This is a genomic window from Pseudomonas sp. MEJ086, from assembly GCF_030209025.1.
GTDB classification, from domain to species: domain Bacteria; phylum Pseudomonadota; class Gammaproteobacteria; order Pseudomonadales; family Pseudomonadaceae; genus Aquipseudomonas; species Aquipseudomonas fulva_A.
In genome coordinates, this window is the sequence record NZ_JARVSV010000030.1 from 115,072 (window position 1) to 164,366 (window position 49,295).

Sequence of the window (49,295 nt, forward strand, 5' to 3'; positions counted from 1 at the left end):
AGCAGGGCGCGAGCGTGACCCATTTCCAGGTCACCGTGGGAAAGCAGGGTTTTCACCTCTTCGGGCAGAGCGATCAAGCGCAGCAGGTTGGTGATGGTCACCCGCGACTTGCCGACGGCTTCGGCGACCTGTTGCTGCGTCAGCTGGAACTCGTGCTGCAAGCGCTGCAGGGCCATGGCTTCTTCGATCGGGTTGAGGTCTTCACGCTGGATGTTCTCGATCAGCGCCATGGCGATGGCGGCTTCGTCCGGCAGTTCGCGGACCAGCGCCGGGATGCGGTCCAGGCCGGCCTGCTGAGTGGCCCGCCAGCGACGTTCACCCGCGACGATTTCGTAACGGCCGTCACCGACCGGACGCACCACGATGGGCTGCATCACGCCGTGGGTCTTGATCGAGTGGGCCAGTTCTTCGAGGGCGGTGGCGTCCATGTCGCGGCGCGGCTGGTACTTGCCGCGCTGGATCAGATCCAGAGGCAGGTGCTGCAACTCACTGGTATCGGCCTTGACCGCTTCTTCCTCAAGGGCGTCGACGCTGGTGCCCCCCAACAGGGCGTCCAGGCCTCGTCCCAGCCCACGTTTCTTGGCGGCCATGCACAGATTCCTTATACGGTTGCGGTGTGGGCGTTCGCGCGCTGCCGGCGAACCAGTTCGCCAGCCAGCGCCAGATAGGCGATCGCACCACGGGATTGCTTGTCGTAGACCAGCGCCGGCATGCCGAAGCTCGGCGCTTCGGCCAGTCGCACGTTACGCGGGATCACGGTTTGATAGAGCGTCTCGGGGAAATGTTCCTTGAGCTGCGCCGATACATCGTTGGTCAGGCTGATGCGCGGGTCGTACATGGTGCGCAACAGGCCTTCGATCTTCAGCGACGGATTGAGCAGCTTGCCGATGCGCTGGATGCTGTTGACCAGATCGCTCAGCCCCTCGAGTGCGTAGTACTCGCACTGCATGGGGATGATCACTCCATCGGCGGCGACCAGGGCGTTGACCGTCAGCATGGACAGCGCCGGTGGGCAGTCGATGAGGATGTAATCGTAATTTTCGCGGATCGGCGCCAGCGCATAACGCAGGCGGCTTTCCTTCATCTTCATTTCCAGCAGGGACACTTCCGCGGCGGTCAGGTCGCGGTTGGCGGGCAGCAGCTGGTAGCCACCATGCTCGGAAAACTGCATGGCCTCGACCAGATTGCACTCGCCGACCAGTACGTCGTAGATCGAGTGCTCCAGCGCCTGTTTGTCCACACCGCTGCCAGTGGTGGCGTTGCCCTGCGGGTCGAGGTCGATGAGCAGCACACGGCGTTTGGTCGCAACCAGGGAAGCCGCCAGGTTGATGCAGGTCGTGGTCTTGCCCACCCCGCCTTTCTGGTTGGCGATTGCGAATACTTTAGCCATGTTGCCGTTCCCCCTAAACCGAGCGACGCAGTATCAACAGATGGCGCTGACCTTGGCAACCGGGAACCTTGAGCACGTGGGTTGCAGTGAGACGGAAGTCCGCTGGCAGTGCCTGCAACTCATCGTCCGGATGCACGCCTTTCATTGCCAGCCACTGGGTCTGGGTATCGCCAAGGTGGCGCGTCCAGGTGGAAAAATCTTCCAGTGAGCTGAAAGCACGTGAACAGATACCGCCGAACGGCCGCTCAGGCGTGAAGCCTTCCACACGACTGTGGATAACTTCCAGGTTGGCCAGCTTCAGCTCGAGTTTCACCTGGGTCAGGAAGCGGGTTTTCTTGCCGTTGGAATCGAGCAGTGTGAAGCGCCGCTCCGGAAACAGGATAGCCAGCGGAATACCCGGCATGCCGCCGCCACTGCCGACATCCAGCCAGTTATCCCCAGCCTCCGCGACGAAGGGCACCACGCTGAGGCTGTCGAGCAGATGACGCGAGACCATCTCGTCGGGGTCGCGTACGGCGGTCAGGTTGTAGGCCTTGTTCCACTTGATCAGCAGGGCCAGGTAGGCGAGCAATTGCTGGTGTTGCTGCTCGGACAGGGTGACACCCAGCTCGAGGGCGCCTTGTTGCAATTCTTCGGCGTGGCGAGAGGTCACGGACATCAGGCGGTCTGCTCCATCTGGCGAGCGGCGCCACGTTTCTTCAGATGAATCAGCAACAGGGAGATCGCGGCCGGGGTGACACCCGGAATTCGCGATGCCTGGCCCAGGGTCTGTGGTCGGGCATTGCCGAGCTTGTGCTGGATCTCCTTGGACAGACCGGAAATCGTCGCGTAATCGATATCCACAGGCAGCGCGGTTTCTTCACTGGCGCGCAAGCGAGCGATCTCGTCCTGCTGACGCTCGATGTAACCCGCGTACTTGGTCTTGATCTCGACCTGCTCGGCGACCTGCGGATCCTCGGCGCCTTCACCGGTCACCTGGACCAGGCCGGCGTAGTCGATCTCCGGGCGCGCCAACAGGTTGAGCAGGTTGTACTCGTGGGTCAGCGGCGTGCCGAAACGCTCGACGAGCGCATCGCCCTGAGGCGTGTTCGGGCGCACCCAGGTACTTTTCAGGCGCTGCTCTTCACGGACGATACCTTCACGCTTGGCCTCGAAGGCTGCCCAACGATCGTCGTCGACCAGGCCGAGCTCGCGACCTTTTTCGGTCAGGCGCAGATCGGCGTTGTCTTCGCGCAGGATCAGCCGGTACTCGGCCCGCGAGGTGAACATGCGGTAAGGCTCCTGGGTACCCAGGGTGATCAGGTCGTCGACCAGCACGCCGATGTAGGCCTCATCGCGACGCGGGCACCAGCTGTCCTTGCCCTGGGCACGCAACGCGGCGTTGGCACCGGCCAGCAGGCCCTGTGCACCGGCTTCTTCGTAGCCGGTGGTGCCGTTGATCTGACCGGCGAAGAACAGCCCGCCGATGACCTTGGTCTCCAGGCTGTACTTCAGGTCGCGCGGGTCGAAGTAGTCGTACTCGATGGCGTAGCCCGGACGCACGATGTGGGCATTCTCCATCCCGCGGATGCTTTGCACGATCTGCAATTGCACGTCGAACGGCAGCGAGGTGGAGATTCCGTTGGGGTACAGCTCATGGGTGGTCAGGCCTTCCGGCTCGATGAACACCTGGTGACTGTCCTTGTCGGCGAAGCGATGGATCTTGTCCTCGATGGACGGGCAGTAACGCGGCCCGACACCCTCGATGACCCCGGAATACATCGGCGAACGGTCGAGGTTGGCAGCGATGATTTCGTGGGTACGCGCATTGGTGTGGGTGATCCAGCAGCTCACCTGGCGAGGATGCTGTTCCTTGCTGCCCATGAACGACATCACCGGAATCGGCGTATCGCCTGGCTGCTCGGTCATCGCCGAGAAATCCACCGAGCGACCATCGATGCGTGGTGGCGTACCGGTTTTCAGGCGACCGACGCGCAGCGGCAGTTCACGCATGCGTTTGGCGAGGGCATTCGAGGGCGGATCACCGGCGCGGCCGCCGGAATAGTTCTGCAGGCCGATGTGGATAAGTCCACCGAGAAAGGTCCCGGTGGTCAGCACCACGGAATCGGCGAAGAAACGCAGGCCCATCTGAGTGACCACGCCCTTGACTTCGTCCTGCTCGACGATCAGGTCGTCGGCAGCCTGCTGGAAGATCCACAGGTTGGGCTGGTTTTCCAGGATCTCGCGTACCGCTGCCTTGTACAGGATACGGTCAGCCTGAGCACGGGTCGCACGTACTGCCGGGCCCTTGCGGCTGTTGAGTACGCGGAACTGGATGCCACCCTTGTCGGTGGCGATCGCCATGGCGCCACCCAGGGCGTCGATTTCCTTGACCAGATGGCTTTTGCCGATCCCGCCGATGGCCGGGTTGCAGCTCATCTGCCCGAGGGTTTCCACGTTGTGGGTCAGCAGAAGGGTTTTTACACCCATGCGCGCCGCTGCAAGCGCAGCCTCGGTACCGGCATGGCCGCCGCCGATGACGATCACCTGAAAACGGGAAGGGAAATCCACCACGCACCTCGTGCCTGTTGAGTAAGGGAGCTTTTTGGTTTGAAAGCGAGAAAGGGCGGCAAGTATAGGGACTTAGGCAGGTTGAAAGAAGCCTTTTGCACAAAAAATAGCCAATCGGGTGTCAGGGAAATCATCCGATGTCCCGATGCGCTTCACCTTGTCCGCTCATCGCTCCTGCAGGTCAGATGGTCTGGAGGTAAATAAAAGAAAAAAGAATGATTTTTTTAAAAGGCTTGTTTTTATGTTTATAAATGGTGGCTGGCATTTCTGTGGATACATTGCTACAGGCCTTTAACCACGTGATGTACATCGATGTATGAAAGCGGGATTAACCTGGGCTGCGGGTGTTAGGTAGCGGTTATCAGCCTGTGTGTAAAACGGGTACTTATGCACAGGGTGGGTTATCCCTAGCTTTGTCACCGGGTTATGGGCATAGCTCAGTGGCGGTTTTCCACAGGGTTTATTTGGGCTGTTGAAATCCTCGATAGGTAGGTAATGAGCTACGAGACAGGGTGCGGATGGCAGGTCCTGGTCAGAATGCGGGACCTGCAAGTGAGAGAAATTGCAGAGAAGGGAGAGGCTTTTGTATGAGGGAGATGGCTGGCTGAATGGAGCAAGCCGCAACCTGTAGGAACCCCCTTGTGGGCGATGAGATGGCGTGATGCTGCAAAATTTGGCAGGACTGCCATTCACCGCGGCGGTCGGCCGACAGGGCGTGCGGAACGCCTGTGGCCCCTGGGGATAAGTGCAGATCGGTCAGCAGGCGGGAGAGCAAGCAGGGCTTTGCGCGAAGCTACAGAGCCCCGACATGTTCATTTACCGATGCAGAAGCTCGAAAAGATGCGCCCCAGCAGATCGTCCGAGCTGAAGGCACCGGTGATCTCACCGAGCGCCTGCTGAGCCTGCCGCAGGTCCTCGGCGAGCAGTTCCCCGGCGCCTGCGAGCGTCAGTTGGGCGTGGCCGTGGTCGAGGTGGCTCTGTGCCCGGTGCAAGGCATCGAGGTGGCGGCGGCGCGCGCTGAAGCCGCTTTCAGCGGTCTGCTGGAAGCCCATGCAGGCTTTCAGGTGTTCACGCAGCAGGTCCAGGCCTTCGCTGGATTTGGCCGATAGCACCAGCGTGGCATGGCCATCGTCGCTGAGTTGCAGGCCGACAGGTTCGGCGGAAAGGTCTGCCTTGTTGCGGATCAGGGTGACACGAGCAGGGTCCGGGCGCCGCTCGAGAAACTCCGGCCACAGCGCGAAGGGATCATTGGCCTCGGGTGCAGTGGAATCGACCACCAGCAGCACGCGGTCCGCTTCGCCGATTGCCTTCAGCGCACGCTCCACGCCAATGCGCTCGACCTGATCGTCGGTATCGCGCAGCCCTGCGGTATCCACCACATGCAGTGGCATGCCATCGATGTGGATATGTTCGCGCAGCACATCCCGGGTGGTACCGGCGATGTCGGTGACGATGGCGGCTTCGCGCCCGGCCAGCGCATTGAGCAGGCTGGATTTTCCGGCATTCGGCCGGCCGGCGATCACCACGTTCATGCCATCGCGCAACAATGCGCCCTGGCCCGCCTCACGCAACACTGTGGATAACTGTGTGCGTACAGCTTCGAGCAGGCTCAGTACGTGGCCATCGGCCAGAAAGTCGATTTCCTCTTCTGGGAAGTCGATGGCGGCTTCGACGTAGATACGCAGGCTGATCAGTCGCTCAGTCAGCTCATGCACTCGACGGGAGAATTCGCCTTGCAACGAGCGCACGGCATTGCGCGCCGCCTGGGCGGAACTGGCTTCGATCAGGTCGGCGATCGCTTCCGCCTGAGCCAGGTCGAGCTTGTCATTGAGGAATGCCCGTTCGCTGAACTCACCAGGGCGGGCCTGGCGTGCGCCCAGTTCCATGCTGCGTTGCAGCAGCATGTCCAGAACCACGGGACCGCCATGGCCCTGGAGCTCGAGCACGTCCTCCCCGGTAAAGGAGTTGGGTCCGGGGAAGAACAGCAGCAGGCCTTCGTCGATCACCTCGCCGGAATCGTCATGCCAGGCACCGTAGTGCGCATGCCGTGGTGTCGGCTCGATACCGCTCAGGGTAATGGCGATCATCCGTGCACGGGGCCCGGAGACTCGCACGATGCCCACACCGCCACGACCCTGGGCAGTGGCGACGGCGGCGATGGTTTCACGGGATGTGGACATAAAACTCTCCAAACGCTGGATAGCAAAACGCCCCACGAGGGGGCGTTCTGTGTAGCCGGCGAAGCTTAGTAGATCAGGCTGCGGAAGCCTTGGTCTGCGCTTCGATCTTGCGGGTAATGTACCACTGCTGGGCGATGGACAGGACGTTGTTGACCACCCAGTACAGCACCAGACCAGCCGGGAACCACAGGAAGAAGAAGGTGAAAATGATCGGCATCATTTTCATCACACGAGCCTGCATGGGGTCCGGCGGCGTCGGGTTCAACTGCTGCTGGATGAACATGGTAGCGCCCATGATGATCGGCAGGATGAAGAACGGGTCCTTGATCGACAGGTCGGTGATCCACAGGATCCACGGTGCCTGACGCATCTCGACGGATTCCAGCAGGGTCCAGTACAGGGCCAGGAACACCGGCATCTGCACGAGGATCGGCAAGCAGCCGCCCAGCGGGTTGATCTTCTCTTTCTTGTATAGCTCCATCATCGCCTGGGACATCTTCTGGCGATCGTCACCGAACTGTTCCTTCAGCGCCTGCAGGCGCGGCGAGACGGCACGCATGCGCGCCATGGAACGGTAGCTGGCGGCCGACAGCGGGAAGAAGGCCAGCTTGATGATCAGCGTCAGCACGATGATCGAGAAGCCCCAGTTGCCGAGCAGGTTGTGGATATGTTCCAGCAACCAGAAGATCGGTTCGGCAAGGAACCACAGGATGCCGTAGTCGACGGTCTTGTCCAGGCCCGGCGACAGCGCCGCGAGATCCTTCTGGATCTTCGGACCGGCATACAGGGTGGTGCTGGCCTGGGCTTCGGCGCCGGCAGGGATGTTCAGAGCCGGGCCGGTGTAGCCGATGATGTAGTTACCCTGGCTGTCCTTGCGGGTCTGCACCAAGTTGGTATCGTCTTTCGAAGGAATCCAGGCGGTCACGAAATAGTGCTGCAACCAGGCAACCCAGCCGCCCTGCACGGTTTCCTTGAGGCCTTGCTTGTCGATGTCTTTCATCGACACCTTGGTGTACGGCTTCTCGGCGGTCCACAGCGCTGCACCCAGATAGGTGGCAGTGCCGGTGGCGGTGCTGGAAGACGGGTCACCGCTGTTGTCACGCTTGAGCTGGGCGAACAGGTTACCGGTCCACGGTGTGGCACTCTGGTTGTTGATCAGGTAGGTCACGCCGATCTGATAACCATTGCCACTGATGCAGCCAGCTTTCTTCTGCTCCACTTCCTTGGCCGAGCAACTGGTATCGAGGCCACGGTTGAAGGTGAAACGCTTGATGTAGTTGACGCCGGCTTCGCTGAAGCTCAGGTCGACGACCAGTTGGTCCTGACCATCAGCCAGTTGATAGACGCGCTGCTCGCTGTTGTACAGCGGGCGACCATTGGCGCGGGCGTCAGGGCCGTTTGCACCGGTCAGGCCGCTTTGCGCCAGGTACAGGTGCTCGCTGCCATTGTCGAACAGCTGGAACGGAACATCGGGACGGTCCTGACGACGCGGGTAGTGGGGCAGTTGCAGGCGCACCACATCACCACCGCGTGGATCGATGGCCAGATCCAGAACGTCGGTTTTAACCTGGATCAGCTCATCGCTGACAGCGACGGCCTCCACCGGGCTTGGATCGGTGCCTTCGGCGTTTGCCGTCGGGACATCGTCATTGCTGGCAACGGAGGCGGTTTCCGGCAAGCCTGGGGTGGCCTTGCCGGTGGAAGCTGTCTGATTCGGCAGAGCGGCCTGGCCGTAGTCCTGGTTCCATTGGAGAACCATCATGTAGGACACGACTGCCAGGGCGACGATCAGGATCGAGCGTTTGATATCCATGATTATTCGGCCATCGAAGAGGATCGGGAGTGTTTCGCGAGGGGCACCGGATCGTAGCCTCCGGGATGCCAGGGGTGACAGCGTCCCAGACGACGAACGGTCAGCCAGCCACCACGCAGGACGCCATGGGTTTCGATGGCTTCAAGCGCGTAGCAGGAACAAGAGGGGTAGAAACGACAATGACTGGCCATCAATGGACTGATGGCGTACTGGTAAAACCGGATTGGAGCTTGGACCAGTTTACGCATGGGGATTGTCGTTCACCCCGGTCTGGGCATCGGCCTGTTGGGCAGGCTTGCTGCGGGCGAGGCGTTTCCACAGCTTGCCGAACTGTTGAGCCAGTTCGGCGTTCTGCAGATCACCAAGGCCTTTACGCGCGACCACCACGATGTCCCAGCCCACCAGGTTGTCCTGGTTGAGGCGGAACGATTCGCGGATCTGGCGTTTCAGGCGGTTGCGCTCAACGGAGAGCTTGACGCTCTTCTTGCCGATCACCAGACCTAGGCGTGAATGATCAAGCTCATTGTTGCGCGCAAGCAGCAGGACACTCTTGCCCGGCGCTTTGCCACTGGGAGAGTCGAAGACTGCCTTGAATTGCCGGGGAGTTAGCAGGCGCTTCTCCCGGCCGAAGCCTCGACTCACCACAAGACTGGAAAATCAGACTGCGAGACGAGCACGGCCCTTGGCGCGACGACGCGACAGGACGGCACGGCCGTTCTTGGTAGCCATGCGAGCACGGAAACCGTGGGTACGAGCGCGTTTGATGGTGCTGGGTTGGAAAGTGCGTTTCATGATGCGGTTACCTGGTTGTCGACAACGGACCGGAATGGTCCCCGTTTTAAGAGACCGGCGATTCTAGAGAAAGCCGCAGGCCAGGTCAATTTCCAACCAGGTGTTTTCCATATAGAGAAATATAAAGGAAAGAATCTTTTTAGAAAGGCTTGTTATGTTTTTTATAATTAGGCAATCCACTTTCTGTGGATAAGTAGCTGGGCGTCTCTGCTTTCGGGCGCTACGAGAATCCGAAACCCTGTCAGAAAGCGGTGCTGCGCCTGTTGGATCAGCGGGCATAAGCTGGGGAGGAAACGCCTGTTTACCCACAGGCCGATTATCCACTCGGTTTTCCCCCTGCTTTCACACCGACCTCATGGGCTGTTATCCACAGGGTTCAAAGTTGTTCAGCCGACGTGCGGTATTTTTGATAACACCTTGATTTGTCATGTACTGATCACCTTTCCTATGTGGATAACTCTGGCCGTGGAGGCTACAATAGCGGCTGTTTTTGCCTCAGCGCTTTTGATCAGGGGATGTCCGTGTCCGTGGAACTTTGGCAGCAGTGCGTAGAACTCCTACGCGACGAACTGCCTGCCCAGCAATTCAACACCTGGATCCGTCCACTACAGGTAGAAGCCGAAGGCGACGAGCTGCGTGTCTACGCACCCAATCGTTTCGTGCTCGACTGGGTCAATGAAAAGTACATGGGCCGTATGCTCGAGCTGCTCGGTGAGCGTGCCACGGGCCTGGTACCGGCGATATCGCTGTTGATAGGCAGCCGCCGCAGCTCCACGCCTCGTGCAGTGCTGACGCCCTCGCCCTCGGTGTCCAACTACAGCAGCCCGTCCGCGCCTGCACCGCAGGTCAGCGCACCGCCGCCCAAACCGCCTGTGCAAGCCGAGCCGTCGCGGGCCAGTTTCGATTCCATGGCGGGTGCTGCGTCCAGTGTCGCGCCGGCTCGTGGTGAGCGTAACGTACAAGTAGAAGGTGGCCTCAAGCACACCAGCTACCTCAACCGCACATTCACCTTCGACAACTTCGTCGAAGGCAAGTCGAACCAGCTGGCTCGTGCCGCTGCCTGGCAGGTCGCGGACAATCCCAAGCACGGTTACAACCCGCTCTTCCTTTATGGTGGCGTCGGCCTCGGCAAGACTCACTTGATGCATGCGGTGGGTAACCACCTGCTGGCCAAGAATCCGAATGCCAAGGTGGTGTATCTGCACTCCGAGCGTTTCGTGGCCGACATGGTCAAGGCCCTGCAGCTCAATGCCATCAACGAGTTCAAACGCTTCTATCGCTCGGTGGATGCGCTGCTCATCGATGACATCCAGTTCTTCGCCAAGAAGGAGCGTTCGCAGGAAGAGTTTTTCCATACCTTCAATGCCTTGCTCGAAGGCGGCCAGCAGGTGATCCTCACCAGCGACCGTTACCCGAAGGAAATCGAAGGCCTGGAAGAGCGCCTCAAGTCGCGCTTCGGCTGGGGCCTGACCGTTGCGGTCGAGCCACCCGAGCTGGAAACACGGGTAGCGATCCTGATGAAAAAGGCCGACCAGGCCAGGGTCGATCTGCCACACGACGCCGCATTCTTCATCGCCCAGCGTATTCGTTCCAACGTACGTGAGCTTGAAGGTGCGCTGAAGCGTGTGATCGCGCATTCGCACTTCATGGGCCGCGATATCACCATCGAGCTGATTCGCGAGTCGTTGAAGGATCTGCTGGCCCTTCAGGACAAGCTGGTCAGTATCGACAACATCCAGCGCACCACGGCGGAGTACTACAAGATCAAGATTACCGATCTGTTGTCCAAACGCCGTTCGCGGTCGATCGCGCGGCCGCGTCAGGTGGCCATGGCGTTGTCGAAGGAATTGACCAACCACAGCCTGCCTGAAATAGGTGTGGCCTTCGGCGGTCGCGATCACACCACTGTATTGCACGCCTGTCGTAAGATTGCTGAACTTAGAGGATCCGACGCGGATATCCGCGAGGATTACAAGAACCTGCTGCGTACACTGACAACGTGATGCGCAATTCCATGCACGAGGCAAGGGACTAGACCATGCACTTCACCATTCAACGCGAAGCCCTGTTGAAACCCCTGCAACTGGTCGCCGGCGTCGTGGAACGCCGCCAGACCTTGCCGGTTCTGTCCAACGTTCTGCTGGTCGTCGAAGGCCAGCAGCTGTCGCTGACCGGCACTGACCTGGAGGTCGAACTGGTCGGGCGTGTGGCGCTTGAAGATGCTGCCGAGCCGGGTGAGATCACCGTGCCGGCGCGTAAGCTGATGGACATCTGCAAAAGCCTGCCGTCTGATGCACTGATCGACATTCGTGTCGACGAGCAGAAGCTGCTGGTCAAGGCCGGTCGCAGTCGCTTCACGCTGTCCACCCTGCCTGCGAACGATTTTCCTACCGTTGAAGAAGGCCCAGGTTCGCTGACCTTCGATCTGGTGCAGAGCAAGCTGCGTCGCCTGATCGAACGTACCAGCTTCGCCATGGCCCAGCAGGACGTACGTTACTACCTCAACGGCATGTTGCTCGAGGTGCAGACGGGTGTTCTGCGCGCTGTCGCTACCGACGGCCATCGCCTGGCGATGTGTTCCATGGAAGCCAGCATCGAGCAGGTCGAGCGTCATCAGGTGATCGTGCCGCGCAAAGGTATCCTGGAACTGGCTCGTCTGCTTACCGAGCAGGATGGCAGTGTCAGCATCGTCCTGGGCCAGCACCACATCCGCGCGACCACGGGTGAATTCACCTTCACCTCCAAACTGGTAGACGGCAAGTTCCCGGATTACGAGCGCGTATTGCCGCGTGGCGGTGACAAGCTGGTCGTCGCTGATCGCCAGGGCCTGCGTGAAGCCTTCAGCCGCACCGCGATTCTGTCGAACGAAAAGTACCGCGGCATTCGCCTGCAACTGGCGGCCGGCCTTCTGAAAATTCAGGCCAACAACCCGGAGCAGGAAGAGGCCGAAGAAGAAATTGCCGTCGAGTACAACGGTGGTGCGTTGGAGATCGGTTTCAACGTCAGCTATCTGCTCGATGTCCTGGGTGTAATGACCACCGAGCAGGTTCGTCTGATTCTGTCCGACTCCAACAGCAGTGCGCTGGTGCAAGAAGCCGATAACGATGACTCGGCTTATGTCGTCATGCCGATGCGCCTGTAATTGTCGCGGCCGCTAGCGGCACTCCAGGCGTTATTGAAATCAGCTTTGGCATGTTCGGATCAGATCCTGATCCGCTACATCCAAAGCTGATTTCGTTTCTGGTCCCTCAATTGCTTGCTCCCCTCCTCCACGGTCCGCTTGATGTCCCTGATCCGTATTAACCTGACCGCAGTGCGCAACCTCGAGCCGTCGACCTTGGCTCCCTCCCCGCGCATCAATATTTTGTACGGCGCTAATGGCAGCGGTAAAACCAGCGTTCTCGAAGGTATTCACCTGCTGGGACTCGCGCGTTCGTTTCGCAGTGCGCGCCTTTTGCCCGTCATCCAGTACGAGCAACAGGTCTGCACCCTGTTCGGGCAAGTAAGTCTGGCGGACGGTCGGCAGAGCAATCTTGGCGTTTCGCGCGATCGCCAGGGCGAGTTCCAGATCCGCATCGACGGTCAGAACGCGCGCAGTGCTGCGCAACTTGCCGAAACCCTGCCCCTGCAACTGATCAATCCGGACAGCTTCCGTTTACTGGAAGGCTCTCCGAAAATTCGCCGGCAGTTCCTCGACTGGGGAGTGTTCCACGTGGAACCTCGGTTTCTCCCCGCCTGGCAACGCCTGCAGAAGGCCCTCAAGCAGCGGAACTCGTGGCTTCGCCGTGGTACACTTGATGCCGTTTCTCAAGCGGCCTGGGATCGCGAGTTGTGCCTGGCCAGCGATGAAATCGACAGTTATCGGCGATCCTACATACAGCAACTGAAGCCTGTCTTCGAGCGTACCCTGAGCGAGCTGGTTGAGCTCCAAGGGCTTACGCTGAGCTACTACCGGGGGTGGGACAAAGACCGCCCCCTGAATGAAGTGCTGACGTCTTCTTTGTTGCGTGACCAGCAGATTGGGCATACTCAATCCGGCCCGCAGCGAGCAGACCTCAGGTTGAGGCTTGGTGCGCACAACGCAGCGGACATCTTGTCCCGCGGCCAGCAGAAGCTGGTGGTGTGCGCCTTGCGGATTGCCCAAGGGCATTTGGTTGATCAGGCCAAGCGCGGCCAATGTATCTATCTGGTGGATGACTTGCCGTCAGAACTGGATGAACAGCACCGCCGCGCATTGTGCCGTTTATTGGAAGATTTGAACTGCCAGGTATTCATCACCTGTGTAGACCATGAATTGTTGAGCGATGGCTGGCAAACGGATACGCCGGTTTCCATGTTCCACGTGGAACATGGACGTATCACCCAGACCTCGACCACCGGGAGTGAAGCATGAGCGAAAACCAAACGTACGACTCCAATAACATTAAGGTCCTCAAGGGCCTGGATGCCGTACGCAAGCGGCCTGGCATGTACATCGGCGACACCGATGACGGCAGCGGTCTGCACCACATGGTCTTCGAGGTGGTCGATAACTCCATCGACGAGGCCCTGGCCGGTCACTGCAGTGACATCACCATCACCATCCACCCGGATGAGTCGATCAGTGTGCGTGACAATGGTCGTGGTATTCCGGTCGACATTCACAAGGAAGAAGGCGTTTCTGCTGCTGAGGTCATCATGACCGTGCTGCACGCCGGTGGTAAGTTCGACGACAACAGCTACAAGGTTTCCGGCGGCCTGCACGGTGTTGGTGTCTCGGTAGTCAACGCGCTCTCCAAGGAGCTGGTGTTGACCATTCGCCGCAGCGGCAAGATCTGGGAACAGACCTACGTGCATGGCGTGCCACAAGCCCCAATCGCAGCGGTTGGTGACAGCGATACCACGGGTACGCAGATCCACTTCAAGCCGTCGGCTGACACCTTCGCCAACATTCATTTCAGTTGGGACATTCTGGCCAAGCGCCTGCGCGAACTGTCGTTCTTGAACTCTGGTGTCGGCATTCTTCTGAAGGATGAGCGTACCGCCAAGGAAGAGCTGTTCAAGTACGAGGGTGGCCTGCGTGCATTCGTTGAATACTTGAACGTCAACAAGACAGCCGTGAACCAGGTGTTTCACTTCTCCGTGCAACGAGACGACGGTGTCGGTGTGGAAGTGGCCCTGCAGTGGAACGACAGCTTCAACGAAAACCTGCTGTGCTTCACCAACAACATTCCTCAGCGTGACGGCGGTACCCACCTGGCTGGCTTCCGTTCTGCGCTGACGCGTAACCTGAACAACTACATCGAGCAGGAAGGCCTGGCCAAAAAGCACAAGATCGCCACCACGGGTGATGACGCCCGTGAAGGTTTGACCGCGATCATTTCGGTCAAGGTGCCAGATCCGAAATTCAGTTCGCAGACCAAGGACAAATTGGTCTCTTCCGAAGTGAAGACCGCGGTCGAGCAGGAAATGGGCAAGTACTTCTCTGACTTCCTGCTGGAAAACCCCAACGAAGCCAAGGCCGTTGTCGGCAAGATGATCGACGCTGCTCGTGCCCGTGAAGCGGCGCGTAAAGCTCGTGAAATGACTCGCCGTAAAGGCGCGCTGGATATTGCCGGCTTGCCAGGCAAACTGGCCGACTGCCAGGAGAAGGACCCTGCCCTTTCCGAACTGTACATTGTGGAGGGTGACTCCGCGGGCGGTTCTGCCAAGCAGGGCCGTAACCGCAAGACCCAGGCGATCCTGCCGCTCAAGGGCAAGATCCTCAACGTCGAGAAAGCACGCTTCGACAAGATGATTTCCTCCCAGGAGGTCGGCACGCTTATCACCGCTCTGGGTTGCGGCATCGGCCGTGAGGAATACAACATCGACAAGCTGCGTTACCACAACATCATCATCATGACCGATGCTGACGTCGACGGTTCGCACATCCGTACCCTGCTGCTGACCTTCTTCTTCCGTCAGCTGCCGGAGCTGGTAGAGCGCGGCTACATCTACATCGCGCAGCCGCCGCTGTACAAGGTCAAGAAGGGCAAACAGGAGCAGTACATCAAGGACGACGAGGCCATGGAGGAATACATGACCCAGTCGGCCCTTGAGGACGCCAGCCTGCATGTCAACGAAAGTGCGCCTGGCCTGTCCGGTGAAGCGCTTGAGCGCTTGGTGAACGACTACCGCCTGGTGATGAAGACCCTCAAGCGCCTTTCGCGCCTGTATCCCATGGAGCTCACCGAGCATTTCGTCTACCTGTCGGGTGTCACCAGCGAATTGATGGCCGACAAGGCTGCGATGGAAAGTTGGCTGACCCTGTTCGACGCTCGCCTGAAAACCATGGAAAAGTCCGGCCTGGCCTACAAGACCAGTCTGCGCGAAGACACCGAGCGCCACCTCTGGCTGCCGGTGGTGGAGCTGATCTCCCACGGCAACTCCAGCTACATCACCTTCAACCGTGATTTCTTCACCAGCAACGATTACAAGACCGTCACCACCCTGGGTGACCAGTTGAACAGCCTGCTCGAAGAAGGTGCCTACGTGCAGCGCGGCGAGCGCAAGAAGCCGGTCACCACCTTCAAGGAAGGCCTGACCTGGTTGATGACCGAAAGCACCAAGCGTCACAGCATTCAGCGATACAAAGGTCTCGGTGAGATGAACCCGGATCAGCTCTGGGAAACCACCATGGACCCGGAAGTTCGTCGCATGCTCAAGGTGCGTATCGAAGATGCCATCGCTGCGGATCAGATCTTCAACACCCTGATGGGTGACGAAGTGGAACCACGCCGCGACTTCATCGAGACCAACGCCCTGGCGGTGTCCAACCTCGACGTCTGAGATTGCATTTGCGATGCACAAAAAACCCGGCTTAAAGCCGGGTTTTTTATTGTTAATCAGCTAGTTATCGATACTTGAGCTTCAAGCCCACCAGTACCGCACCATATGGAAGAACACCGGGGCCGCGAAGCACACCGAATCGAGTCGGTCGAGCATGCCGCCGTGGCCTTCGATCATGTGGCCCCAGTCCTTCACGCCGCGATCGCGCTTGATCGCCGACATCACCAAGCCGCCGGCGAAGCCGAGCAGGCACACCAGCAAGGCGAACAGGCCAGCCTGCCAGAAGGCGAACGGGGTGATCCAGTACAGCGAGGCGCCGATCAGGGTCGCCAGGGCCACGCCACCGAAGAAGCCCTCCACGGTCTTCGACGGCGACAGGTTGGGGGCGATCTTGCGTTTGCCAGCCAGCTTGCCGCAGACGTACTGCAGCACGTCGGATATCTGCACCACGATCACCAGCCAGGCGATCAGCAGCAGGCTGCGGCCCTCGTAACCGGCGATCTGCAGCGTCAGCAGCGCCGGCACGGTGGAGATGCAGTACACGGCGATCATCAGCCCCCACTGCACCTTGGACGTGCGCTCCAGGAAGCGTGTGGTGTCGCCGCCCAGGGAGGAGAGGATCGGCAGCAGCAGGAACAGATAGACCGGAATGAAGATGGCGAACAGACCGTACCAGCCGATGCCGATCAGCAGGTACTGCATCGGCAGCGCGAAGTAGAACGCCGCGACCAGTGCCGGATAGTCGCTGCGCCGGGTCGGCGTCAGGGTCATGAACTCGCGCAGGGCATAGAACGACACGCAGTAGAACAGCACCACCACGCCGATATTGCCGAACAGGAAGGCGAAGCCGATCACCAGCACCATCGCCCACCAGGCATTGATGCGCGCATTGAGGTTGTCGATGACCGGATGTGGACCGGGGCCGGCACGAAATTTCAGCAGCCAGCCGATCAGGCTGGCGAGCAGCAGCAGGGCGCCAATGCCGGCGAACAACAGCAAGGTATTGCGATCCATCTCAAACCTCCTCGGGAGCCAGGGCCAGCAGAGCGTCGCGGGCGCGTTCGAGGAAAGCGTCTTTGCCCTCCTCCTCGCCCAAGCCCAGTGGTGCGCCAAAATTCAGGGTGCACAGCAGCGGTAATGGCAGGGCTCGGCCCTTGGGCATCACCCGATTGAGGTTGGCGATCCACACCGGGATCACTTCCACGTCCGGCCGCGTCTTGGCCAGGTGATAGAGGCCTGCCTTGAAGGGCAGCAGGCCGTCCTCGAGGTTGCGGGTACCTTCCGGGAAGACGATCAACGAGTCGCCCTCTGCCAATGCGTCGAGCATCGACTGCAGTGGGTTGGCATTTGGGTCACTGCGTTGACGGTCCACCAGCACACCATTGAAAACCCGCTGGATCAGGAAGCTGCGCAATGAGCCCCTCATCCAGTAATCCGACCCGGCTACCGGGCGGGTGCGTTTGCGCAATTCGGCAGGTAGCGATGCCCACAGCAGCACGAAGTCACCGTGGCTGCTGTGGTTGGCGTAGTAGATGCGCTGTACCGGTTGCGCGGTGCTGCCCAGCCACAAGGCGCGGGCTCCCGTGAGCAGACGCGCACCGGAGGTGATGAGAAAGGCGACCAGTGACGCAAGCATGGACAGCTCCTTATCCGAATCGAATGTGTGAAAGCCAGGGCATCAAGACGATGGCCGCCAGGGCGATGAATACCTGCAGGCCGAGCCACAGGCCCTGAAGTCGCAGCAGACGCAGCGCGCCCTGGCCGCGTTGATCCCAGGAGCGAGAACGCTGATCGGCCTTATGGCCAAGCATGACCAGCGCCTGATCGAGCTCGGCGGTGCGGCGGGCGAGTTGCGTCGGGTCGCCCGACACGTGCGTGAACAGCTCGGCATCCAGCGCCACGCGCAGCGCGTAGTACTTCTGCAGCAGGCCGCAGACCAGCAGAAGTACGCACACTGCACCGCCGGTAGTGAGCGCCATGAAACCGAGCAGCGGTCCCAGGCCGATAACCAGAGCGATCAGGGTCAGGGCGCTGGAGAAACGGTCGAGGGCTTTGCCGCGGCGCAACAGCCCGGCGATCAGTTGCAGGTGCATTTCATCGGTCATGCAAGGCGCCTCCAGCTGTGGCGGCCGGTTGGCTCAAGATGCCCTCCAGCGCCTGTAAATGAGCGTTTCCAAGCACAACCTGGGGGCGAGCCTGGCGAAGCACTGAAACCGCCTCTGCGACGCTCCTGCAGCGGCCGCTGTGCAGCAGCCAGGCAGCGATAGCGGTGGCGCTGCGCGAGTAGCCCAGCGCGCAGCACACCAGCACCGGCCCGTGCTCGCGCAGATCGTCGATGGCCACCGCCGCCTGCAGGCAGTGCGCGGTGCTCGGGGCGATCAGATCGAGGCAAGCCAGTTCGCGGTAGACCTTGCCTTCAACCCGGCACGGCAGTTCGGCACACAGGTCGGCGATAGCGCTGAAGGCCTGCCCTTCTCCCTTGGCTGGAATGCGACCCAACCAGACGCCGTCGGCCACTTCATCGGGTTGCGGATGCTTGCGCGTCCAGGCCCGAGAGTTGATCCAGGCACCCAGCAGATAAGGCGCCAACAACCAGGTGCTGGCAGCGCTGAGGCGGCCGTCGGCACGCTTCTGAAAACCCTGTGCATCGAACAGTGCATAGTTCAGCGCCACCATCAGCAACGAAACCGCCGGCCACAGCAACCACAGAGCGAAGCCGCCGAAGTGGATCGCCAGCGCACTGCACAGCGCTGCACCGAAGGCGTAGCGCAAGGCCAGCCGCCAGCGCTTCGGATCACGAGCCAGGCGCCAGGCGAACAGTGGGCTGCGCCCCTCGCTGGGCCATAGCCACAGGCACAGGAAGCCGGCGAGCATGCCGGTCGGCACGTCGATGAAATGATGCTGCCAGGTGGTCAGTACCGACAAACCGATCAGAGAGAACCAGACGTGCAGCACGACACGACATACACCAGCCGCCGAATGGGCAAAGCAGGCCCAGAGCACCACCAGCAGGGTGATGTGCAGCGAGGGTGCCTGATTGAAGGGTTTGTCGAAGCCCATCAGTACGTCGAACATCAGCCCGAACAGGCCATCCAGCGCCGGACGGTCGAAGGTGAAGCGCAGCGGCCAGAGCAGGAAGCAGGTGATGCAGATCACTTGCGCGGTCAGCAAACGCAAGCCGAGCCTGTCCACTGCACCACGGGTGGCCGGTAGCAGGAAGGCCAGGCCGTAGAGCAGATCGATCGACCAGTAGGGAATGATCGTCCAGGGCCACAGGGGAATCTGCCGCTCCCAGGCGAATACCAGGCTGCCGACGTCATCGCGCTGCCCGGTGAACCAGTTGGCGAAGCCATAGGTGCCGAAGAACAGTGGCGCGAGCAGTAGCAGCCAGAGGACGCCGCGCTTCCATAACCCGCTTTCGCGGATGACCGCGGCGGGCGTCATCAAGACACCCGCTGCGCCAGGGACACGCTGAAGATGCCCCACTCGTCGACACGTTGAGTCAGCTTGCGAAAGCCTGCCGCTTCGACCAACTGATCCATTTCCGCCTGGCTGCGCCGACGCATCACCCACGCCTCGCCGCCACGGTGGCTGGTCAGCGCGCGGGCGATCAGCTCCAGTTGCGGGTGCCACGGCTGACCGGTATAGATCAGGTAGCCACCCTCTTCCACGGCTGCCGCCAAGCCCGCCAGCGACTCGCCGACCATCTGGTTGCTGCCGAACAACTCATAGAGGCCGGAGACCACTGCCAGCGTCGGCTTCGGATCCAGCGCAGCCAGGTCGGCCTTGTCGAAGGCATCGCCTTTGACGAAGCGGGCGATGCTGCCCAGGCCCTTCTGCTCGATCAGCGCGGCACCGTCGCGCACGTTGATGTCGCTGTAGTCACGCAGCAGGATCGAGTCGGGCTTGTCGGTACCCTGCTCCAACGCTTCAAGGATGTAGCGGCCGTGGCCTGCAGCGATATCGACGATGCGTACCTGGCGAGCTTGCTCACGCAATTTGCCCATGGCCAGGCGCAGCAGTTCTTCGGCGTGCACCTTGCGTTGACGGATACCCCGCCAGCCGATGGAGTTCAGGTAGTTGCGATCGATCAGTCGGCCCACTGGCGAGCTGCCGGTGGGCGTATTGCGGTAAACGTAATCCAGGGTACTGCCGGAATCGAAGCCGGTGTCGAAACCCAGCTTCACGCCCGCAGAAACACTGCTGCCAAGCCGCATGCTGGCCCGCGTGGCGCGCCAGTAGAGATCGCGCAGTGAGTTCTTCGGCAGCGGTGCAGACAGTTCTTCCGCCTCGGCGCAGCTCCAGCCGAGGCGGTCGGCGTCCAGCAGTGAGGGTCGCTGCAGCGGCTGCTCGAAGGCTTTCAGTACGAAGCGGCGAATGCGGGTCAGCGCGTGGGCACGGTCACGCTCGCCCAAGGTGTCATGGAAGAACCCGGGCAGGCTGTGCATTTCTTTGTCCAGGCTGCCCAGGTGCTCGAAGAACTGCTCCTGGGGCTTGCGGTGCACCACGAAATCGCTACCGGAGATCAGCAACTGGGTGGGGATCTGGATCGCCTGAGCGTCGGCGACCACGCGCTCGGCAGCCTCGTACAGGCCCAGCAGCATGTTCACCGAGATCGGCCGGCTGATCAGCGGGTCCTGTTCGAAGGACGCTATGCGCTGCGGATCGTGGCTGAGGTACTTGGCCTTCACGTAGCTGTTGACGAAGAAATTGCCACGCCAGGCGCGCATGAGCTTCAACCCGGGCCGTGCGAACGGTACGTACAGCTTGACCTTGAAGGCGGGTGAGGCGAGCACCAGTGCGCGGATCTTCGGTGCGTAGTCATGCGCCCAGGTGGCGATGATCACCGCACCGACGCTTTGCGCCAGTACCACCATGTCCGCGGTATCGATGCCGTGAGCGCTGGCGATGTGATCGATGAAGGTCTGCACGTCGCGCACGCTGGTGGCGAAGCTTGGGCTATCGCCCCGTGCACCCGGTGATTCACCGTGACCGCGAGCGTCCCAGGCGAAGAAGTCGAAACCCTGCAGGCCCAGCTCCTCGACCAGGTGGGCCATGCGCCCGCCATGTTCGTGGCCGCGGTGGAACATGACGACAGCACGACGCGGCGTGTCGGGCTGTGCATCTGCAGCAGGCCAGTGCCGGTAGAACAGGCTGACGCCGTCATGGGTCGTGAAGGTATTGGAGCGGACTTCATTCATTGGAGCATCCCTATTCCACAGTGGGGGAAGCCGCTTGCGCCAGACCTTGGCGTACGCGGTTGTAGAGCGTGTACAGCAGCAGCGCGGTGATGACCGCGAGAATTGGGTTTATCCAGCTCAGCGGCAGCAGCGCGGTAGCTACACCAGCGCCGAGCACGCCAAAGCAGAAGGCGCGGTCGCTTTTGCCCATCGGCCCGTCGTAGCGCCGTGAAGCGCCCACCATGGGCCCCATGACGCCGGCGTACTCGCTGATCAGCGCGGCGATGACCAACAGCACCACCAGCACGGGAGACACGCCGGGCAATAGCGCGAAAGGCAGGAACAGCGCGGCATCGGCGATCACGTCGCAGAGTTCGTTGAGGTAAGCGCCGAGTGTGGATTGCTGGCCGAACTCACGGGCCAGCATGCCGTCCACCGCATTGAGCGCCATCCGCAGCAGCATCCACAGCGGGATCAGCGCGAACAGCCAGAGGTGGTCGGGAAAAAAGGCGAGCAGCAGACCTATCAGCACCGACACGGCGGCAGCGCTCAACGTGACCTGATTGGCTGTCACGCCACGGTCGAAGAGGCGCTGAACCAATGGGCGCAGCAGGTTCTGGAAGCGAGGTTTGAGCTGATAAATCGAAAGCATGTTTGGAACTCCCTTCCGCCATCTTTCTGTATGTGGCCGAACGCCAGCTTAGCCGGTCGGGCACCCACAAGCGATACGCCAACGTGATCATTGTCATGTTGCCGCATGAAAACTTATGCCCAATTTATCGACATTTCAGGTACCGATAAAAGTCCATTTTTATCAGTACCTTGAGAGGACTATTTAGATTTTACGGTAAAACGTTCAACAGGTTATCCACAGATCGTGACGACTCAGGCGAGATCGTTGGCCGTCTCTACGGCAGTGCTCTGTGGATCGAGAGCACCGAGTTCCTGTTGCGCCTGGCTGACCCATGCGAAAGCGCGGTCGTTGAGGTTGGCGATCGCTCGCGGGCCTTCGCCCTCGGCAAACAGCGGCGGGCCGAATACCACCTGCACCGTACCCGGCTTCTTGCCCCAGCCCTCTTTCGGCCAAAACTGGCCAGCGTTGTGGGCGACGGGCAGCACCGGTAGCTTGCTGTTAACCGCCAGCGCCGTACCACCTCGGGAAAACTTGCCGATCTGGCCGTCCGGAATCCGTGTGCCCTCAGGGAAGACCAGCACCCAGGCGCCCTGCTCCAGACGTGCGCGACCCTGGCTGGCGAGCTGTTTGAGGGCCGCCTTGGGGTTGCTGCGGTCGATGGCGATTGGCTTGAGCATGGCCATCGCCCAGCCGAAGAACGGCACGTACAGCAACTCGCGCTTGACCACCTGGCTCAGTGGCTCGAAGTAGGCGCACAGGAAAAAGGTTTCCCAGGTGCTCTGGTGCTTGGCAAGGATCACGCAGGGTTGGTCGGGAATGTTCTCCTGGCCCTTGATCTCGTAGCGAATGCCGGCGACCACCTTGGCCAGCCATACGGCGCAGCGGCACCAGTTCTGCACCACGAACCGGTAGCGTGCCCGGAACGGCAGGAAGGGTGCGACGAACACGCTGATGATGCACCAGACGAACGAGCTGGAGGACAGCAACAGATAGAAGAGGAAGGTTCTGAAGAACTGCACTGTCGACATGTGAGCAATTACCGTTGCAGGCCTGGCCTGCGCTATCAAGTGAGAAGCTGAGCAGCGACCGCTGCCAGATCATCGAATACCAGGGTTCCCGCTGGCAATGCTTTGGCCAGGGTGCGTTGACCCTTGCCGGTTTTCACCAGCACGGGCTGACAATCGACGGCCAGTGCCGTTTGCAGGTCACTGCCGCTGTCGCCGACGAACCAGATTCCGCTCAGTGGTACGCCATAGTGCTCGGCGATCTGGCGCAGCATGCCGGGCTTCGGCTTGCGGCAATCGCAGCCATCATCCGGACCATGCGGGCACTGCACGATCAGGCCGACTTCACCGCCCTGCTCCGCCACCAGATCGCGCAGCCGCGTGTGCATGGCCTCCAGCACGGCCAGCGGGTAGTAACCGCGGGCGATACCGGATTGGTTGGTCGCCACCGCCACCGTCCAGCCCGCCTTGCTCAGGCGAGCGATGGCCTCGATGGAGCCCGCTATCGGGATCCACTCGTCGAGGCTTTTGATATACGCATCGGAGTCATGATTGATGACGCCGTCGCGGTCGAGAATGATCAGCTTCATAGCTGCAAGCTCCAAGCCTCAAGCTGCAGGCCAAAGCCGCTACGTGCAGCTTGTGGCTTGCAGCTTGCGGCTGCTCTAGCCCAGCACGGAGATATCGGCGACACCCAGGAACAGCCCGCGCAGACGCGCCAGCAGCGCATAGCGATTGGCACGTACCTTGGGGTCTTCGGCGTTGACCAGCACCGCTTCGAAGAAGCTGTCCACCGGCTTGCGCAGCGACGCCAGCTGCGCCAGTGCTTCGCGATACTGGCGCTCTCGCGCCAGTGGCTGCACAGCGTTGTCGGCCTGCTGAATGGCCGCGTTGAGGGTGAACTCGGCTGGCGTATCGAAGTAATGCGCCTCGATGCTCTTGGCGATCTGCCCGCCGGCCTTGCTCAGCAGGTTCGACACACGCTTGTTGGCCGCGGCCAGGGCCTCGGCCTCCGGCAGCTGGCGGAAGGCCTGAACGGCCTGCACGCGCTGATCGAAGTCCAACGGCGACTGAGGGTTTACCGCACGAACGGCCTGGTACACGGAGACATCCACGCCTTCGTCTTCATAACGCGCACGCAGGCGGTCGAAGATGAAGTCCAGCACCTGTGGCGCCAGGCCCTGTGCCTTGACCTTGCCGCCAAACTGGCGGATGGCGAAGTCGACGGTGGCACCCAGATCCAGATCGAGACCCTTCTCGATGAGAATGCGCAGCACGCCCAGTGCCGCCCGGCGCAGGGCGTAGGGGTCCTTGCTGCCGGTGGGCAGCATGCCGATACCGAAGATACCGACCAGCGTGTCCAGCTTGTCCGCCAGCGCCACGGCGGCACCGGTCAGCGTGCTCGGCAGTTCGGCACCGGCACCGCGCGGCATGTACTGCTCGTTCAGCGCCAGGGCAACGTCCTGTGGCTCGCCGTCGTTCAGCGCGTAGTAGTAACCGGCGATACCCTGCATCTCCGGGAACTCGCCGACCATTTCACTGGCCAGGTCGCACTTGCTCAGCAAACCGGCGCGGGCACCACGGCGGGCGTCGCCACCGATGCGCTCGGCGATGAAGCCGGCCAGGGCCGAGACACGCTGGGCCTTGTCATAGACGGTGCCGAGCTGGGCCTGGAAGACCACGTTGGCGAGACGCGTGTTGAAGCTTTCCAGCTTCTGTTTCTTGTCCTGCTTGAAGAAGAACTCGGCATCGGTGAGACGCGGGCGCACCACCTTCTCGTTGCCGGAGATGATCTGCGCCGGATCCTTGCTTTCGACGTTGGCCACGGTGATGAAGCGCGGCAGCAGCTTGCCGTTGGCGTCCAGCAGGCAGAAGTACTTCTGGTTGTCCTGCATGGTGGTGATCAGGGCTTCCTGCGGTACTTCCAGGAAACGCTCTTCGAAAGAGCAGACCAGCGGTACCGGCCACTCGACCAGCGCACTGACTTCCTCGAGCAGTGCTGGTGGCACGATGGCCGTGCCCTGCTGCTCGGCAGCCAACTGGTCGACGCGCTTGGCGATCAGCTGACGACGCTCGCTGGCATCGGCGATCACATAGGCGGCACGCAGTTCCTGGGCGTACATGGCCGGGGCCGAGATACGCACCTCGTGGTTGGCATGGAAGCGATGCCCGCGGGACACGCGCCCAGCCTTCTGGGCGAGGATTTCGCAATCGATCACCTGGTCACCGAACAGCATCACCAGCCACTGGCTCGGGCGGACGAATTCGGTCTTGCGCGCGCCCCAGCGCATGCGCTTGGGAATCGGCAGTTCGTTCAGCGAGTTTTCCACGATGCCCGGCAGCAGCCCGGCGGCGCCCTGCCCCGGGATGTGCTGGCTGAACTTCAGCTTCGGCCCGCTCTGATCGATGGCGTCCAGCTCGACGCCACACTTCTTGGCGAAGCCGAGGGCGGCCTGGGTCGGGTTACCGTCGGCGTCGAAGGCGGCCTGCAGCGGCGGGCCGTCGAGATTGACGGTGCGATCCGGCTGCTGGGTGGCAAGCTGTTCGACCAGCACCGCGAGGCGGCGCGGCGCGGCATACATGCGCGCGCTGTTGTAGCTCAGGCCAGCGGCCTTGAGGCCCTTTTCAACGCCGGCAAGAAAGGCATCGCCGAGGTTCTTCAGGGCTTTGGGTGGCAGCTCTTCGGTGCCCAGTTCAACGAGAAAATCGAGCGCACTCATTCTGCTGCCTCCAGCTTGGCCAGTACTTCATCACGCAGATCGGGGGCGGCGAGCGGGAAGCCCAGGCGGCGTCGGGCCTGCAGATAACTCTGCGCCACGGCGCGGGCCAGGGTGCGCACGCGCAGGATGTACTGCTGGCGCGCGGTCACCGAAATGGCGCGGCGGGCGTCGAGCAGGTTGAAGGTATGGGAGGCCTTGAGCACCATCTCGTAGGTCGGCAGTGGCAGCTCCAGTGCGATCAGGCGATTGGCTTCGCTCTCGTAGAAATCGAACAGCTCGAACAGCTTCTCGACGTTGGCGTGTTCGAAGTTGTAGGTCGACTGTTCCACTTCGTTCTGGTGGAACACGTCGCCGTAGGTCACCTTGCCGAACTGGCCGTCCGTCCACACCAGATCGTAGACCGAGTCGACGCCCTGCAGGTACATGGCCAGGCGCTCGAGCCCGTAGGTGATCTCACCCGTGACCGGGTAGCACTCGATGCCACCAACCTGCTGGAAATAGGTGAACTGGGTGACTTCCATGCCGTTGAGCCAGATTTCCCAGCCCAGACCCCAGGCGCCCAGGGTCGGCGATTCCCAGTTGTCTTCGACGAAACGGATGTCGTGCACCAGCGGATCGATGCCGATGGCCTTCAGCGAGCCCAGGTACAGCTCCTGGAAGTTCTCCGGGTTCGGCTTGAGCACCACCTGGAACTGGTAGTAGTGCTGCAGACGGTTTGGGTTCTCCCCATAACGACCGTCGGCCGGGCGGCGCGATGGCTGCACGTAAGCGGCATTCCAGGTTTCCGGGCCGATGGCACGCAGAAAGGTGGCAGTGTGGAAGGTACCGGCGCCCACTTCCATATCGTAGGGTTGCAATACCACACAGCCTTGCTCGGCCCAGTATTGTTGCAGGGCGAGGATCAAGTCCTGGAAGGTGCGCACGGCAGGCGTTGTCTGGCTCACGAAAAATTCACCTGTTGGGGCTGCGACAGAAAGCCGGAGAGTATACCCGAAGCAAGGCGCAGCCCGCATGCTGCGCCGTCTCACTGACCGACTTGCGTGCGCGACGGTGGTGCGTTGGCCACATCGGCTACGACCCCATGAAATATCCTGTCAATAATAATCACTCGCGTTAAAATGCCGGTTTTTCTGCGCTCGTCCGTCTTTATGGAGATGGGGATGAGCTCCGCCTACTCGCATGCAGATGCTCGAATCGTCTTGCAGAGCGGCATCGTTTATCTACGGAAAGCCACGGTGTCAGGCCTGCGTCGCACGCAGAGCCGACCGTGTTCATGACAATAAACAGGGTGTGTCGATGAAAGAGGGATTTCGCCAGTCCATGGCCTGGCTGCATACCTGGACGGGGCTGGTGGTGGGCTGGGTGCTGTTTTTCGTGTTCGTGACCGGCACCGCCGGTTACGTGGACGATGAAATCACCCGCTGGATGGAGCCCGAGCGGCCGCTGCAGGTACGCGTCGAAGGCGTGGAACGCAGCGCAATGCTCGAGCGCGGCCTCAAGCGCCTGGAGCAGGTCGCCAGCAACGCCAAGAGCTGGACCATCACCCTGCCGCACACTTCGCTGCGTCCGCGTGGCGAGCAGGGCCTGGCGATCGCCTGGGAAGACCTGCCCGAGCGTGGCCACGATTTCGGCCGCCGCGGCCGTGAAGAGCTGAACGCCGAAACCGGCCTGCCGCGCCAGGAAGTCGAGCCGCGCGCCACCGGTGGCGGTGCCGCCCTCTACGAGATGCACTACATACTGCATTACATGCCCTACAACGTGGGCATCACCATCGTCGGCGTGTGCACCATGCTGATGCTGCTGGCGATTCTCACCGGAGTCATCACCCACAAGAAGATCTTCAAGGACTTCTTCACCTTCCGCCCTGGCAAGGGGCAGCGCTCCTGGCTGGACGCGCACAACGTGATCAGCGTGATGGCGCTGCCGTTCTTCCTGATGATCACCTACAGCGGCCTGGTCTTCTTCGTCTTCAACTACATGCCGGCAGGGGTCGCGGCGGTATATGGCACCGGCAACCTGCAGCAGCGCGCGCTGTTCGATGACCTCTTTGCCCGTGACAAGCGCGAGCATCTGCCCGCCAGCCGGCCGCAAGCCTCGCTCGAAGAACTGGTGCAGCGCGCCGAAGCGCAATGGCCCGAGCGCGGCGTGTCGAGCCTGACCATCAGCCAGGTGAAGGGCGAGCCGGCGCGTGTCGACGTGCAGCGGATCATCGGCGACTCGGTCAACGTTTATGACCCGGTGATGCTGAGCTTCGCCGCTGCCGATGGCCAGCCTACGCTCTACCCGGACAAGACCCATGGCGCCGGCAAGACCCACCGCATGCTGATCGGCCTGCACGAGGGGTTGTTCGCCGACTGGTGGCTGCGCTGGCTGTACCTGATCGCTGGCCTGCTCGGCTGCGGGATGATCGGTACCGGGCTGGTGCTGTGGACGGTCAAGCGGCGTAATCAGCACCTCAAGCGCAATGATGGTGCGGCACTGTTCGACGCCTACGGCCTGCGCCTCGTGGAAGTGCTCAATGCCGGTACCCTGGTCGGCCTGCCGGTGGCGGTGGCCGCCTACTTCTGGGCCAACCGGCTGTTGCCGGTGGGCATGGGGGATCGCGCGGACTGGGAGATGCACTGCCTGTTCCTGACCTGGGGCTGGCTGTTCCTCTATGCTTCGCTGCGGCCGCTGAAGAAGGCCTGGCTGGAGATGGCCTGGATGGCCGTGGCGGCCTACGGGCTGGTTCCCGTGATCAACGGCCTGACCACCGACCGCCATCTGGGCGTGACCCTCGTCGAGGGTGACTGGGTGCTGGCCGGGTTCGATCTGAGCATGTTCGGCCTGGCGGCGCTGTTCGCCTATGGCGCCATGAAGATTCGTCGTCGCTGGCTGAAGGCCGATGCGGCAGCTGCGTTGTCGGGCAAGGAGGCGCTGGCATGAAAGAAGGTTCGATGGCGCGTTATCGCTGGCTGGTCGCCTCGCGCGTGTTGGCTGCTGCACTGGGTGGCTATGCCCTGACCTCCGCGCTGACCGTCTTGTTGTCGCTCGTCTGGCCGCTGCCGAAAAGCCAGGCCGTGCTGGCCGCCACGATGCTCAGCTTTACCCTGTATGCCGGTGCGGTGATCTGGGTGTTCAGCGTGCGCAGCGTGACCCGCGCCTGGCTGGGCATGCTGATCCCCACCGCGGTGATCGCGCTGCTGTGCTGGGTGCTGCAATCGGGAGGTCCGGCATGACCCTGAACCTCTCCATTCTGCTCGCCAGCCTGGGTGGGTTCATCGCCCTGGCGCTGGCCATGGACAAGCACTGCAAGCACCTGCTGCGCCGGGTACTGTCGCCGTTTTGGTTGCGTGCTTTGCGTATCGCAGGCTGGTCGCTGCTGGCCCTGGCATTGGCCCTGAGCCTCAGTCGGTGGGGCGTGAGTGTCGGTGCGGCGGCCTGGCTGGGCTGGTTGTCGGTCGCCGGGATCGTGCTGGTTTTCTACCTGCCGAAGTGGCCCTGGCAGCCCTCGCCGGGTAAGGCCGCGCCGCGTCGCGAGAAGAAACCTGCGCTGGTCGAGAACCTCGTGGCGCAGCCGGTCGAGCGCCTGCACTGGATGCGTCGTGGAGCCACCGGCGTGTTGCTGCTGGTGCCCCTGGCGGTGCTTGGCCTGTTACTGACCGCTTCGCCAAAGCCGCTGCACAGCGACGATGCCGTGCACGGCCAGGTCGGCCCCTGGGCGTTCACCCTGGCCGAGGCGCAGCGCAAGGCGCCGCATCGGGTACTGGGTACGCCATTCAAGGCCTTCGAAGTACGCTTTTGCGAAACCTGCGATGACCAGATACGCGCGGCCTATCTGAAGATCCGCAAGCCACGTTCACTGCGTGCCGCGGGCCTGGTGTTCTCTGGCAACCGCTGGGATCGTTGGGTGGAAATCCAGATTCCCGCCAAGGCCACACTCAGCGATCAGCTGTGGCTGACCGTGGAAGGCAAGGACGGCAGCGTGCATCACGCGGCGGTGGATATCGACAAAGTGTCGCCCGAGCTGGCGGCGTTTCTCGAACGCGAATCCTGAGTGACGGATGTGCAGGGGCCTATAGTTCCCACGCTCTGCGTGGGCATTCATCCTGTGGCGCTCGCGCCACGATTTGCGAACTCGGATAACGATGTACGGACGCAGAGCGTCCTGCCAATGCATTACCACGCAGAGCGTGGGAACGATCAACTGCTTCCCGGGTTTCGCTGCGCTCTACCCAGGCTACGAGAGTCGGCGCTGGCTCACTCGTAATCGATCCCCGGTTATAGTCTGCGCTCGCCCATCGCCGAGCCGATTGCCATGCCCCGCTGTTTCTGGTGTAACGACGACCCGCTCTATCAGGCTTATCACGACAGAGAATGGGGCGTGCCGTCCCGCGACCCACAGCACCTGTTCGAGATGCTGCTGCTCGAAGGCGCCCAGGCCGGATTGTCGTGGATCACCGTGCTGAAGAAGCGCGAGCGCTACCGCGAAGTCCTGTTCGGTTTCGATGCCGAACGGCTGGCGGCGATGAGCGACGCCCATATCGAAACCCTGATGCAGGATCCCGGCATCATCCGCAATCGTCTCAAGCTGCAGGCCGCGCGCAAGAACGCCCAGGCCTGGCTGCGCCTCGACGATCCGGTGACGCTGCTCTGGTCGTTCGTCGGCGGCCAGCCGAAAATCAATCACTTCGACGGCCGCGGCGACGTGCCGGCGGTCACCCCCGAAGCCGAGGCCATGAGCAAGGCGCTGAAAAAGGCCGGCTTCACTTTCGTCGGCCCGACCATCTGCTATGCCTTCATGCAGGCCACCGGCATGGTCATGGACCACACCCGCGATTGTGATCGCTACGCAGAGCTGCAACAGGAGGCACGCCCTTGAGTACCACCATCGACACCCTGGAACAACTGCAGGCGCTCTACGGCCAAGCCCACGAGCGGTCGTTGCGCAAGGAAATCCCCTACCTCAGCGAGCCCTATCAGGCACTGGTCGCTGCGTCGCCCTTCGTGGTGCTTGGTACCCATGGCCCGGATGGGCTGGATTGCTCGCCCCGTGGCGATGCGCCGGGCTTCGTGCGGGTCGTCGATGAGCGCACCCTGCTGCTGCCGGATCGCCCGGGCAACAACCGCATCGACAGTCTGCGCAATATCGTCCACGACCCCCACGTGGCGCTGCTGTTCCTGATTCCCGGGGTTGGCGAGAGCTTCCGGGTCAATGGCCGTGCCAGCATTTCCGTCGATCCCGCCCTGCTGGAACGTTGCAGCGCACAGGGCAAGCTGCCGCGCAGCGTGCTGCGTATCAGCGTCGACACCTGTTATTTCCAGTGTTCCAAGGCGGCGGTGCGCTCCGGGCTGTGGGATGCCGAGCGCCATGTCGAGCGCTCCAGCCTGCCGTCGGCGGGCGACATCCTCAAGGCGGTCATGGACCCGCAATTCGATGCGCAGGCCTATGAGCGCGAGTTGCAGGAACGCCTGAAAACCATGCTCTACTGAACGTTTCCTCGTTTCTGCACGTGTATGTAACAGTCACGCGACCCTCAGCCGGTTACAATGCGCTCCCTTTTTGGATGGGAGCAGCTTGTGGAAAAGCTCAAAGGCGCGCTGGTGGTCGGTTCCCTGCGCTTGTTCGCCCTGTTGCCATGGCGAGCCGTGCAGTCGCTCGGCGCGATGATCGGCTGGTTGATGTGGAAGCTGCCATCGGGCTCGCGCGATGTGGTGCGCATCAACCTGGCCAAGTGTTTCCCTGAACTGACTGCCGCCGAGCACGACAAGCTGGTCGGCCGCAGCCTGATGGACATTGGTCGCACACTGACCGAAAGCGCCTGCGCCTGGGTCTGGCCGGCGCACAAGTCGCTGGCCCGCGTGCGTGAGGTCGAAGGCCTGGAAGTGCTCGAAGCCGCCCTCGCCTCCGGCAAGGGCGTGGTTGGCATCACCAGCCATCTGGGCAATTGGGAAGTGCTCAACCACTTCTACTGTTCGCAGTGCAAACCGATCATTTTCTACCGTCCGCCAAAGCTCAAGGCCGTGGATGATCTGCTCCGTGAGCAGCGCGTGCAGTTGGGCAACCGCGTGGCACCGTCGACCAAGGAAGGCATCCTCAGCGTCATCAAGGAAGTGCGCAAGGGCGGTGCCGTGGGCATCCCCGCGGACCCCGAGCCGAGCCTGTCGTCCGGCATGTTCGTGCCCTTCTGCGGCACCGTGGCGCTGACCAGCAAGTTCGTGCCGGGCATGCTCGCCGGTGGCAAAGCGGTAGGCGTGTTCCTGCATGCGCTGCGTCTGGAAGACGGCTCCGGTTACAAGGTGATCCTGGAAGCCGCGCCGGAAGGCATGTACAGCGAAGACACCTACACCGCCGTGGCGGCCATGAGCGCCGTGGTAGAGAAATACGTGCGTGCCTACCCGAGCCAGTACATGTGGAGCATGAAACGCTTCAAGAAGCGCCCCGAAGGTGAGGAGCGCTGGTACTGAAATCCACGGCGCCTCGCAACGAGGCGCCGGTGGGCTGGGCGTAAGCGGAAAATTGAGTTATTAACAGGGCAAATCTTTTCGCACGAGGCTGTTCAGGACATGTCCGCCAACCAGCGCCAGTATCCCCGTACACCGATGAAGTGCCGCATCAAGATCTGCCATCCGAGCTTCGGTGAACGGGTTGCTCAGACCCGCGATCTTTCCGATGGTGGCGTGTACGTCCGGCATGAGGACCTGGCAGCTCTGGAGCTGGGTACACGGGTGACCGGCCAGGTGCAGGACATGCCCTTCGAAGCACCGATCCTGGAAATGGAAGTGATGCGCGTCGATCCCGATGGGGTCGGGCTGCGCTTCATCCGCGACTGACAGCTTTGCTGCTGCAACTTCCTGGCGTGCCCATCTTTGCGTGGGCACGCTGCTTTTCATGGCTGTCGAATGAGTCGTGGCGTTTTTTCATCGCGGAGTGCGGGTTTTCCCCGAGTTATCCGTCTTTGTAGATGAACCACCACTTTTTTGCCCGGCGCTGGTGCCGGGCCTCTCGTTCAATTCCGTGAAAAGGAGTTCCCATGACCCCGATCCGTTGCCGCCATGCGGCTTCCCTGGCCCTGCTGGTGGGCTGCAGCCTGGCCCTGCCCTTCGCCCAGGCCGAGTATCTGTGGATCGAGCGTGGCCCTGCTCCGCAAGCCAAGGCTTATCTGAGTGATTTCCAGCCAACGGAGCAACTGAGCCTCGGCAAGCTGCTGGAAGCGAGTACCCGCCAGGCCGACGGCAAGGCCGCCGCGCTGCATGCCAGTGGCGATGCTTACCCGATCGTCGACGATGGCCAGGGGGATCTGCGCGTCAGTGCCAAGCTGCCGGAAGGCGACAAGCTGGTGATCTACGAAGCCAAGGCCGGGCGCAGCGAAACCAAGGCGGTCAATGACCTGGAACTGGTACCGACCGAGCCCAACGGCAACGCCTTCGAACTGCACTGGAAAGGCACCGTGGTGTCGGCCTCGCAGGTCAATGTGTACACCTCCGAGCAATGGACGCGAACCCTCAAGCCCAATGCCGAGGGCATCGTGACCCTCGACCCCTCCTTCCCCGCTCGCTACGTGCTGGAAGTGACCGCCCAGGTCAACGGCGCCGCCACCGTCGACGGCAAGCGCTACGACAGCGTGGTACACGTGGCGACCCTGTCGTTCGAGGTCCCGCGCCACTAAGGTTGCGCTGCTGCCTGCAGCGCAACGGTGGCAGGCAGCAGCGAGGCTGGGCTAGAGCTTGCCTTTGACCGCTTGCAGCGCATCGCCACCGTCTCGGGTGGTTACACCGTCGAGCCAGCCATCGAGCACTTCAGGGTTGGCCTTGATCCAGGTCTTGATGGCCGTGGCGTTGGCGACCTTCCCGTTCAGCACCTGGTCCATGATGGTGTTCTCCATGTCCTGGGTGAACTTCAGGTTGGTCAGCAGCTTGCCGACGTTCGGGCACTCGGCCACGTACCCCTTGCGCGCCAGGGTGTTGACCGAGCCGGTGCTGCCGAAGAATTTCTCGCCGCCCTTGAGGTACTGCATGTCGTACTGGATGTTCATCGGGTGCGGTGTCCAGCCGAGAAAGACCACGAACTGGCCACGCTTCTCGGCCCTGCCGACCTGCACCAGCATGGCCTGCTCGCTCGACTCGACCAGTTCCCAGTCGCCAAGATCGAACTCGTTGTTGGCGATCATCTGGCGGATGTAGTCGTTGGCCGGTGAGCCCGAGCCGATGCCGTAGATTTTCTTGCCGAAGCGCGCGGCGAATTTGTTCAGGTCCTTGAAGTCCTGCACGCCCTCTTCGTAGGCATAGGTCGGCACCGCCAGGGTGTACTCGGTGCCACCGAGGTTCTCCACCACCTTGTCGACCTGGCCGCTGGTGACGTAGCGCTCGTAGTCGTGCTGCCCGGCCGGCATCCAGTTGCCGAGGAATACATCGACCTGCCCCTTCTGCAATCCGGCGAAGATGATCGGCACCGCCAGGGTACGGGTCTGCGGCTTGTAGCCAAGGCCGTCGAGCAGCAGGCTGGCGATGCCGTTGGTAACCGCGATGTCGCTCCAGCCCGGATCGGCAAGGCTGACGGTGGCGCACTTGGCGTCTTCCGCCATGCTGTGGAAGCTGGCGCTCATGGCCAGCAGGCTGACGGCGATCACGGTCTTCAGGGGCTTCATCGGCATCGTCCTTTTGCATAGGGAGCCCTAACCCTAGGGCTGTCAGCACGGCAGCGCAAGGCAATTGGCGCTGAAAATCGGCAAGGCTGTATCGATCCTCCGGGTTCATTCAGCAGCTGGACAGCAGGCTCCGTGCATACTGATAAACAGTACGACCGCTGGTCGAGGGATCGACGAAAAGATTGAACTTGCCGTCGATTTCGCTTGTCCGTCCTGCGGGACGAGCGGAGTGCCCCCTCTCTATTTCATCAATGTTACAAGTGGCTGATTTCAGGAAAGGATTCACGGCGGCTTGGGTATCTTCAAGGTCATCACGTTGAATAAATTTTTCCTGTCTCTGTTTCTCGGTGGCGCCCTGTGCTGCGCCGCCGTCGGTAATGCCTCCGCCAGTTTTCGCGTTCACCTGCAGGACGGTAGCAGCCGCGTGGTGCCACCGACCAAGGTCGAGCACACGCCGGCGCAAAGCGTGGTCAAGCGAGCCATGAGCACCTTGGGCACGCCTTACCGCTGGGGCGGTACCAGCCCGGAGCGTGGTTTCGACTGCAGCGGCCTGGTCAACTATGCGTTCAAGAAGGTCGATGACCTCGAGCTGCCCCGGACCTCCCGCGCCCTGTCCCGGGTCGATGGCCCCAAGGTGGCCAAGGGCGATCTGGAGCCTGGGGACCTGCTGTTCTTCCGCATTCGCGGGCGCAGCGTCGACCACGTGGCCATCTACCTGGGCAACGACCGCTTCATTCACGCCCCGCGTCGTGGCAGCAACGTGCGGATCGACAAACTCAGCGACGGCTACTGGAAAAAGCATTTCCAGCTGGCTCGCCGGGTGATGCCGGAAGAAACCCAGCTGGCCAGCAACGGCTGACGGAGTCGGCGAAACGACTGTTGTAAGGCGATAGCCGCCGTTCGGTTTGGTGGGCTGAAGCCCACCCTGCAGCTGAATGGTGGGAGTAGAAGCTCGGTCTACATTCTGTGGGAGCGGGCCATGCCCGCGAAAAAATCGCGGGCATGGCCCGCTCCCACAGGTACTGCACCGATGACCGCATTCGCCTTCAAGTCGCCACCGATGAAGCCGTCTGCCATCCGCCGGGCGGGCTGTCCTGGTGCCGGTGCAGGCGGTACACTGCGCGCCGCTCGTGGCCATGTCGGTCGCGGCAATGGGTTCCCTAACCCCATTCCACGAAAAAGGACATGCCATGACCCTGCTTCCCGCATCGGTCAGCCGCGCCGTATTGGCTGCGCTGATCGCGTTTCACATCCTCATCATCATCGCCAGCAACTACCTGGTGCAGCTGCCGATCACCCTTTTCGGCTGGCACACCACCTGGGGCGCGTTCAGCTTTCCATTCATCTTCCTGGCGACCGACCTGACCGTCAGGCTGATCGGCAAGCACGCCGCGCGGGTGGTGATCGCCCGGGTGATGGTGCCGGCACTGGTCGCGTCCTACATCGTCTCGGTGCTGTTCCACGAGGGCGCATTCGGTGGCGTGGCGGCCCTCGGCGAATTCAACCTGTTCGTGTTCCGCATCGCCCTGGCCAGCTTCCTGGCCTACGTGCTTGGGCAACTGCTCGATATTCAGGTGTTCGACCGCTTGCGCAGGCTGAAGCACTGGTGGGTCGCACCGGCAGCCTCCAGCGTGTTCGGCCAGGCCATGGATACCCTGGCGTTCTTCTCCATTGCCTTTTGGCAGAGCAGTGACCCCTTCATGGCGGCCAACTGGGTGGAGATCGCCGTGGTCGACTACGTGATCAAGCTGGCGGTCAGCCTGATCCTGTTCGTGCCGCTGTATGGCGTGCTGCTTGGCGCCATCGTGAAGAGGCTGCCGCAGCGTACCGTGGTGAACTGAACCATCATCAGACGAAAACGCCGGAGCCCCTCAGGGTGTCCGGCGTTTTTCGTTGCGACGTTGATGACTTAGCGAGTAGGCATGGCCACCGGCAACGCCTGCAGGCGCGACAGATGCAAGGCCACGGCCAGGGACACCAGCAGCAGCGAGCCGATGAACAGACCCAGGCCGTCCCAGCCGCCAGCCTGCCAGAACACGCCGCCCAGGGTGCCGGCGACGCTGGAACCCAGGTAGTAGCAGAACAGGTACAGCGATGAGGCCTGGCCCTTGGCCTGGGTGGCGCGGCGGCCGATCCAGCTGCTCGACACCGAGTGGGCGCCGAAGAAGCCGAAGGTGAACAGCAGCATGCCGACCAGGATGACCGGCAACACATCGAACAGGGTCAGCACCAGACCCGCCAGCATCAGGCCGATCACCGCCCAGAGCACCTTGCGACGGCCCAGTTTGTCGGCCAGAGCGCCGATCTGCGCGGAGCTGTAGATACCCGACAGATAAACCACCGAGAGCAGGCCGATACTGGTCTGGTCGAGTTTGAACGGTGCTTCGATCAGGCGGTACCCGATGTAGTTGAACATCGTCACGAAGGCGCCCATCAGCAGGAAACCCTGCAGGAACAGCCACGGCAGGCCGGCATCGCGGAATTGCAGGGTGTAGCCCTGCAGCAGGCTGCGCGGGCGCAACGAGCGAGGACGGAAGTTGCGGGATTCGGGCAGCAGGCGCCAAAACAGCGCACCGGCCAGCAGGCCCAGGCCGCCGAGCGTGCCCAGCACGGCGTGCCAGGACATGAAGTCCACCAGTACGCCGCTGAGCAGACGGCCACTCATGCCGCCGATGGCGTTGCCGCCGATATATACGCCCATGGCCAGGCCCAGGTGCAGCGGGTCGATTTCCTCGCTCAGGTAGCTCATGGCCACGGCGGCCAGGCCGCTGAGGGCCAGGCCGACCAGTGCGCGCATCACCAGCACGCCTTCCCAGGTCGGCATCAGCGCGCTGCCGACGGTGAACACGGCAGCGGCGAGCAGCGAGACGACCATCACCGGCTTGCGCCCGAGTGCGTCGGACAGTGGCCCGGTTATCAACAGGCCGACGGCCAGGGTGATGGTGGAAACCGACAGGATCAGGCTGCTTTGCGCGGCGCTGAGCTCGAACTGCTGCGCCAGCATCGGCATCATCGGCTGCACGCAATAGAGCAGGGCGAAGGTGGCGAAACCACCGGAGCACATGGCGAGAATGGTGCGCAGGAAGGCGCGGGTGCCTTTCTGGATATAAACAGGCTCTGCGGCGAGGCTGCGGCGGGCAGGCTGCTCACTGCTGGCGGGCACGCACTCGTTGGGTGCGTGTGGAACGGGCTGACTCATTACGACCTCTTGAAAACTCGATTCCCAGGCGAAACGCTGCCGTATGCACTGGCGGATGCCGGCATGGCTTGGTTTTTTGTAATTGGGAATGGTCACAAGGATAAATAGGCGAGCAAGTTCTTTCCAATATAATATTCGACACGATCGATATGTTTTACGACCTATGGAGAATTCATGGAGCTGCGCCATCTGCGTTACTTCGTGGCCGTCGCCGAAGAGCTGCATTTCGGCCGCGCCGCTGAGCTGCTGGGCATTTCCCAGCCACCGCTGAGCCAGCAGATACAGGCGCTGGAACAGGAACTCGGGGTGCGTCTGTTCGAGCGCAGCAACCGCCATGTGGCGCTCACCGATGCCGGGCGACTGTTTCTCGAGGAGACCCGGCAGACCCTGGCCCAGGTCAGCAAGTCGGTGGATGTGGTGCGCCGCGCCGAACAGGGCGAGATCGGCGAGTTGCAGATCGGCTTCACCGCATCGGCGCCGTTCGTGTCGATCATCCCGCGGGCGGTGTTCGCCTTTCGCCAGGCGTTTCCGGCGGTGCACCTCAACCTGCAGGAAATGACCAGCCGCCAGGTCAGCCAGGCGCTGCTGGAAAAGAAATTGCAGATCGGCATGATTCGCCCGCTGGAGTTGCCCGCCGAGCTGGACGCCGTGGAGCTGCTCAGCGAACCGCTGGTGGCGCTGCTGCATGCTGGTCATCCGCTGGCCGGCGAGCAGGATCGGGGGCTGGCCCTGGCCGAACTGGCTGATGAGCCTTTCGTGTACTTTCCACGCAATTACGGCTCAGGTCTGTATGGCCAGTTCTTCAACCTGGCCCGGCAGGCCGGCTTCACCCCGCGGGTCACTCAGGAGGCTCACGAAGCGCTGACCATCATCGGCCTGGTGGCCGCGGGCCTCGGGGTGTCCGTGCTACCGGCCTCGTTCCGGCGCATCCGCATCGACGGCGTGGTGTTCCGCACCCTGATGGATGCCGATGCCACCACCGCGGTATGGCTGGTCAAGCGGCGCCAGGAACGCTCGCCGCTGGCGCAGGCCTTTATCGATCTGCTGACTCGGGAAGTGCAGGCGCGCAAATAGATGGGGCTCAATGGCTTTCGGTAGCCCGGGTAGAGCGCCGCGAGATCCGGGAACGAGTACCTGGGTATCGCTGCCCTCAACCCAGGCTACGGGCTGGAGGCTGCGCACCGCGTCGCGACTCAAGCGCTGGCGTTCTTGTCCAGCTTGCGCAGGAACACGCTCATTTCCTTTTCCGCCTGCTTGTCGCCCTTGGCTTGTGCGGCTTGCAGGCCGCTTTGCCAGGCGCTGCGGGCGGCGTCCGGGTTGCCGGCGGCCTGGTGGGCTTTGCCGAGCAATTTCCATGCGGCCGAGTACTGCGGGTCGTGTTCGACGCAGCGCTGCAGGTGTTCGGCGGCCTTCGCGGCCTCGCCGGCATCCAGATATCCCTTGCCCAGGCCGAAGCGCAGTAGCGAGTTATCCACACCCTTGGCGAGCATCTTTTCCAGTGCTTCGGTGCTCATGGCGCCTCCTTCGTCGGCAGCTTCAAGCGGCAAGCCTCACGCGGCATGTAAAGCGCTCGGGGCTGGCCACTCAAAAAAACGTCAGTCCGACCTGGAACAGCCGTTCCACGTCGCGAATGTGCTTCTTGTCCATCAGGAACAGGATCACGTGGTCGCCGGACTCGATCACCGTCACGTCATGGGCGATCAGCACTTCTTCGTCGCGGATGATCGCGCCGATGGTGGTGCCAGGCGGCAGCGAGATTTCCTTGATGGCCTTGCCGACCACCTTGCTCGAGCGCGCGTCACCGTGGGCGATGACTTCGATGGCTTCGGCGGCGCCGCGGCGCAGTGAGTGCACGCTCTCGATATCGCCACGACGCACGTGGGTCAGCAGGCTGCCGATGGTCGCCAATTGCGGGCTGATCGCGATGTCGATCTCGCCGCCCTGAATCAGGTCGACGTAGGCCGGGTTGTTGATCAGCGTCATCACCTTGCGCGCGCCCAGGCGCTTGGCCAGCAGCGAGGACATGATGTTGGCTTCATCGTCGTTGGTCAGGGCCAGGAAGATGTCGGCATCCTTGATGTTCTCTTCCACCAGCAGGTCGCGATCGGAGGAGCTGCCTTGCAGCACGATGGTGCTTTCCAGGTTCTCCGAGAGGTAGCGGCAGCGCGCCGGGTTCATCTCGATGATCTTGACCTGATAGCGGCTTTCGATGGCTTCGGCCAGGCGCTCGCCGATGTGCCCGCCACCGGCGATCACCACGCGCTTGTAGCTTTCCTCGAGGCGACGCATCTCGCTCATCACCGCGCGAATGTCGGCCTTGGCGGCGATGAAGAACACTTCGTCATCGGCTTCGATCACCGTATCGCCCTGGGGCATGATCGCCCGGTCGCGACGGAAGATCGCCGCCACCCGGGTATCGACCTTGGGCATGTGCTCGCGCAGCTGGCGCAGTTGCTGGCCGACCAGCGGGCCGCCGTAGTAGGCCTTGACCGCCACCAGTTGCGCCTTGCCGTCGGCGAAGTCGATGACCTGCAGGGCGCCGGGGTATTCGATCAGGCGCTTGATGTAGTTGGTCACCACCTGCTCGGGGCTGATCAGCACGTCGACCGGAATCGCCTCGTTGTCGAACAGCGCTTCGCGGGTCAGGTAGGCCGCTTCGCGGACGCGGGCGATGCGCGTCGGCGTGTGGAACAGGGTATAGGCGACCTGGCAGGCGACCATGTTGACTTCATCGCTGTTGGTCACCGCCACCAGCATGTCGGCATCGTCGGCACCGGCCTGACGCAGTACGGTCGGGAACGAGCCCTTGCCTTGGACGGTACGGATGTCGAGGCGGTCGCCGAGGTCGCGCAGGCGGTCACCGTCGGTGTCCACCACGGTGATGTCATTGGCTTCGCTGGCCAGGTGCTCGGCCAGCGTTCCGCCCACTTGGCCTGCGCCGAGGATGATGATCTTCATCGGGGTGCTCCAGCAGCTGCGATCTTGATCAGCTTGGCATAGTAGAAGCCGTCGTGGCCGTCCTGCTGGGCGAGCAGTTGCCGGCCATGGAGCTGTTGCAGGCCGAACGGGCCGGCGATGTCGAGTTCGCGGGCACCTGGCGTACGTTCCAGAAACGCGCCGATCACCTCGGTATTTTCCGTCGGCAGGGTCGAGCAGGTGGCGTAGAGCAGCATGCCGCCGACTTCCAGCGTGGGCCACAGTGCGTCGAGCAGTTCGCCCTGCAGGTTGGCCAGCGCCGGAATGTCGTCGGGCTGACGGGTCAGCTTGATGTCGGGGTGGCGACGGATCACCCCGGTGGCCGAGCAGGGCGCATCGAGGAGAATGCGCTGGAACGCCTTGCCGTCCCACCAGGCAGCGGTATCGCGGCCATCGGCGGCGATCAGGGTGGCATCGAGCTGCAGGCGATCGAGGTTCTCGCGCACGCGCAGCAGGCGTTTGGCTTCCAGGTCCACGGCGACCACCTGTTGCAACCCGGGCTCGGCTTCGAGCAGGTGGCAGGTTTTGCCACCGGGGGCGGCGCAGGCGTCCAGCACGCGTTGCCCGGGCGCCAGTTGCAGCAGATCGGCAGCCAGCTGCGCGGCTTCGTCCTGCACGCTGACATGCCCCTCGGCGAACCCTGGCAGCAGGGTCACGTCGCAGGCTTGCAGCAAGCGGATGCCATCGCGACTGAAGGTGCAGGGCTCGGCTTCGAAACCGACCTGGCGCAGCCGAGCGAGATAGTCATCGCGGCTGCCGTGGCGACGGTTGACCCGCAGGATCAGCGGCGGGTGGGCGTTATTGGCTGCGCAGATCGCCTGCCAGTGTTCGGGCCAGAATGCCTTGAGCTGTTTTTGCAGCCAGCGCGGATGAGCGGTGTGCAGCACCGGGTCGCGATCCAGTTCTTTGATCAGGCTCTCGCTGTCGCGCTGGGCGTTGCGCAGCACGGCATTGAGCAGGCCCTTGGCCGAGGTCTTCTTCAGCTTGTCGACGCAGCCAACCGTCTCGCCGATGGCCGCGTGGGCGGGAATGCGTGTGTAGAACAGTTGGTAGAGGCCAATCAGCAGCAGGGCTTCGAGGTCGCGGTCGCCATCCTTGAAAGGCTTGCGCAGCAGCTTGTCGGCGATCAGCGCCAGACGTGGCTGCCAGCGCGCGGCGCCGAAGGCCAGGTCCTGAGCGAGGCCACGGTCGCGTGCCTCGACCTTGTCGAGCAGCGGCGGCAGGCTGCTACCCAGCGACGCCTTGCCTTCGAGTACCGCCGCCAGGGCGCGGGCGGCTGCCAGCCTGGGGTTCATACCAGCACCGTGCCGACGGCGAACTGCTCACGGCGGCTGTTGTACAGGTCAGCGAAGTTCAGCGCCTTGCCGCCAGGCAGTTGCAGGCGGGTAAGCAGCAGGGCGCTTGCGCCACAGGCGACGGTCAGGCCGTCCTTGCTGGCGGCGAGGATCTCGCCGGGCTGGCCCTGACCGTCAGCGAGGCGGGCGGCCAGCACCTTGAGCGGCGCGTCGTTCAGGGTGCTGTGGCAGATCGGCCAGGGGTTGAAGGCGCGGATCAGTCGCTCCAGCTCATCGGCCGTGCGGCTCCAGTCGAGGCGCGCTTCGTCCTTGTTGAGCTTGTGGGCGTAGTTGGCCTGGGCGTCGTCCTGTACTTCGCCCATCAGCGTGCCACTGGCCAGACCGGCGATGGCGTCGACCACTGCCGGCGGGCCGAGCTCGGCCAGCCGGTCATGCAGGCTGCCGCCGGTGTCGTCGGCAGTGATTGGCGTACGCACCTTGAGGAGCATCGGCCCGGTATCCAGACCCGCTTCCATCTGCATCACGGTGACGCCACTTTCTGCGTCGCCAGCCTGTACCGCACGCTGGATCGGCGCGGCACCCCGCCAGCGAGGCAGCAGGGACGCATGGCTGTTGATGCAGCCGAAGCGCGGGATGTCGAGCACCACCTGAGGCAGGATCAGCCCGTAGGCGACCACCACCAGCAGGTCCGGCGCCAGCGCGGCGAGCTCCGCCTGCGCCGCGGCGTCACGCAGGCTCGGCGGCTGCAGCACGGCAATGTCGTGTTCCAGGGCAAGCTGCTTGACCGGGCTGGGCATGAGTTTCTGTCCGCGGCCCGCCGGACGATCCGGCTGGGTGTACACCGCGATGATCTGGTGCGGCGTGTCGAGCAGCGCCTTGAGGTGGGCGGCGGCGAATTCCGGGGTGCCGGCGAATACGATACGCAGAGCTTCGGTCATGGTGTCTCGCTGTTGCTCGGGAGCGCTGGGCGCTGCAGCTGAAAAAGAAAAGGCTTGCCGTGGCAAGCCTTTGCAGAGGGTGGCGTCACACCTGCTGGCGGTGCTGCTTTTCCAGCTTCTTCTTGATGCGGTCGCGCTTGAGCGTAGACAGGTAGTCGACGAACAGCTTGCCGTTGAGGTGATCGCATTCGTGCTGGATGCACACGGCCAACAGACCTTCGGCGATCATCTCGAACGGCTTGCCGTCACGGTCCAGGGCATTGATCTTGACCTTCTGCGGACGGTCGACGTTCTCGTAGAAGCCGGGCACCGACAGGCAGCCTTCCTGGTACTGATCCATTTCCTCGGTGAGCGATTCGAAGGCCGGGTTGATGAACACCAGCGGCTCGCTCTTGTCCTCGGACAGGTCCATGACCACCACGCGCTTGTGCACATTCACCTGGGTCGCGGCGAGGCCGATACCGGGGGCGTCATACATGGTTTCGAACATGTCATCGATCAATTGACGCAGGCCGTCATCGACCACGTCCACCGGTTTGGCGATGGTACGCAGGCGCGGATCGGGAAATTCGAGGATGTTTAAAATCGCCATATGCGTTTGTGATGCACTTGTGGAATAAATTCAAAATCCGCTGCTAAGATGACGGCAGCATCGAAAAACGGCTTCACGCCGCGGTTTTACTGGGTTCTGTCGCGGCGCTAGGGCGCTTCACGCGAAGCCACATAATAAAGGGATTCACCGCATGAGGAAATCACTACTCGCCCTGCTGCTGGTCGCCGCGAGCGGTCTGGCAGTCGCCGAGGTGCAACTCAAGGAAGGCCACCCCGATCGTTACACGGTCGTGAAGGGCGATACCCTCTGGGATATTTCCGGCAAGTTCCTGCGACAGCCCTGGAAATGGCCGGAAATCTGGCATGCCAACCCACAGGTGGAAAACCCTCACCTGATCTACCCGGGTGATCTGTTGAGCCTGGTCTACATCGACGGCCAACCACGCCTGATGTTGGGCCGGGGCGAGTCGCGCGGCACCATCAAGCTGTCGCCGAAGGTTCGCAGCACGCCGATGGCCGAAGCCATTCCGACCATTCCGCTGGAAGCGATCAACAGCTTCCTGCTCAAGAACCGCATCGTCGATAGCCCGGAACAGTTCCAGGGCGCACCCTACATCGTCGCCGGCAATGCCGAGCGCGTGGTCAGTGGTGCGGGTGACCGCGTCTACGCCCGTGGCAGCTTCGACCCGGCCGAGCCGGTGTATGGCATCTTCCGTCAGGGCAAGACCTACACCGATCCGGACACCAAGGAATTTCTCGGCATCAACGCCGACGACATCGGTGGCGGCGAAATCGTCGCCGAGGAAGAGGGCGTGGGTACCCTCAACCTGACCCGTACCACTCAGGAAGTTCGCAACGGCGACCGCCTGTTCCCCACCGAGGAACGGGCGATCAACTCGACGTTCATGCCCAGCGAGCCGACTACCGAAATCAAGGGCCTGATTCTCGATGTGCCGCGTGGCGTCAGCCAGATCGGCCAGTTCGACGTGGTCACCCTGAACAAGGGCGCCCGTGACGGTCTGGAGATCGGTAACGTACTGGCCGTCTACAAGACGGGCGAGACCGTGCGTGATCGCGTCACCGGCGAGTCGGTGAAGATTCCTGATGAACGTGCCGGCCTGCTCATGGTGTTCCGCACCTACGACAAGCTCAGCTACGGACTGATCCTCAACGCCTCGCGGCAGTTGGCGGTGATGGACAAGGTACGCAATCCGTAACACCTACAAGCCCCGCCAACGCGGGGCTTGTGCTATTCGATAAGGCCCACGATCAAGGATGATCCGCCATGTCGCTCTCGCTGTCTCCCGCCGAACTTGAAGCCCGCCTGCGCCTGCATTGTCTGCCGGAGCTGGGGCCGAAGCGTTTTCACAAATTGCTCAGTGCTTTCGACAGTGCCTCTGCCGCCCTCAGCGCGCCGGCCAGTGCCTGGCGCTCTCTTGGCTTGCCGCTGGCCTGTGCAGACGCGCGGCGCAGTGCTCAAGTGCGTGAGCGGGCGCGGCTTAGCCTGGAGTGGTTACAGGTGCCCGATCAGCAACTGCTGATGTGGGATGACCCGCGCTATCCCGCTTTGCTGGCAGAAATCCCCGACGCACCACCGCTACTGTTCGTTGCCGGTGACCCGGCATTGCTCGAGCGCCCGCAATTGGCCATGGTCGGCAGCCGCCGGGCGTCTAAGCCGGGCCTGGATACCGCGCACCGTTTCGCTCGCAGCCTGGCCCGCGGTGGTTTCGTGATCACCAGCGGGCTGGCGCTGGGCATCGACGGGGCGGCGCATCAGGGTGCGCTGGATGTGGGCGGGCACACCGTCGCTGTGCTCGGTACGGGTTTGCAGTGTCTGTATCCGGCACGCCACAAACGCCTGGCCCGGGACATCATCGACGGTGGCGGGGCACTGGTCTCCGAACTACCGCTGGATTCGCCACCCCAGGCGAGCAATTTTCCACGCCGCAATCGAATCATCAGTGGCCTGTCCCTGGGCGTGCTGGTGGTCGAGGCCAGCCCGTCGAGTGGCTCGCTGATCACCGCACGTATCGCGGCGGAGCAGGGGCGCGAGGTGTATGCGATTCCCGGCTCCATTCATCATCCGGGTGCCAAGGGCTGCCATCAGCTGATTCGTGACGGTGCCACGCTGGTAGAAAGCATCGACCACATCCTCGAAGCCCTGCGCGGCTGGCAGGCGCCCGCTGCCGAGCATGCGGTGGTTACCGAAACGGCTCCGCAGGCGCCAGCCCATCCACTGTTGGCGCTGTTGCATGCGGCGCCCCACAGCAGTGAAGCGCTTGCCCACTCCAGCGGCTGGCCACTGCCAGAAGTACTGGCCGCATTGACCGAGCTCGAGCTGGATGGGCGGGTTGCCTGCGAAGCCGGGCTTTGGGTGGGCTGCAAGGCGTAATACACTGCGGCCAGTGTTTTCCGGGGGAGATATCCATGATCACCAGTTGGCAGGTTCAGCAGGCAGCGCGTGTGGTACGCGCCGGCGGCGTCATCGCCTATCCGACCGAAGCGGTCTGGGGGCTTGGCTGCGATCCCTGGGATGAAATGGCGGTGGACCGTCTGCTGGCGCTGAAGGAACGGCCCGTGCGCAAGGGGCTGATTCTGGTGGCCGACAACATCCGCCAGTTCGACTTTCTGCTCGAGGATCTGCCCGAGATCTGGCAGGACCGCCTGGCCAGCACATGGCCCGGCCCGAATACCTGGCTGGTGCCACACCAGGATCGCCTGCCGGAGTGGATCACCGGTGAGCACGACAGCGTTGCCCTGCGCGTCAGCGACCACCCGCGGGTACGCGAGTTGTGTGCTCTGACCGGACCACTGGTGTCGACCTCCGCCAATCCCGCCGGCCGCCCTGCCGCGCGCTCGCGGCTACGGGTCGAGCAGTACTTTCCAAGGCAATTGGACGCCGTGCTGGGCGGCGCCCTGGGCGGGCGCCGTAATCCCAGCGTGATTCGTGACCTGGTGACCGGCGACGTGCGCAGGCCAGCCTGATTAAAAGCCACCGGCCGTGCTCGCTCCCATACTGTCGGCCGTCGGATTTGGTGGGCTGAAGCCCACCCTATGCCACGCCCACATGCCCTGTAGGGTGGGCCGGGCGGCGATCCGCTTCAGCCCACCGATGGCTCGATCAGCGCTCGCTCGAGGGGACGCAGAGCGCCCCTGAAGCTGAGCGCAGGGAGCGATTCAATGCCACCCCTACGGATCCCATGGCCAGGCGCTCAGGGCAACAGAATGGTCGAGCCGGTGGTCTGCCGGTCGCTCAGCAGGGTCTGTGCGGTGGCCGCTTCGCTCAGTGGATAACGCTGGCCGATCTCGGCGTCGAGTTTGCCCTTGGCGATCATGCCGAACAGTTCGTCAGCCATCTTTTGCAGGCGCTCCGGCGTATCCGCGTAGCTGGCCAGGGTCGGGCGGGTGACGTACAGCGAGCCCTTCTGCGAGAGGATGCCCAGGTTGACTCCCGTCACCGCACCGGACGCATTGCCGAAGCTGACCAGCAGGCCGCGTGGCGCCACGCAGTCCAGAGAGGTTTCCCAGGTGTCCTTGCCGACGCCATCGTAGACCACCGGGCATTTCTTGCCATCGGTCAGTTCCAGCACGCGCTGGGCAACGTTTTCATGGCTGTAGTCGATGGTCGCCCAGGCGCCCTGTTGCATTGCACGCTCGGCCTTCTTTGCCGAACTCACTGTACCGATCAGCTTGACGCCCAGGGCCTTGGCCCATTGGCAGGCGAACGAGCCGACGCCCCCTGCGGCAGCGTGGAACAGAACGATGTCGCCGCTCTTCAGTTCGGCGGTCTGGCGCAGCAGGTACTGCACGGTCAGCCCCTTGAGCATCACCGCTGCAGCTTGCTCGAAGCTGATGGCGTCGGGCAGCTTGACCAGCTTTTCCGCTGGCAGCACATGCAGCTCGCTGTAGCCGCCCAGTGGGCCGGTGGCGTAGGCCACGCGGTCGCCCACCTGGAAGTCCTTCACCTCGGAACCGATCGCGTCGACGAAACCGGCACCCTCGGTACCCAGGCTGGACGGCAGCGAAGGGGGCGCATACAGGCCATTGCGGAAGTAGGTATCGATGAAGTTCAGGCCGATGGCCTGGTTGTGCACACGCACCTCGTGGGGGCCAGGGGCGGCCGGCTGGTAGTCGACGTATTCGAGTACCTCGGGGCCACCGTGGCGACTGAACTGGATGCGTTTGGCCATCGTCTTGCTCCTGCATGAAGGTGAGTGCAATAGACCCCGAATCCACCAGGGCGTTGAACGGTTTTTTCTTCAGCGGTCGAACGTCGCATCTGCCGTTGACCCGCGTCAACTGCAGAGCGCCGACACCCGGTGATATGCTGGCCGCCGATTTCACCCGACGTACGTGACACAAGGTGCCCCCGTGAGTAACCAGACCGAGGCCGTCAAAGCCTACCTGCTCGACCTGCAAGACCGTATCTGTACTGCCCTGCAAGCCGAGGATGGCCAGGGCCACTTCATCGAAGACGCCTGGCAGCGTCCGGGCGGCGGCGGCGGGCGTACGCGGGTGATCGGCGACGGCGCGGTGATCGAGAAGGGTGGGGTGAATTTCTCCCACGTGTTCGGCGACAGCCTGCCGCCGTCGGCCAGTGCCCATCGCCCGGAGTTGGCAGGGCGCGGCTTCCAGGCCCTTGGCGTGTCTCTGGTGATCCACCCGCACAATCCCCATGTGCCGACTTCCCACGCCAACGTGCGTTTCTTCAGCGCCGAGAAGGAAGGCGAAGAGCCGGTCTGGTGGTTCGGCGGTGGTTTCGACCTGACCCCCTATTACGGCAACGAAGAGGACTGCGTGCATTGGCACCGGGTTGCCGAGCAGGCCTGTGCGCCTTTCGGCGCCGATGTCTATCCGCGCTACAAGGCCTGGTGCGATCGCTACTTCCACCTCAAGCACCGCGGTGAACCACGTGGCATCGGCGGGCTGTTCTTCGATGACCTCAACGAGTGGGATTTCGACACCTGTTTCGCGTTCATCCGCGCCATCGGCGACGCCTACATCGAGGCTTACCTGCCCATCGTGCAGCGCCGCAAGGCCATGCCCTTCACCCCGGCACAGCGCGAGTTTCAGGAGTATCGTCGCGGCCGCTACGTGGAGTTCAATCTGGTCTATGACCGCGGCACCCTGTTCGGTTTGCAGTCGGGCGGGCGTACCGAGTCGATTCTCATGTCGCTGCCACCGCAGGTGCGCTGGGGGTATGACTGGAAAGCGCAACCTGGCAGCGAGGAAGCACGCCTGACCGAGTATTTCCTGACTGACCGCGATTGGCTGAACGTCCAGAACCAGGCTTGAAGGTCTGCGCAAAAAGCTTCAGGCTTGCCGCCTTTGGCTTTTGCGAACGGAAATTTCATGGATCGCTACGGTGTATTCGGCAACCCAATCGGCCACAGCAAGTCGCCGCTGATCCACCGCCTGTTCGCTGAGCAGACTGGCCAGGTGTTGAGCTACGAAACGCTGCTGGCGCCGCTGGAGGATTTCGATGGTTATGCCCGGGCCTTCTTCGCCGAAGGCCATGGCGGTAACGTGACCGTGCCGTTCAAGGAGCAGGCCTATGCCCTGGCCGACAGCCTGACCGAGCGCGCGCGCCGCGCCGGTGCGGTGAATACCCTGAAGAAGCTCGATGACGGCAGTCTGCTCGGTGACAATACCGACGGTGCCGGTCTGGTGCGTGATCTGACCGTGAATGCCGGCATCGACCTGCGCGGCAAGCGCATTCTGCTGCTCGGTGCCGGTGGCGCGGTACGCGGCATTCTCGAACCGTTCCTGGCACAACAGCCGCAGATTCTGGTGATCGCCAACCGCACCGTGGAAAAGGCCGAGCGCCTGGCCCGGCAGTTCAGCGATCTTGGTCCCGTGGTGGCCAGTGGTTTCGACTGGATCGATGCGCCGGTGGATCTGATCATCAACGGCACCTCCGCCAGCCTGTCCGGCGCGCTGCCGCCGATCGCCGCCAGCCTTATCCAGCCGGGCCACACCTGCTGCTACGACATGATGTACGGCGCCGGCCCCACCGCCTTCAATCGCTGGGCTGCGGAGCAGGGTGCTGCACGCACCCTCGACGGCCTCGGCATGCTGGTCGAGCAGGCCGTGGAAGCCTTCCACCTGTGGCGCGGCGTACGCCCGGACAGCGCACCGGTCCTGGCCGAACTCCGTCGCCAACTGGCTGCCTAGCGGCCGGTAACCCGGTAGGGTGGGCTTCAGCCCACCAGTGCGGTATCCCGCCCTTACCCTCTGTGAGGTTGACGCCAACCGTAACGGCCAGGCGATTGGTGGGCTGAAGCCCACTCTACAGGCAGCACGCCTCGCCGCCGGTAACCCCGGTAGGGTGGGCTTCAGCCCACCAGTGCGGTATCCCGCCCTTACCCTCTGTGAGGTTGCCGCCAACCGTAACGGCCAGTCGATTGTGGACTGAAGTCCACTCTACAGGCAGCACGCCTCGCCGCCGGTAACCCCGGTAGTGTGGGCTTCAGCCCACCAGCGCGGTATCCCGCCCTTACGCTCGTCAGATTGCCGCCAGCCGTGACGGCCAGTCGATTGGTGGGCTGAAGCCCACTCTACAGGCAGCACGCCTCGCCGCCGGTAACCCCGGTAGGGTGGGCTTCAGCCCACCAGCGCGGTATCCCGCCCTTACGCTC

At 62.5% G+C, this 49,295-nt stretch carries 46 protein-coding genes and 1 pseudogene (1 of these 47 running past the window's edge); 20 read left to right on the top strand and 27 right to left on the bottom strand.

The genetic code is table 11. The features are described from left to right. The 9 genes from QRN22_RS19760 to rpmH form a co-directional block, all read right to left on the bottom strand. Positions 1-590 carry the 5' portion of a ParB/RepB/Spo0J family partition protein gene (locus tag QRN22_RS19760; protein WP_042556071.1) on the bottom strand. 283 nt of this gene lie to the left of the window's left edge, so only the first 590 of its 873 coding nucleotides appear in the window; the start codon lies at positions 588-590; its stop codon lies off the left edge, out of view. A gap of 11 nt (positions 591-601) precedes the next feature. Next, a complete protein-coding gene (locus QRN22_RS19765) occupies positions 602-1,390 on the bottom strand; it encodes a ParA family protein (protein ID WP_042556070.1) in 789 nt (262 codons plus the stop codon). 13 nt (positions 1,391-1,403) lie between these two features. After that, on the bottom strand, positions 1,404-2,048 hold the full coding sequence (rsmG, locus tag QRN22_RS19770) for a 16S rRNA (guanine(527)-N(7))-methyltransferase RsmG (RefSeq protein WP_042556069.1): 645 nt from the start codon (positions 2,046-2,048) through the stop codon (positions 1,404-1,406). After that, positions 2,048-3,940 (bottom strand): tRNA uridine-5-carboxymethylaminomethyl(34) synthesis enzyme MnmG, encoded by a 1,893-nt coding sequence (mnmG, locus tag QRN22_RS19775; RefSeq protein ID WP_042556068.1) that lies wholly within the window; start codon positions 3,938-3,940, stop codon positions 2,048-2,050. Before mnmG ends, rsmG begins: the two co-directional genes overlap by 1 nt. An 812-nt stretch (positions 3,941-4,752) precedes the next feature. Further along, positions 4,753-6,120, bottom strand: a complete 1,368-nt coding sequence (mnmE, locus tag QRN22_RS19780) for a tRNA uridine-5-carboxymethylaminomethyl(34) synthesis GTPase MnmE (RefSeq protein ID WP_042556067.1) — start codon at positions 6,118-6,120, stop codon at positions 4,753-4,755. A gap of 73 nt (positions 6,121-6,193) precedes the next feature. Further along, a complete protein-coding gene (gene yidC, locus QRN22_RS19785) occupies positions 6,194-7,933 on the bottom strand; it encodes a membrane protein insertase YidC (protein ID WP_042556066.1) in 1,740 nt (579 codons plus the stop codon). 2 nt (positions 7,934-7,935) lie between these two features. Continuing rightward, complete coding sequence (gene yidD, locus QRN22_RS19790; RefSeq protein ID WP_082045890.1) at positions 7,936-8,181, bottom strand: membrane protein insertion efficiency factor YidD; 246 nt, start codon at positions 8,179-8,181, stop codon at positions 7,936-7,938. After that, positions 8,174-8,575, bottom strand: a complete 402-nt coding sequence (gene rnpA / locus QRN22_RS19795) for a ribonuclease P protein component (RefSeq protein WP_042556080.1) — start codon at positions 8,573-8,575, stop codon at positions 8,174-8,176. Before rnpA ends, yidD begins: the two co-directional genes overlap by 8 nt. 15 nt (positions 8,576-8,590) lie before the next feature. Then, positions 8,591-8,725, bottom strand: a complete 135-nt coding sequence (rpmH, locus tag QRN22_RS19800; RefSeq protein WP_003213577.1) for a 50S ribosomal protein L34 — start codon at positions 8,723-8,725, stop codon at positions 8,591-8,593. Positions 8,726-9,246: 521 nt separating this feature from the next. On the opposite strand from rpmH, the gene dnaA reads away from it, so the two are divergent. The 4 genes and pseudogenes from dnaA (at position 9,247) to gyrB (ending at position 15,532) form a co-directional block, all read left to right on the top strand. After that, a complete protein-coding gene (gene dnaA / locus QRN22_RS19805; RefSeq protein ID WP_042556079.1) occupies positions 9,247-10,728 on the top strand; it encodes a chromosomal replication initiator protein DnaA in 1,482 nt (493 codons plus the stop codon). 35 nt (positions 10,729-10,763) lie between these two features. Next, on the top strand, positions 10,764-11,867 hold the full coding sequence (gene dnaN / locus QRN22_RS19810) for a DNA polymerase III subunit beta (protein ID WP_042556065.1): 1,104 nt from the start codon (positions 10,764-10,766) through the stop codon (positions 11,865-11,867). A 141-nt stretch (positions 11,868-12,008) separates the two neighbouring features. Further along, a pseudogene (gene recF / locus QRN22_RS19815) lies at positions 12,009-13,111 on the top strand (DNA replication/repair protein RecF). A 3-nt stretch (positions 13,112-13,114) separates the two neighbouring features. Then, a complete protein-coding gene (gene gyrB / locus QRN22_RS19820; protein ID WP_042556063.1) occupies positions 13,115-15,532 on the top strand; it encodes a DNA topoisomerase (ATP-hydrolyzing) subunit B in 2,418 nt (805 codons plus the stop codon). Between the two features lie 81 nt (positions 15,533-15,613). Here the strand turns inward: gyrB and QRN22_RS19825 are convergent, their stop codons facing one another. The 10 genes from QRN22_RS19825 to glyQ all read right to left on the bottom strand — a co-directional run bounded on the left by QRN22_RS19825 (position 15,614) and on the right by glyQ (position 26,014). After that, positions 15,614-16,546, bottom strand: coding sequence for a phosphatidate cytidylyltransferase (locus QRN22_RS19825; protein ID WP_042556062.1), 933 nt, complete (start codon positions 16,544-16,546; stop codon positions 15,614-15,616). Between the two features lies 1 nt (position 16,547). Beyond that, positions 16,548-17,168, bottom strand: coding sequence for a lysophospholipid acyltransferase family protein (locus tag QRN22_RS19830; RefSeq protein ID WP_042556061.1), 621 nt, complete (start codon positions 17,166-17,168; stop codon positions 16,548-16,550). A 10-nt stretch (positions 17,169-17,178) separates the two neighbouring features. Continuing rightward, on the bottom strand, positions 17,179-17,637 hold the full coding sequence (locus tag QRN22_RS19835) for a hypothetical protein (RefSeq protein ID WP_042556060.1): 459 nt from the start codon (positions 17,635-17,637) through the stop codon (positions 17,179-17,181). Beyond that, entirely contained in the window at positions 17,627-18,976 is a 1,350-nt protein-coding gene (locus QRN22_RS19840; RefSeq protein ID WP_042556059.1) for a phosphatase PAP2/dual specificity phosphatase family protein, read from the bottom strand. The genes QRN22_RS19835 and QRN22_RS19840 overlap by 11 nt, the downstream gene beginning before the upstream one ends. Continuing rightward, on the bottom strand, positions 18,976-20,733 hold the full coding sequence (locus QRN22_RS19845) for a bifunctional alpha/beta hydrolase/class I SAM-dependent methyltransferase (protein WP_042556058.1): 1,758 nt from the start codon (positions 20,731-20,733) through the stop codon (positions 18,976-18,978). The genes QRN22_RS19840 and QRN22_RS19845 overlap by 1 nt, the downstream gene beginning before the upstream one ends. 10 nt (positions 20,734-20,743) lie before the next feature. After that, positions 20,744-21,364 carry a CDP-alcohol phosphatidyltransferase family protein gene (locus tag QRN22_RS19850; RefSeq protein WP_042556057.1) on the bottom strand — a complete coding sequence of 207 codons (621 nt, stop codon included), beginning with the start codon at positions 21,362-21,364 and terminating at the stop codon, positions 20,744-20,746. A gap of 233 nt (positions 21,365-21,597) precedes the next feature. After that, positions 21,598-22,374: a lysophospholipid acyltransferase family protein gene (locus QRN22_RS19855; protein ID WP_042556056.1), complete on the bottom strand. Its 777-nt coding sequence runs from the start codon at positions 22,372-22,374 to the stop codon at positions 21,598-21,600. A 35-nt stretch (positions 22,375-22,409) separates the two neighbouring features. Then, positions 22,410-22,940: a D-glycero-beta-D-manno-heptose 1,7-bisphosphate 7-phosphatase gene (gene gmhB, locus QRN22_RS19860; protein WP_042556055.1), complete on the bottom strand. Its 531-nt coding sequence runs from the start codon at positions 22,938-22,940 to the stop codon at positions 22,410-22,412. 75 nt (positions 22,941-23,015) lie between these two features. Next, on the bottom strand, positions 23,016-25,070 hold the full coding sequence (glyS, locus tag QRN22_RS19865; RefSeq protein WP_042556054.1) for a glycine--tRNA ligase subunit beta: 2,055 nt from the start codon (positions 25,068-25,070) through the stop codon (positions 23,016-23,018). Then, positions 25,067-26,014 carry a glycine--tRNA ligase subunit alpha gene (glyQ, locus tag QRN22_RS19870; RefSeq protein ID WP_042556053.1) on the bottom strand — a complete coding sequence of 316 codons (948 nt, stop codon included), beginning with the start codon at positions 26,012-26,014 and terminating at the stop codon, positions 25,067-25,069. Before glyQ ends, glyS begins: the two co-directional genes overlap by 4 nt. A gap of 352 nt (positions 26,015-26,366) precedes the next feature. Here glyQ and QRN22_RS19875 point away from each other — a divergent pair, with 352 nt between their 5' ends. The 8 genes from QRN22_RS19875 (at position 26,367) to QRN22_RS19910 (ending at position 32,719) form a co-directional block, all read left to right on the top strand. Then, positions 26,367-27,995 (top strand): PepSY-associated TM helix domain-containing protein, encoded by a 1,629-nt coding sequence (locus tag QRN22_RS19875; protein WP_042556052.1) that lies wholly within the window; start codon positions 26,367-26,369, stop codon positions 27,993-27,995. Then, positions 27,992-28,288, top strand: a complete 297-nt coding sequence (locus QRN22_RS19880; RefSeq protein ID WP_042556051.1) for a DUF3649 domain-containing protein — start codon at positions 27,992-27,994, stop codon at positions 28,286-28,288. The genes QRN22_RS19875 and QRN22_RS19880 overlap by 4 nt, the downstream gene beginning before the upstream one ends. After that, positions 28,285-29,106, top strand: a complete 822-nt coding sequence (locus QRN22_RS19885) for a DUF3325 domain-containing protein (protein ID WP_042556050.1) — start codon at positions 28,285-28,287, stop codon at positions 29,104-29,106. The genes QRN22_RS19880 and QRN22_RS19885 overlap by 4 nt, the downstream gene beginning before the upstream one ends. Before the next feature lie 261 nt (positions 29,107-29,367). Beyond that, on the top strand, positions 29,368-29,931 hold the full coding sequence (locus QRN22_RS19890; protein WP_042556049.1) for a DNA-3-methyladenine glycosylase I: 564 nt from the start codon (positions 29,368-29,370) through the stop codon (positions 29,929-29,931). Next, positions 29,928-30,542, top strand: coding sequence for a pyridoxamine 5'-phosphate oxidase family protein (locus QRN22_RS19895; protein WP_042556048.1), 615 nt, complete (start codon positions 29,928-29,930; stop codon positions 30,540-30,542). Before QRN22_RS19890 ends, QRN22_RS19895 begins: the two co-directional genes overlap by 4 nt. Positions 30,543-30,629: 87 nt before the next feature. After that, the gene (locus QRN22_RS19900; RefSeq protein WP_042556047.1) at positions 30,630-31,517 is read left to right on the top strand and encodes a lysophospholipid acyltransferase; all 888 of its coding nucleotides are present in this window, start codon (positions 30,630-30,632) and stop codon (positions 31,515-31,517) included. 99 nt (positions 31,518-31,616) lie between these two features. Beyond that, positions 31,617-31,883 (top strand): PilZ domain-containing protein, encoded by a 267-nt coding sequence (locus tag QRN22_RS19905; RefSeq protein ID WP_042556046.1) that lies wholly within the window; start codon positions 31,617-31,619, stop codon positions 31,881-31,883. Positions 31,884-32,083: 200 nt separating this feature from the next. Beyond that, the gene (locus QRN22_RS19910) at positions 32,084-32,719 is read left to right on the top strand and encodes a hypothetical protein (protein ID WP_042556045.1); all 636 of its coding nucleotides are present in this window, start codon (positions 32,084-32,086) and stop codon (positions 32,717-32,719) included. Positions 32,720-32,770: 51 nt separating this feature from the next. On the opposite strand, the gene choX is transcribed toward QRN22_RS19910, so the two are convergent. Further along, positions 32,771-33,655: a choline ABC transporter substrate-binding protein gene (choX, locus tag QRN22_RS19915; protein WP_231570226.1), complete on the bottom strand. Its 885-nt coding sequence runs from the start codon at positions 33,653-33,655 to the stop codon at positions 32,771-32,773. A 358-nt stretch (positions 33,656-34,013) separates the two neighbouring features. On the opposite strand from choX, the gene QRN22_RS19920 reads away from it, so the two are divergent. Further along, the gene (locus QRN22_RS19920) at positions 34,014-34,556 is read left to right on the top strand and encodes a C40 family peptidase (RefSeq protein WP_082045891.1); all 543 of its coding nucleotides are present in this window, start codon (positions 34,014-34,016) and stop codon (positions 34,554-34,556) included. A gap of 331 nt (positions 34,557-34,887) precedes the next feature. Then, positions 34,888-35,538, top strand: coding sequence for a 7-cyano-7-deazaguanine/7-aminomethyl-7-deazaguanine transporter (locus QRN22_RS19925; protein ID WP_042556042.1), 651 nt, complete (start codon positions 34,888-34,890; stop codon positions 35,536-35,538). Between the two features lie 68 nt (positions 35,539-35,606). Here QRN22_RS19925 and QRN22_RS19930 read toward each other — a convergent pair whose 3' ends face one another. Next, the gene (locus QRN22_RS19930; protein ID WP_042556041.1) at positions 35,607-36,896 is read right to left on the bottom strand and encodes an MFS transporter; all 1,290 of its coding nucleotides are present in this window, start codon (positions 36,894-36,896) and stop codon (positions 35,607-35,609) included. Between the two features lie 174 nt (positions 36,897-37,070). Between QRN22_RS19930 and QRN22_RS19935 the strand changes: the two genes are divergently transcribed. Then, positions 37,071-37,970 (top strand): LysR family transcriptional regulator, encoded by a 900-nt coding sequence (locus tag QRN22_RS19935; protein WP_042556040.1) that lies wholly within the window; start codon positions 37,071-37,073, stop codon positions 37,968-37,970. Positions 37,971-38,089: 119 nt separating this feature from the next. Here QRN22_RS19935 and QRN22_RS19940 read toward each other — a convergent pair whose 3' ends face one another. The 5 genes from QRN22_RS19940 to def all read right to left on the bottom strand — a co-directional run bounded on the left by QRN22_RS19940 (position 38,090) and on the right by def (position 42,697). Next, a complete protein-coding gene (locus tag QRN22_RS19940) occupies positions 38,090-38,410 on the bottom strand; it encodes a tetratricopeptide repeat protein (protein WP_042556039.1) in 321 nt (106 codons plus the stop codon). A 70-nt stretch (positions 38,411-38,480) separates the two neighbouring features. Continuing rightward, positions 38,481-39,854, bottom strand: coding sequence for a Trk system potassium transporter TrkA (gene trkA / locus QRN22_RS19945; protein WP_042556038.1), 1,374 nt, complete (start codon positions 39,852-39,854; stop codon positions 38,481-38,483). Beyond that, on the bottom strand, positions 39,851-41,167 hold the full coding sequence (rsmB, locus tag QRN22_RS19950; protein WP_042556037.1) for a 16S rRNA (cytosine(967)-C(5))-methyltransferase RsmB: 1,317 nt from the start codon (positions 41,165-41,167) through the stop codon (positions 39,851-39,853). The genes trkA and rsmB overlap by 4 nt, the downstream gene beginning before the upstream one ends. After that, positions 41,164-42,105 (bottom strand): methionyl-tRNA formyltransferase, encoded by a 942-nt coding sequence (gene fmt, locus QRN22_RS19955; RefSeq protein WP_042556036.1) that lies wholly within the window; start codon positions 42,103-42,105, stop codon positions 41,164-41,166. Before fmt ends, rsmB begins: the two co-directional genes overlap by 4 nt. A gap of 85 nt (positions 42,106-42,190) precedes the next feature. After that, positions 42,191-42,697: a peptide deformylase gene (def, locus tag QRN22_RS19960; protein ID WP_042556035.1), complete on the bottom strand. Its 507-nt coding sequence runs from the start codon at positions 42,695-42,697 to the stop codon at positions 42,191-42,193. Between the two features lie 151 nt (positions 42,698-42,848). Between def and QRN22_RS19965 the strand changes: the two genes are divergently transcribed. The 3 genes from QRN22_RS19965 (at position 42,849) to tsaC (ending at position 45,642) form a co-directional block, all read left to right on the top strand. Then, on the top strand, positions 42,849-43,874 hold the full coding sequence (locus tag QRN22_RS19965; protein WP_042556034.1) for a LysM peptidoglycan-binding domain-containing protein: 1,026 nt from the start codon (positions 42,849-42,851) through the stop codon (positions 43,872-43,874). 68 nt (positions 43,875-43,942) lie between these two features. Further along, on the top strand, positions 43,943-45,049 hold the full coding sequence (gene dprA, locus QRN22_RS19970) for a DNA-processing protein DprA (RefSeq protein ID WP_042556033.1): 1,107 nt from the start codon (positions 43,943-43,945) through the stop codon (positions 45,047-45,049). A 35-nt stretch (positions 45,050-45,084) separates the two neighbouring features. Then, positions 45,085-45,642 (top strand): L-threonylcarbamoyladenylate synthase type 1 TsaC, encoded by a 558-nt coding sequence (gene tsaC / locus QRN22_RS19975; RefSeq protein WP_042556032.1) that lies wholly within the window; start codon positions 45,085-45,087, stop codon positions 45,640-45,642. 227 nt (positions 45,643-45,869) lie between these two features. Here the strand turns inward: tsaC and QRN22_RS19980 are convergent, their stop codons facing one another. Then, positions 45,870-46,847, bottom strand: coding sequence for an NADPH:quinone reductase (locus tag QRN22_RS19980; protein ID WP_042556031.1), 978 nt, complete (start codon positions 46,845-46,847; stop codon positions 45,870-45,872). A 181-nt stretch (positions 46,848-47,028) separates the two neighbouring features. On the opposite strand from QRN22_RS19980, the gene hemF reads away from it, so the two are divergent. Both hemF and aroE read left to right on the top strand, forming a co-directional pair. Further along, positions 47,029-47,952: an oxygen-dependent coproporphyrinogen oxidase gene (gene hemF / locus QRN22_RS19985; protein WP_042556030.1), complete on the top strand. Its 924-nt coding sequence runs from the start codon at positions 47,029-47,031 to the stop codon at positions 47,950-47,952. Positions 47,953-48,009: 57 nt separating this feature from the next. Further along, entirely contained in the window at positions 48,010-48,831 is an 822-nt protein-coding gene (gene aroE, locus QRN22_RS19990; protein ID WP_042556029.1) for a shikimate dehydrogenase, read from the top strand. Positions 48,832-49,295 lie beyond the last annotated feature (464 nt).

Coding starts and splice junctions, on each gene's coding strand:
- QRN22_RS19765 (WP_042556070.1), bottom strand. CDS start 1,390: ATGGCTAAAGTATTCGCAATCGCCAACCAGAAAGGCGGGGTGGGCAAG.
- rsmG (WP_042556069.1), bottom strand. CDS start 2,048: ATGTCCGTGACCTCTCGCCACGCCGAAGAATTGCAACAAGGCGCCCTC.
- mnmE (WP_042556067.1), bottom strand. CDS start 6,120: ATGTCCACATCCCGTGAAACCATCGCCGCCGTCGCCACTGCCCAGGGT.
- yidC (WP_042556066.1), bottom strand. CDS start 7,933: ATGGATATCAAACGCTCGATCCTGATCGTCGCCCTGGCAGTCGTGTCC.
- yidD (WP_082045890.1), bottom strand. CDS start 8,181: ATGCGTAAACTGGTCCAAGCTCCAATCCGGTTTTACCAGTACGCCATC.
- rpmH (WP_003213577.1), bottom strand. CDS start 8,725: ATGAAACGCACTTTCCAACCCAGCACCATCAAACGCGCTCGTACCCAC.
- dnaN (WP_042556065.1), top strand. CDS start 10,764: ATGCACTTCACCATTCAACGCGAAGCCCTGTTGAAACCCCTGCAACTG.
- gyrB (WP_042556063.1), top strand. CDS start 13,115: ATGAGCGAAAACCAAACGTACGACTCCAATAACATTAAGGTCCTCAAG.
- QRN22_RS19825 (WP_042556062.1), bottom strand. CDS start 16,546: ATGGATCGCAATACCTTGCTGTTGTTCGCCGGCATTGGCGCCCTGCTG.
- QRN22_RS19830 (WP_042556061.1), bottom strand. CDS start 17,168: ATGCTTGCGTCACTGGTCGCCTTTCTCATCACCTCCGGTGCGCGTCTG.
- QRN22_RS19835 (WP_042556060.1), bottom strand. CDS start 17,637: ATGACCGATGAAATGCACCTGCAACTGATCGCCGGGCTGTTGCGCCGC.
- QRN22_RS19840 (WP_042556059.1), bottom strand. CDS start 18,976: ATGACGCCCGCCGCGGTCATCCGCGAAAGCGGGTTATGGAAGCGCGGC.
- QRN22_RS19845 (WP_042556058.1), bottom strand. CDS start 20,733: ATGAATGAAGTCCGCTCCAATACCTTCACGACCCATGACGGCGTCAGC.
- QRN22_RS19850 (WP_042556057.1), bottom strand. CDS start 21,364: ATGCTTTCGATTTATCAGCTCAAACCTCGCTTCCAGAACCTGCTGCGC.
- QRN22_RS19855 (WP_042556056.1), bottom strand. CDS start 22,374: ATGTCGACAGTGCAGTTCTTCAGAACCTTCCTCTTCTATCTGTTGCTG.
- gmhB (WP_042556055.1), bottom strand. CDS start 22,940: ATGAAGCTGATCATTCTCGACCGCGACGGCGTCATCAATCATGACTCC.
- glyS (WP_042556054.1), bottom strand. CDS start 25,070: ATGAGTGCGCTCGATTTTCTCGTTGAACTGGGCACCGAAGAGCTGCCA.
- QRN22_RS19875 (WP_042556052.1), top strand. CDS start 26,367: ATGAAAGAGGGATTTCGCCAGTCCATGGCCTGGCTGCATACCTGGACG.
- QRN22_RS19880 (WP_042556051.1), top strand. CDS start 27,992: ATGAAAGAAGGTTCGATGGCGCGTTATCGCTGGCTGGTCGCCTCGCGC.
- QRN22_RS19885 (WP_042556050.1), top strand. CDS start 28,285: ATGACCCTGAACCTCTCCATTCTGCTCGCCAGCCTGGGTGGGTTCATC.
- QRN22_RS19890 (WP_042556049.1), top strand. CDS start 29,368: ATGCCCCGCTGTTTCTGGTGTAACGACGACCCGCTCTATCAGGCTTAT.
- QRN22_RS19905 (WP_042556046.1), top strand. CDS start 31,617: ATGTCCGCCAACCAGCGCCAGTATCCCCGTACACCGATGAAGTGCCGC.
- QRN22_RS19910 (WP_042556045.1), top strand. CDS start 32,084: ATGACCCCGATCCGTTGCCGCCATGCGGCTTCCCTGGCCCTGCTGGTG.
- choX (WP_231570226.1), bottom strand. CDS start 33,655: ATGAGCGCCAGCTTCCACAGCATGGCGGAAGACGCCAAGTGCGCCACC.
- QRN22_RS19925 (WP_042556042.1), top strand. CDS start 34,888: ATGACCCTGCTTCCCGCATCGGTCAGCCGCGCCGTATTGGCTGCGCTG.
- QRN22_RS19930 (WP_042556041.1), bottom strand. CDS start 36,896: ATGAGTCAGCCCGTTCCACACGCACCCAACGAGTGCGTGCCCGCCAGC.
- QRN22_RS19935 (WP_042556040.1), top strand. CDS start 37,071: ATGGAGCTGCGCCATCTGCGTTACTTCGTGGCCGTCGCCGAAGAGCTG.
- QRN22_RS19940 (WP_042556039.1), bottom strand. CDS start 38,410: ATGAGCACCGAAGCACTGGAAAAGATGCTCGCCAAGGGTGTGGATAAC.
- trkA (WP_042556038.1), bottom strand. CDS start 39,854: ATGAAGATCATCATCCTCGGCGCAGGCCAAGTGGGCGGAACGCTGGCC.
- rsmB (WP_042556037.1), bottom strand. CDS start 41,167: ATGAACCCCAGGCTGGCAGCCGCCCGCGCCCTGGCGGCGGTACTCGAA.
- fmt (WP_042556036.1), bottom strand. CDS start 42,105: ATGACCGAAGCTCTGCGTATCGTATTCGCCGGCACCCCGGAATTCGCC.
- def (WP_042556035.1), bottom strand. CDS start 42,697: ATGGCGATTTTAAACATCCTCGAATTTCCCGATCCGCGCCTGCGTACC.
- QRN22_RS19965 (WP_042556034.1), top strand. CDS start 42,849: ATGAGGAAATCACTACTCGCCCTGCTGCTGGTCGCCGCGAGCGGTCTG.
- dprA (WP_042556033.1), top strand. CDS start 43,943: ATGTCGCTCTCGCTGTCTCCCGCCGAACTTGAAGCCCGCCTGCGCCTG.
- tsaC (WP_042556032.1), top strand. CDS start 45,085: ATGATCACCAGTTGGCAGGTTCAGCAGGCAGCGCGTGTGGTACGCGCC.
- QRN22_RS19980 (WP_042556031.1), bottom strand. CDS start 46,847: ATGGCCAAACGCATCCAGTTCAGTCGCCACGGTGGCCCCGAGGTACTC.
- aroE (WP_042556029.1), top strand. CDS start 48,010: ATGGATCGCTACGGTGTATTCGGCAACCCAATCGGCCACAGCAAGTCG.